Source organism: Kutzneria buriramensis, from assembly GCF_003387475.1.
GTDB lineage: Bacteria > Actinomycetota > Actinomycetes > Mycobacteriales > Pseudonocardiaceae > Kutzneria > Kutzneria buriramensis.
In genome coordinates this window covers 57,672-114,261 of record NZ_QUNO01000022.1, presented here as the reverse complement: position 1 = coordinate 114,261, position 56,590 = coordinate 57,672, and the positions used below count along the sequence as shown (strand labels likewise).

Annotated in this window: 56 protein-coding genes (1 of these 56 running past the window's edge); 17 read left to right on the top strand and 39 right to left on the bottom strand. The window is 69.5% G+C overall.

Features of this window, described 5'->3' with window-relative positions; translation table 11 throughout:
• The first annotated feature begins 136 nt into the window (after positions 1–136).
• Entirely contained in the window at positions 137–1,285 is a 1,149-nt protein-coding gene (locus BCF44_RS46150; protein ID WP_147328898.1) for a coiled-coil domain-containing protein, read from the top strand.
• 543 nt (positions 1,286–1,828) lie between these two features.
• On the opposite strand, the gene BCF44_RS54970 is transcribed toward BCF44_RS46150, so the two are convergent.
• From BCF44_RS54970 to BCF44_RS46135, 3 genes are read right to left on the bottom strand one after another with little or no spacing between them, the layout of a single operon-like run.
• Positions 1,829–3,049 (bottom strand): MAB_1171c family putative transporter, encoded by a 1,221-nt coding sequence (locus tag BCF44_RS54970; RefSeq protein ID WP_147328897.1) that lies wholly within the window; start codon positions 3,047–3,049, stop codon positions 1,829–1,831.
• Positions 3,050–3,073: 24 nt separating this feature from the next.
• Positions 3,074–3,598, bottom strand: a complete 525-nt coding sequence (locus tag BCF44_RS46140; RefSeq protein WP_116180903.1) for a hypothetical protein — start codon at positions 3,596–3,598, stop codon at positions 3,074–3,076.
• 44 nt (positions 3,599–3,642) lie between these two features.
• Positions 3,643–4,380, bottom strand: a complete 738-nt coding sequence (locus BCF44_RS46135) for a helix-turn-helix domain-containing protein (protein WP_147328896.1) — start codon at positions 4,378–4,380, stop codon at positions 3,643–3,645.
• A gap of 413 nt (positions 4,381–4,793) precedes the next feature.
• Here BCF44_RS46135 and BCF44_RS46130 point away from each other — a divergent pair, with 413 nt between their 5' ends.
• From BCF44_RS46130 to BCF44_RS46105, 6 genes are all read left to right on the top strand, one after another.
• Positions 4,794–5,057, top strand: coding sequence for a WhiB family transcriptional regulator (locus BCF44_RS46130; protein ID WP_116180901.1), 264 nt, complete (start codon positions 4,794–4,796; stop codon positions 5,055–5,057).
• A 138-nt stretch (positions 5,058–5,195) separates the two neighbouring features.
• Positions 5,196–5,843, top strand: coding sequence for a GGDEF domain-containing protein (locus BCF44_RS46125; protein WP_116180900.1), 648 nt, complete (start codon positions 5,196–5,198; stop codon positions 5,841–5,843).
• A 15-nt stretch (positions 5,844–5,858) separates the two neighbouring features.
• Entirely contained in the window at positions 5,859–6,143 is a 285-nt protein-coding gene (locus tag BCF44_RS46120) for a hypothetical protein (RefSeq protein ID WP_116180899.1), read from the top strand.
• Positions 6,144–6,427: 284 nt separating this feature from the next.
• Positions 6,428–7,084 (top strand): YczE/YyaS/YitT family protein, encoded by a 657-nt coding sequence (locus BCF44_RS46115; RefSeq protein ID WP_116180898.1) that lies wholly within the window; start codon positions 6,428–6,430, stop codon positions 7,082–7,084.
• 158 nt (positions 7,085–7,242) lie between these two features.
• Entirely contained in the window at positions 7,243–8,445 is a 1,203-nt protein-coding gene (locus tag BCF44_RS46110) for a nitric oxide synthase oxygenase (protein ID WP_116180897.1), read from the top strand.
• Positions 8,446–8,476: 31 nt separating this feature from the next.
• The gene (locus tag BCF44_RS46105) at positions 8,477–8,935 is read left to right on the top strand and encodes a hypothetical protein (RefSeq protein WP_116180896.1); all 459 of its coding nucleotides are present in this window, start codon (positions 8,477–8,479) and stop codon (positions 8,933–8,935) included.
• A gap of 33 nt (positions 8,936–8,968) precedes the next feature.
• Here the strand turns inward: BCF44_RS46105 and BCF44_RS46100 are convergent, their stop codons facing one another.
• Positions 8,969–10,375 carry an FAD-dependent monooxygenase gene (locus BCF44_RS46100; protein ID WP_116180895.1) on the bottom strand — a complete coding sequence of 469 codons (1,407 nt, stop codon included), beginning with the start codon at positions 10,373–10,375 and terminating at the stop codon, positions 8,969–8,971.
• 209 nt (positions 10,376–10,584) lie between these two features.
• Between BCF44_RS46100 and BCF44_RS46095 the strand changes: the two genes are divergently transcribed.
• A complete protein-coding gene (locus tag BCF44_RS46095; RefSeq protein WP_170218117.1) occupies positions 10,585–11,673 on the top strand; it encodes a metal-dependent hydrolase in 1,089 nt (362 codons plus the stop codon).
• Here BCF44_RS46095 and BCF44_RS46090 read toward each other — a convergent pair.
• The 14 genes from BCF44_RS46090 to BCF44_RS46030 form a co-directional block, all read right to left on the bottom strand.
• On the bottom strand, positions 11,571–12,314 hold the full coding sequence (locus BCF44_RS46090; RefSeq protein WP_116180893.1) for a hypothetical protein: 744 nt from the start codon (positions 12,312–12,314) through the stop codon (positions 11,571–11,573). The two genes, BCF44_RS46095 and BCF44_RS46090, sit on opposite strands and share 103 nt — an antisense overlap.
• 175 nt (positions 12,315–12,489) lie before the next feature.
• Positions 12,490–13,104 carry a hypothetical protein gene (locus tag BCF44_RS46085; RefSeq protein WP_116180892.1) on the bottom strand — a complete coding sequence of 205 codons (615 nt, stop codon included), beginning with the start codon at positions 13,102–13,104 and terminating at the stop codon, positions 12,490–12,492.
• A 97-nt stretch (positions 13,105–13,201) separates the two neighbouring features.
• Positions 13,202–13,921, bottom strand: coding sequence for a hypothetical protein (locus BCF44_RS46080; RefSeq protein ID WP_116180891.1), 720 nt, complete (start codon positions 13,919–13,921; stop codon positions 13,202–13,204).
• An 8-nt stretch (positions 13,922–13,929) separates the two neighbouring features.
• Positions 13,930–14,730 carry a deazapurine DNA modification protein DpdA family protein gene (locus BCF44_RS46075; RefSeq protein WP_116180890.1) on the bottom strand — a complete coding sequence of 267 codons (801 nt, stop codon included), beginning with the start codon at positions 14,728–14,730 and terminating at the stop codon, positions 13,930–13,932.
• A complete protein-coding gene (locus BCF44_RS46070) occupies positions 14,727–15,263 on the bottom strand; it encodes a hypothetical protein (RefSeq protein WP_116180889.1) in 537 nt (178 codons plus the stop codon). The genes BCF44_RS46075 and BCF44_RS46070 overlap by 4 nt, the downstream gene beginning before the upstream one ends.
• Positions 15,260–15,748 (bottom strand): hypothetical protein, encoded by a 489-nt coding sequence (locus tag BCF44_RS46065; protein WP_116180888.1) that lies wholly within the window; start codon positions 15,746–15,748, stop codon positions 15,260–15,262. Before BCF44_RS46065 ends, BCF44_RS46070 begins: the two co-directional genes overlap by 4 nt.
• Positions 15,745–16,452 carry a hypothetical protein gene (locus BCF44_RS46060; RefSeq protein WP_116180887.1) on the bottom strand — a complete coding sequence of 236 codons (708 nt, stop codon included), beginning with the start codon at positions 16,450–16,452 and terminating at the stop codon, positions 15,745–15,747. The genes BCF44_RS46065 and BCF44_RS46060 overlap by 4 nt, the downstream gene beginning before the upstream one ends.
• A 91-nt stretch (positions 16,453–16,543) precedes the next feature.
• Positions 16,544–17,440, bottom strand: coding sequence for a Mom family adenine methylcarbamoylation protein (locus BCF44_RS46055; RefSeq protein ID WP_116180886.1), 897 nt, complete (start codon positions 17,438–17,440; stop codon positions 16,544–16,546).
• A gap of 10 nt (positions 17,441–17,450) precedes the next feature.
• Positions 17,451–18,041, bottom strand: a complete 591-nt coding sequence (locus BCF44_RS46050) for a hypothetical protein (RefSeq protein WP_116180885.1) — start codon at positions 18,039–18,041, stop codon at positions 17,451–17,453.
• Between the two features lie 51 nt (positions 18,042–18,092).
• Complete coding sequence (locus BCF44_RS46045; RefSeq protein ID WP_116180884.1) at positions 18,093–19,088, bottom strand: N-6 DNA methylase; 996 nt, start codon at positions 19,086–19,088, stop codon at positions 18,093–18,095.
• Between the two features lie 556 nt (positions 19,089–19,644).
• Positions 19,645–20,088 carry a helix-turn-helix domain-containing protein gene (locus BCF44_RS56155; RefSeq protein ID WP_170218116.1) on the bottom strand — a complete coding sequence of 148 codons (444 nt, stop codon included), beginning with the start codon at positions 20,086–20,088 and terminating at the stop codon, positions 19,645–19,647.
• Between the two features lie 106 nt (positions 20,089–20,194).
• Complete coding sequence (locus BCF44_RS56150; RefSeq protein WP_170218115.1) at positions 20,195–20,512, bottom strand: hypothetical protein; 318 nt, start codon at positions 20,510–20,512, stop codon at positions 20,195–20,197.
• A gap of 287 nt (positions 20,513–20,799) precedes the next feature.
• Positions 20,800–21,261: a hypothetical protein gene (locus tag BCF44_RS46035; protein WP_116180882.1), complete on the bottom strand. Its 462-nt coding sequence runs from the start codon at positions 21,259–21,261 to the stop codon at positions 20,800–20,802.
• A gap of 97 nt (positions 21,262–21,358) precedes the next feature.
• Complete coding sequence (locus tag BCF44_RS46030) at positions 21,359–21,889, bottom strand: MarR family winged helix-turn-helix transcriptional regulator (RefSeq protein ID WP_170218114.1); 531 nt, start codon at positions 21,887–21,889, stop codon at positions 21,359–21,361.
• A 219-nt stretch (positions 21,890–22,108) separates the two neighbouring features.
• On the opposite strand from BCF44_RS46030, the gene BCF44_RS57060 reads away from it, so the two are divergent.
• On the top strand, positions 22,109–23,050 hold the full coding sequence (locus tag BCF44_RS57060; protein WP_211353553.1) for a recombinase family protein: 942 nt from the start codon (positions 22,109–22,111) through the stop codon (positions 23,048–23,050).
• A gap of 155 nt (positions 23,051–23,205) precedes the next feature.
• On the opposite strand, the gene BCF44_RS56145 is transcribed toward BCF44_RS57060, so the two are convergent.
• The 4 genes from BCF44_RS56145 to BCF44_RS46005 are packed head-to-tail and all read right to left on the bottom strand — an operon-like array spanning position 23,206 to position 28,245.
• Positions 23,206–24,441, bottom strand: coding sequence for a TniQ family protein (locus BCF44_RS56145; RefSeq protein WP_170218113.1), 1,236 nt, complete (start codon positions 24,439–24,441; stop codon positions 23,206–23,208).
• A complete protein-coding gene (locus BCF44_RS46015) occupies positions 24,438–25,667 on the bottom strand; it encodes a TniQ family protein (RefSeq protein ID WP_116180880.1) in 1,230 nt (409 codons plus the stop codon). Before BCF44_RS46015 ends, BCF44_RS56145 begins: the two co-directional genes overlap by 4 nt.
• Entirely contained in the window at positions 25,664–26,590 is a 927-nt protein-coding gene (locus BCF44_RS46010; protein ID WP_116181003.1) for a TniB family NTP-binding protein, read from the bottom strand. Before BCF44_RS46010 ends, BCF44_RS46015 begins: the two co-directional genes overlap by 4 nt.
• The gene (locus tag BCF44_RS46005; protein WP_116180879.1) at positions 26,587–28,245 is read right to left on the bottom strand and encodes a Mu transposase C-terminal domain-containing protein; all 1,659 of its coding nucleotides are present in this window, start codon (positions 28,243–28,245) and stop codon (positions 26,587–26,589) included. Before BCF44_RS46005 ends, BCF44_RS46010 begins: the two co-directional genes overlap by 4 nt.
• Before the next feature lie 178 nt (positions 28,246–28,423).
• Here BCF44_RS46005 and BCF44_RS46000 point away from each other — a divergent pair, with 178 nt between their 5' ends.
• On the top strand, positions 28,424–28,852 hold the full coding sequence (locus BCF44_RS46000) for a hypothetical protein (RefSeq protein ID WP_147328895.1): 429 nt from the start codon (positions 28,424–28,426) through the stop codon (positions 28,850–28,852).
• A gap of 36 nt (positions 28,853–28,888) precedes the next feature.
• On the opposite strand, the gene BCF44_RS45995 is transcribed toward BCF44_RS46000, so the two are convergent.
• On the bottom strand, positions 28,889–29,608 hold the full coding sequence (locus BCF44_RS45995) for a hypothetical protein (protein ID WP_116180877.1): 720 nt from the start codon (positions 29,606–29,608) through the stop codon (positions 28,889–28,891).
• A gap of 387 nt (positions 29,609–29,995) precedes the next feature.
• Positions 29,996–30,250 (bottom strand): hypothetical protein, encoded by a 255-nt coding sequence (locus BCF44_RS45990; RefSeq protein ID WP_116180876.1) that lies wholly within the window; start codon positions 30,248–30,250, stop codon positions 29,996–29,998.
• 92 nt (positions 30,251–30,342) lie between these two features.
• On the opposite strand from BCF44_RS45990, the gene BCF44_RS45985 reads away from it, so the two are divergent.
• From BCF44_RS45985 to BCF44_RS45965, 5 genes are all read left to right on the top strand, one after another.
• Positions 30,343–31,578 carry an AAA family ATPase gene (locus BCF44_RS45985; protein WP_116181002.1) on the top strand — a complete coding sequence of 412 codons (1,236 nt, stop codon included), beginning with the start codon at positions 30,343–30,345 and terminating at the stop codon, positions 31,576–31,578.
• Positions 31,579–31,599: 21 nt separating this feature from the next.
• Entirely contained in the window at positions 31,600–33,228 is a 1,629-nt protein-coding gene (locus BCF44_RS45980; protein WP_116180875.1) for a VWA domain-containing protein, read from the top strand.
• A 31-nt stretch (positions 33,229–33,259) separates the two neighbouring features.
• Complete coding sequence (locus BCF44_RS45975) at positions 33,260–33,700, top strand: hypothetical protein (protein ID WP_116180874.1); 441 nt, start codon at positions 33,260–33,262, stop codon at positions 33,698–33,700.
• A 117-nt stretch (positions 33,701–33,817) separates the two neighbouring features.
• Positions 33,818–34,900: a DUF6744 family protein gene (locus BCF44_RS45970; RefSeq protein WP_211353551.1), complete on the top strand. Its 1,083-nt coding sequence runs from the start codon at positions 33,818–33,820 to the stop codon at positions 34,898–34,900.
• A gap of 248 nt (positions 34,901–35,148) precedes the next feature.
• Complete coding sequence (locus BCF44_RS45965; RefSeq protein ID WP_147328894.1) at positions 35,149–37,233, top strand: AAA family ATPase; 2,085 nt, start codon at positions 35,149–35,151, stop codon at positions 37,231–37,233.
• Between the two features lie 111 nt (positions 37,234–37,344).
• On the opposite strand, the gene BCF44_RS45960 is transcribed toward BCF44_RS45965, so the two are convergent.
• Entirely contained in the window at positions 37,345–38,418 is a 1,074-nt protein-coding gene (locus BCF44_RS45960; RefSeq protein WP_147328893.1) for a hypothetical protein, read from the bottom strand.
• A 404-nt stretch (positions 38,419–38,822) separates the two neighbouring features.
• Between BCF44_RS45960 and BCF44_RS56140 the strand changes: the two genes are divergently transcribed.
• A complete protein-coding gene (locus BCF44_RS56140; RefSeq protein WP_170218112.1) occupies positions 38,823–38,984 on the top strand; it encodes a hypothetical protein in 162 nt (53 codons plus the stop codon).
• Between the two features lie 246 nt (positions 38,985–39,230).
• Here the strand turns inward: BCF44_RS56140 and BCF44_RS45955 are convergent, their stop codons facing one another.
• From BCF44_RS45955 to BCF44_RS45890, 14 genes are all read right to left on the bottom strand, one after another.
• The gene (locus tag BCF44_RS45955; RefSeq protein WP_170218111.1) at positions 39,231–42,908 is read right to left on the bottom strand and encodes a LysM peptidoglycan-binding domain-containing protein; all 3,678 of its coding nucleotides are present in this window, start codon (positions 42,906–42,908) and stop codon (positions 39,231–39,233) included.
• A 31-nt stretch (positions 42,909–42,939) separates the two neighbouring features.
• Positions 42,940–43,383 carry a hypothetical protein gene (locus BCF44_RS45950; RefSeq protein WP_116180870.1) on the bottom strand — a complete coding sequence of 148 codons (444 nt, stop codon included), beginning with the start codon at positions 43,381–43,383 and terminating at the stop codon, positions 42,940–42,942.
• Positions 43,380–43,862, bottom strand: a complete 483-nt coding sequence (locus BCF44_RS45945; RefSeq protein WP_116180869.1) for a TadE/TadG family type IV pilus assembly protein — start codon at positions 43,860–43,862, stop codon at positions 43,380–43,382. The genes BCF44_RS45950 and BCF44_RS45945 overlap by 4 nt, the downstream gene beginning before the upstream one ends.
• Positions 43,859–44,260: a TadE/TadG family type IV pilus assembly protein gene (locus BCF44_RS45940; protein ID WP_116180868.1), complete on the bottom strand. Its 402-nt coding sequence runs from the start codon at positions 44,258–44,260 to the stop codon at positions 43,859–43,861. The genes BCF44_RS45945 and BCF44_RS45940 overlap by 4 nt, the downstream gene beginning before the upstream one ends.
• A gap of 28 nt (positions 44,261–44,288) precedes the next feature.
• Complete coding sequence (locus BCF44_RS45935) at positions 44,289–44,516, bottom strand: hypothetical protein (protein WP_116180867.1); 228 nt, start codon at positions 44,514–44,516, stop codon at positions 44,289–44,291.
• A gap of 79 nt (positions 44,517–44,595) precedes the next feature.
• Positions 44,596–45,510, bottom strand: coding sequence for a type II secretion system F family protein (locus BCF44_RS45930; RefSeq protein WP_116180866.1), 915 nt, complete (start codon positions 45,508–45,510; stop codon positions 44,596–44,598).
• Positions 45,507–46,415: a type II secretion system F family protein gene (locus tag BCF44_RS45925; protein ID WP_116180865.1), complete on the bottom strand. Its 909-nt coding sequence runs from the start codon at positions 46,413–46,415 to the stop codon at positions 45,507–45,509. Before BCF44_RS45925 ends, BCF44_RS45930 begins: the two co-directional genes overlap by 4 nt.
• Positions 46,412–47,980 carry a TadA family conjugal transfer-associated ATPase gene (locus BCF44_RS45920; protein ID WP_116180864.1) on the bottom strand — a complete coding sequence of 523 codons (1,569 nt, stop codon included), beginning with the start codon at positions 47,978–47,980 and terminating at the stop codon, positions 46,412–46,414. The genes BCF44_RS45925 and BCF44_RS45920 overlap by 4 nt, the downstream gene beginning before the upstream one ends.
• Complete coding sequence (locus tag BCF44_RS45915) at positions 47,970–48,812, bottom strand: CpaE/TadZ family protein (protein WP_116180863.1); 843 nt, start codon at positions 48,810–48,812, stop codon at positions 47,970–47,972. The genes BCF44_RS45920 and BCF44_RS45915 overlap by 11 nt, the downstream gene beginning before the upstream one ends.
• 19 nt (positions 48,813–48,831) lie before the next feature.
• Positions 48,832–49,554: an SAF domain-containing protein gene (locus tag BCF44_RS45910; RefSeq protein WP_116180862.1), complete on the bottom strand. Its 723-nt coding sequence runs from the start codon at positions 49,552–49,554 to the stop codon at positions 48,832–48,834.
• A complete protein-coding gene (locus tag BCF44_RS45905; protein ID WP_147328892.1) occupies positions 49,551–50,015 on the bottom strand; it encodes an ATP/GTP-binding protein in 465 nt (154 codons plus the stop codon). The genes BCF44_RS45910 and BCF44_RS45905 overlap by 4 nt, the downstream gene beginning before the upstream one ends.
• 452 nt (positions 50,016–50,467) lie before the next feature.
• The gene (locus tag BCF44_RS45900) at positions 50,468–50,878 is read right to left on the bottom strand and encodes a hypothetical protein (RefSeq protein WP_246016204.1); all 411 of its coding nucleotides are present in this window, start codon (positions 50,876–50,878) and stop codon (positions 50,468–50,470) included.
• Positions 50,879–51,413: 535 nt separating this feature from the next.
• Positions 51,414–52,232 carry a hypothetical protein gene (locus BCF44_RS45895; RefSeq protein WP_147328891.1) on the bottom strand — a complete coding sequence of 273 codons (819 nt, stop codon included), beginning with the start codon at positions 52,230–52,232 and terminating at the stop codon, positions 51,414–51,416.
• A gap of 8 nt (positions 52,233–52,240) precedes the next feature.
• Positions 52,241–53,098: a ParA family protein gene (locus BCF44_RS45890; protein WP_170218110.1), complete on the bottom strand. Its 858-nt coding sequence runs from the start codon at positions 53,096–53,098 to the stop codon at positions 52,241–52,243.
• A 3,041-nt stretch (positions 53,099–56,139) separates the two neighbouring features.
• Between BCF44_RS45890 and BCF44_RS45885 the strand changes: the two genes are divergently transcribed.
• Positions 56,140–56,590, top strand: partial view of a hypothetical protein gene (locus BCF44_RS45885; RefSeq protein ID WP_116180858.1) — the 5' portion only. 32 nt of this gene lie beyond the right edge of the window; 451 of the gene's 483 nt are visible here — the first part of the coding sequence; its start codon is at positions 56,140–56,142; the stop codon falls past the right edge of the window.

The window sequence follows — 56,590 nt, the reverse complement described above, 5'->3', positions numbered from 1 at the left end:
ACAGGCGTGACTCCAGCCCGCCCGCCCTCCAGTAAGAACCCGCCCCACCGGCGCACTGCACCGCGCTTGGTCAGCTCCGCGCAAGCCATTTCAAATCATTTCATTTCATCTGGACATGATTTGATATGCTTGCCGTATGCCCGAAGAGAGCCCGTCGCCAGGAACGTGCCAGCGCTGTGGAGGACCCATCCCGCCGCGGCAAGAGCGGGAAGATGGCAAGAAGTTGCAGGGCCGCGCGCGGCGCTTCTGTTCGGCCGAGTGTCGGACGTCGTTCCACAACGCAACACGGGCCTCCAGCTCGTCGACGTCCAGCTCTTCTGTCGACCGCACCGACGAGGGCTGGCCGATCGATCGCCTTGTTCGGCTCGCCGGCGACACCCTCGCCACCGCCCGTCAGGCGCGTGATGGGTTCCTCGCGATGCAACCGGACGCTGTAGCTGCGCAGCTGGCCGAGGCCCGATTGCAGGCCAGCACAGCTCAGGCCCGTGTGGTCCAACTGGACAACGACAACGCCGCGGCGTGGGAAGCCGCAGAGGACGCCGAGGACGAAGCAATCAGGCTGCGGTCGCAAGTCGCGGACCTATCAGCGCAGGCCAGCGAGTTGCGCGGGCAGATGGAGGCCTTGGAGCCACAACTTGCGGAGCGGAACGAGCAACTGGCTCAAGCCAACGCCACTACAGCCGCGCAGGCTGAGACGATCCGTCAGCTCACCGAACAGGTCGAGTCCCTCACCGGCCAACTGACTTCGACGCGAGAATCCGCACGGGACTACCGCACCCAAGCCGAGCAGCGCGAACGGCGCCTGTCAGACGAGTTGGAGTCGGCGCGGACCAACCTGGCCGAGGTGAACGAGCAACTCGCACTCGCGAACCGAGCCCTGGGCGAGAAGACCGGTGAGCTGGACCAGTTGACCGCGCAGGCCAGCGAGTTGCGCGGGCAGATGGAGGCCTTGGAGCCACAACTTGCGGAGCGGAACGAGCAACTGGCTCAAGCCAACGCCACTACAGCCGCGCAGGCTGAGACGATCCGTCAGCTCACCGAACAGGTCGAGTCCCTCACCGGCCAACTGACTTCGACGCGGGAGCAACTCGGCGAGGTGAACCGCGAGTTGGGGCAGAAAACGGGAGAACTCAGCCAACTTCGCCAGCAGGTCGAGGAGATGGGCGCGCTGCGCCGGCGGCTGGAAAGCAACCTGAACCAGCCCCGGGACACGCACCTACGCCCTCGGCGCGCCCAGGTCCGGCGTGTAGCGGGTCTTCGGCGTCCCCGACCGCCGCAAGGCTGATTTCTCGACACCAGGCGAACTCCCCCCACCAAGTAGGTCGTACCGAGTTGCTGGACAAGGCTCGGACAGCCGCGTCATCCGCGCGTTCAGCGTCCGCCGTCGGCGCGGTGCTGTTCGACCGCGTGCCGGTGCTTGATCACGACGTCGATCTGCGGTGGCATGGTGCTGGGCCCAGCAGGCCGCCACGAACCTCCGCTGCTCATCGCCGAACGCGACCTCGCCGCCTCATGGACCTGAACCGGCTTGGCCCTGAATGGCGCCACATCGTCGTGTTGGACGGCAAGCCTGGGCATTGAGAATGTCGTTCACAATGGGCTCACCAGCATAAACGAGACAAGGTGGCGGCCGCTGGTGATCGGAGCGGGGGGAGGGTCCCGACCTGGCCAGCGGCCGCGCGGTTCCGGCGCCCCGGGGGGTGGGGCTTCAGCGGAGCCGTGCTGGCACTGTAAGTCGGTCTGATGCCGTGATTCCGGAGGTTCGTCCGGCGCGCCACGAACGTGTGACGGCCGGGTCTGCTCTGCCGGCGGGGTGAGCAGTCTGGGGTCAGCCGCCAACCAGCTTGGTGTTCGGCGCCCCATCGGCTGCGACCACGGCAGCAACGACGGGTGAGTGGCTGTAGGCCCTCGCAACGCTCACCCACCAGTTGTATTCGGCTTCAGGGTCGCCGTCTCGGGTTTCGTCGACCGGCGTTGATCGTGGCGGTGCGGCAACACCGGCGCGCGCGGACGTGACCGCGGCCTTGAGCTGAGCGGCCTCGACCACCGCGTTGAGTGCCTCCCCCGTCAGACCGGCGTCGCGGCCGCGGCTGAGTGCTTGCTCGCGAACGCCTTCGTCGAGGTACCGGCCGAGGCCGAGGCGGAACTCGTTGAGCTCGGTGAGTTGCCGGCGAACGCGGTGGTGCGGATCGAGCGCCTTGCCGGGCGCGACGGTCACCGCGCTCGGGTTGACGTGCCGCAGTGCGCGGTGCAGCGGCCTGAGCGCGAAGAAGCCGCGCCACTTGCGTGCCCACCGGCGAAACACCGGCCTGCGCGGACCCCAGATCGGCAGGATGAAGCCAATCACGCCGGGGACGATGCCCAAGGCCCCAAAGGCCGGCGCCGCAGTGGACAGCGGATCGAACTGGCGGATCCCCAGCCAGTCCAGGACGATCACAACCAGCAGCACGACGTAGCAGATGACTCCGAACCAGACTGCCGTGGCGTAGAAGCGCAGCCCTCGCCGCAACCACGGCAGACCCGCCTCCGCCGCCATCCTACCGCCTTTAACGCATTGATAAACCAGTGCGCCGTCGGCAATAAGGCTCGCCACGAAGAATGCAACAAGGAATGCCGCAACAGTCGGCTCCGTCGCATAGTAGGTGATGAAGTCCACCTGCCGGATCGCATGAACGTCAGACACGGCGAAGAGGACCGCCATGGCAACGATAACGCCCGCGTAGCACGGGACAATCCAGCGAACGCGACGCCATGCCACTTCTGCGGGAAAACGCCAGAACAACACCAAACAGAGAGCGGCCGCAGAATATGCCACTTCGAGCGAATAGACAATAGGGGCAGCAAGGTTTGGAACACCAGTTGCGGCGTACACCATGTCCACAAAGACCGGGGCGGCCAGTGTCATCCCTAGAGTGGTGGCCAAGATCAGCACGCACAGCGACCATAGCTGCGGACTGCTCCAACGTCTACGAAGATCGGGAAGCTTGTAGACCAGGAGAATGATCCCTAGCGCCCCGCAGACGATATAGACGAGGTTGAAGATCGACACAACCTGCCCCCAGGTTCGAATGGTTTAGTGTTCAAGTGTTTCGCGCAGTCGACTGAGGTTGTCCGACGTCCCAGGTGGCACGGGCTGTGTCGGCGAGCGGTTTTCGGTGAGCGCCGCCAGCAGTTCATCGGCAACAGTCTCAGCCTCAGCCTCTTCCGCCTGGGAGAATTCCGTCCGCGTGGCGATAAATTCCGCCATCCTTGGAAGCACGTTCGGCATGAGAAGGTTCAGTCCTGCACGTTTATCCAAGGTTATGTACTTGTGCCCAAGGAGCTGGTGGGCAAACTCGTGCAACAGGACCTGGAGGCGAAAGTGCCAGCCTTGCGAGTCGACACAGATCACCAGGAAGCTGCCGTCGGCAAGAACGGCAGTGGCGCCCGTGATGTGCTCATTAGGAAGGCGAGCGAAGCGAACAGTGACTCGGTGGCCGGTGTGATTGCTCCACACCGTGCCAACCTGGCGTGCGAGGTCCCTGTAGGTGACGTCAGCGGAAAGGTCGAACTGGGCGGCAACGGACCCTACGAGTTCCCTCCGTTGGTGCTTGTCCATCGTCCACCTCCTCGTTCCCGAAGCCGCCCGCCATACCGCTATCTTCACCCTGCGCCCGTCCCTGCGGCCGGAGAACCGCCGTCACCCGATCGAGGGCGAGGCTGGAAGACCCAATCGTCCGCATCCAGTTCCGGATCAAGAGCCCGAGCCACAGCTTCCATCGCGGCGCGTTTGGTTCCCGGACTCAGCTCCGGCAGCCGTTCGCTGATCCTAGTGACCAGCGCAACCACCCCGAGTTCCCTGAGCAGCTTCCCCTCCGCGAACTCGGCGTCAACCTTCGCCGCGAGCTCGTCATCGAAGAAGTAGGCCGGCGCAACCCCGAAGAACCACGCCAGTCCCAGCACGTGCTTCAGCTTCGGGTTGTCGGCGGCGCCGTCGCGTAGCTCCTGGACGGTTCGCCGGTTGATCGTTCCGAACGCGCCATGTTCGTTGATCGCCTTGGCGACCTCGCCCGGCGTGTACGGACCGCGGTCGGCTGGATGGTTGGTGGCAAACAGGCCGGCCAGCGCGGTGCGACGCCAGCCCGGCTGCTCCCCGTCGCGCAGGTCCCCTCGCCCGCCAACTAGGGCGGCCGGATGCCTACCGAGCGCTTTGCCCAGTTTCACCAGCACTTCGACCGTCGGGTTGTCCTGGCGGCCGGACCGCAGGTTTGCGACGTACGCCTGAGTGATGCCGCACTCTTCCGCCAGCGCAACGTTGGTCCACGCCGGCCCTCCGCCAACCGGGTGTTCACACAGGGCCTTGAGGGCGTCAGCGAGCGACGGGGCCTCGTCCGCGCTCATGATCACCTCCCGCACTCGTTGGGGGCCGTGACTGCCGGAAACCGGTTCTTAGTCCATCCGGGTGGCGTTAGCGGCCACGAATCGGCCAACTTCCCCACTGGAGCGCCCCTACTTTCTCACGTCGGACCGCAGAATTCTACTGCGGTGTCACCTGATCAGAGTAGATGAGAGTTGTAGTTGAATCTCCCTGGTTTGAGGCATATAGTCACGCCAGCTGATTCATCTGCGGCTCCCAGTCACACCTTCGGTTGAGAGTCTCAGGCGAATCTCGGGGGCGGCTGCTAGGAGGCATCAACGCGCCGCCTCCTGGGCGTGGGGAGCGCGCCCGGTTCAACGGCGTGACAGCCGGCTCGACGTGGCCCGGTTCCACGGGTGATCGCCGAGCTGACTGGGGGACGGAAGGCCAGACCACGATGACCGCACCAACGACAACGCCAACCAGTCAGCCTGCAGACGACTGGTGGTTGCGCGCCGCCTGCCGTGGCAGCGTCAACCCGGACATGTTCTTCCCGACCCAGGGTCGGCCAGAGCCTGAACGTGTTGAGCTCTGCCAGCGCTGCCCGGTCCGCGCGGACTGCCTGCGAGAGGGCCTCGACACCGGATCCAAGGGGATCTGGGGCGGGACCACCGAGCGGCAGCGCCGGAAGCTGAAGGAGACGATCCCGCCTCAGCGGTGATCGACGTCATCGAAGTAGGGCCTTGCATGCCAACAACTTCATGACCACGCCCTGCGCGCACCTCGCCGGCCCTCAGGTGACCCCAACACCTGCAGGAGGCGCGCAGGGCTTTCCCCCTCACCACCCGGGAGATCCTCGATGATCGCTCGTTCCCTGTCGGACCTGGGGCAGCCGGTGGCCCTGGATCCCATCGCCATCCGCGCTGAGCTCGGCCCGTTCTCGCTGTGCGCGCGCTGCGGTGGCCAGGTTGCCGCCGCCCGCCGCGCCGACGAGCACCGCGTGCTCGACAAGCAGAGCTGGCACCGACACGCCGAGGACATGCTCGCCCTGCACCGACGGACCGGCAGCGCAACGGCACTGCTGTTCCTGGACCTCGACCACTTCAAGCGCATCAACGACACCTACGGCCACGTGGCCGGCAACCAGGTCCTCGACGCGATCAGCGCCATTCTGGAACGCAGCACGCGCCCCGAGGACCTCCTCGGGCGCTACGGCGACGAGTTCCTGATCCTGCTGGCCGACACGAGCCTGTCCGACGCGCTCCACGTGGCACGACGGATCCACGACGCAGTCCGAGCCCTCCGGCTCAGCGTGCCCGCAATCGGCGGCGGCACCGCCACCATCACCACCGTGACGACCTCCCTGGGTGTCGCCGGCTACTCCCCCGGTCACCACCGCACGGTGGACGACCTCGTCGTCGAAGCCGACACCGCTCTGTACGCGGCGAAGAACAGCGGACGCGATCAGATCTGTCCGGCGCCGCCTCGTCCGCGGTTGGCCCGGTAGCCGAGCGTCGCCGCGATGAGCGTGCAAACCGACCTGCCGCGTGTTGTGGCCGCGGTCGTCGCTCCCGACAGTCCCGTCGGCCAGTTGGCCGCTGTGATCGAGGAGCTGACCTCTCATCTGCCAGCGGCCGACCAGCCGCGGGAATGCGCGCTGTGCTCGCGCTCCTGGCCGTGCGACGGATTCGACAACGCCGCGAAGGAACTCGGGCGCGCGAGGATCCCGGTCGGCTTGTGGGTGCCGCTGAGCCTGCATCCGATCCTGTGGCCGCAGCAGCCGTCGTTCGGCACGCGGGCCAACTAACCCCGAGCACGCCACGACCAGTGCGGTGACCCCCGCAGTGGGGTGTCGCCGGCTCGACACAACCCCATCTCGAACGGCCTGAGGCGACCAACGTCGCCACGGGCGCCGTCAGCTCGCACCGTCATGTCGGTGCGGCTCGGAACTCGCGCGCCATTCGACCACCGTCCACACAGGACCGCCGTTTTCGGCGGATCCGCCCAGCCGAAGGGATTCCCCATCATGCAGTCCCAGACCGTCACCGCGTACAGCTCCGGCATCTACGCGCCCACACGTGGCCTACTACTATGCGCCGCCTGAACCCCACCCCCTTTGTCCACGGGGCGCAAACCGTTTTCGGCGCCGCCGTGATGGGCACCGGCTTGGCCGCGACCTACCAGGCCCGGCTCGGAGTGCAGCCGTGGGATGTCCTGCACCAAGCCCTGGCCAACCTGACCGGGCTCACCGCCGGCGAGATCATCGTGCTGGTGTCCGTGGTGACCCTGGCGATGTGGTGGCCGCTGCGGCAGCGCCCCGGTCTCGGGACAGTGGTCTGCACCCTTGTTCCCGGCCCCGTCATGGACTTCGTGCGGGAGGTGCTTCCCGCCCCCGACTCAGTGCTGCCCCGGATCGTGCTGCTCGTGACGGGGATCGCGCTGTTCGCCGTCGGCACGGCGCTGCTGATCCGGGCACGTCTGGGGCCCGGCGTCCGGGACGGGTTGATGACCGGGGCGTGTGGCCGGTGGGGGTGGCCCATCGGGGTCGTCCGCGCTGGTCTGGAGTTCGGCGTCCTCCTGCTGGGGTTGGGCGTGGCGCTCCTGAGCCGGGCCAACGTCATCGCGAACGGATCGGTCGGGCTCGGCACGCTGGCTATCGCCCTCGCGCTCGGTCCGCTGCTGCACGTGCTGCTTGGCCGCCGCCGCGGTGCGGCCGCCACCGAGGCGTCCGCGCCCGGCCAGGTGTGACGGCACACGCCGCCAAAGGCAGTGCCACAACCGCGCTGGACGAACACAATCCACCGCCCCATCCGGCCCCGCGACTCGGTGTGATCGCACGACGAGGACATCGCCGCGCCCACGGTCCACCGAATCCCCGCAAATGCTTCCCACCATCGAGGCCCACCATGACCATCAGCCCTCACGCCGGCCGCACGCCGGCCCTGCCAGACGACCCCGTGACCGCTGATCTCCTCAATCCGGCGGTCTTCGGCCCCCTGTTCTCGCTCGAGGAGGTCAAGCGCCGCGCCGCCCGGTTCCTCGGCGACCCCGCGTTGCCCGGCGACCGGAACACGCGGGTCGCCGAGGCTCTGGACGAGCTGGACCGGACTGGCACCTACCGGCTGGCCAGCACCGAGCTAAGCTACGGCCTCAAGCAGGCGTGGCGCGCTGACCCCCGCTGTATTCGACGAGGCATGTTCGACAGACTCGCCCAGGTTGAGTGGGATGACCTTGAGCGCGCCGACTTCAGCGGCGCCAAGCTCACCACGGACCTCGTGGCCGGCGTGATCGGCTATTACGTGCGGTCAGCCACCAATCGCGGCCGGTTGACGCCGAAGATCATGGTGTTCCCGCCGGACGGACCGGACGGACCGGCGCTGCGGATCTGGAACGACCAGCTCATCCGCTACGCGGCCGAACGACAATCGGATGGCCGAGTGCTGGGCGACCCGGCACAGCTCAAGCTCACCGCGGCAGTGCGACGGCTGGGCTGGAGCGAGCGGGTCGGTCGCCAGACCGTGTTGCCGATCGCGTTCCAGATCGGACGCTCTAAACCGGAGCTGATCACTCTGTCCAGGAAGGACGTTCTTGAGGTTCCCTTGCAGCATCCCGAGTATCCGTGGATAGCGGAGCTGGAGTTCAAGTGGCACGCGCTGCCGGCCATCAGCCGCATGGTGGCGATCATCGGCGGCTTGGTGCATCCGGTCCTGTTCTCGGGCTGGTATGTCGCCGGGGAGATCTTGGACAACTGTCGCCGCTACGGCATCGTCGATGAGATTGCCGAGCGACTCGACCTGGGCCCCCGAGACCGGCTGCGATCCCACCGGGTCGACCTCGTCGTGCTCGAGGCGGTCCTCTACAGCTTCCGCGAAGCGGGCGTGATGATCGAGGACAACCGGTCGGCCGACCTCCACCATCACCAGCACGTCCTCACCGAAGCAGCCGCAGGCACCACGGTGCGCGGTGACAAGAGCAAATTGATGCTGGCCGGATCGACCTCGGACATGCACGCACGCACCGACCCGATGCTGCCGCCCGATCGCGACCAGGACCCGGGCTTTCACTACTTGCCCGACGCCTGGCCCAGCGCGGTGAGCACGCCGACGTGACCACCGCCGCGTCCGGCGAGATGATCGGTACGTGATGGCGGACTGGCACCTCAGCAACCAGGTGGAGGCCGTCGCGGCCGCGTGCGGCCTGGCGACCGTCGAACTCGACGTCCGTCGCGACGACGTGCACCTCGGGCTCCACCCCGCTGGACAGGTCGTTCCTCGGATCGACGTCCGGGTGCACCAGTGGACAGACGACGAGGTCCACGGAGACCTCTACCTGTGTCCACTGCCAAGCGCCGCGTTCGTCCGGCTCAGGCAGCCGGACGTAACCGTGCCCCGCTACCTGGTGGTATGGCGGCCCCTGACTGAGGGCGACCGGGACCGCCCGATGGATATCCAGAGGCTGGAAGGGCGGAATCTGGGCGTGTACGCCCAGCTGACCTCCCACCCCCAACCCGCCGACCCCGCCCAGCACACTGCAGTCGAGGTGGCGCTGACCGCCGTGCTCACCGGCACGGTGCTGCGCAACCTGGTGCTGTCGCAGTAGAACCGCCGCCCGCGCCTGCCCTCCGTGTCCTGATCACGATTGCCCGGAGGACGGACGCAGATCCAGTGCGGCCATTTCCTGCTCGGTGAACGGCGGATCCGCCGGCGGTGTCCGATCGGGTCCGCGGAGGACAGCCAGCAGTATCCGCGGTGCCAGCAGCCGGCTGACCATCGGCGCGGACAACGTCATCGCGTCGATCAGCGCCTCCGCGACATCGGCCCGGCTCATCGCAGTCCGGGTCATGCGCTCGACGTAGGCGCGGACCGCCAACGTCATCCGCGTGGGCCCCGCTCCTTTCACGTCCGGGTACAGACAGTCCTCGCCGGAGGCCATCATCCAGGCCGGTTCCACGGTCCGGCCAATGGCGCGTTGGACCCGCCGCGCGGTGGTCGGTCGCAGGCCGTGTTGGCGAAGTTCGTCGCGCAGGGCGACGGCTCCCAGCGCCGCCACCGACATGCCGTGGCCGTAGACGGGGTTGTAGGTCGCCACGGCGTCGCCTATCTCGATCAGGCCGGCGGGCATCCGCGCTCGTTCGAAGAACCGGCGGCGGTTGACCAGGCCGTGCGCGGTGACCACCGGGGTCAGCGGCTGCGCGTTCGCGATCAGGTCTCCCACGATGGGGTGGCGAACGCCGCGGGCGAATCGGACGAACTCCTCCTCGTCGGCCGGTGGTTCCCCGCCGCGGGTGCCGGACAGGGTGACCAGCCAACGGCCGTTCTCCTGCGGGATGATGGTCGCGGTCTGACCGGGAACCGGCGTCCGCGCGTTCGCCTGGACGTTGATAACGGGGCAGTCGGCGGCCACGGCGTCGGGCGCTTGGTAGATCCGGGTGGCGTAGGACAGGCCGGAGTCGACGATCTCCTCCCGGGCTTGCGGTAGGCCCAGCTCGGGCAGCCAGTGCTGGATGCGGGAACCGCGGCCGGTGGCGTCGACGACCAGGTCGGCGTCGAGGTCGGTCTGCGCGTCGGTGTCGCGGCCGCGCACCCGAGCGCCGGTGATGCGCGATCCGGTACCGATGAGGCTGTCGACGTCGGTGTTCTCCAGCACGGTGATCTTGGGGTTGGCCAGGACCTGGCGGCGCACGACCCAGTCGATGAGGTTGCGGCTGCAGGAGATGAGGTACTGCGTGCCGGGGAAGCGTGTGAGCCAGCCCTGCGCGGACATTGACACCAGGTGGTGCGGCAGGTGGTGCTGGTGCGCGCCGGCGGCCAGCAGCTCGCTCAGCGTGCCCGGCAGCAAGTCGTCGATGGCGCGGGCGCCGCCGGACATCAACAGGTGGGCGTGCTTGGCCTGCGGAACGCCTTTGCGGTCAGCTGGCCGGTCGGGCAGCTGGTCGCGTTCCACGATGGTCACCTGGTCGACGTAGTCGGCCAGGGCGGCGGCAGCGAGCGTTCCGGCCAGACCGCCGCCGAGCACCACCGCACGTGCCGACGTCGTCATCGCGCACCCCCAAGTCGGTCCACAGCACCCAACTTAGGCCACCAGTCGGTGCCCGTGGTGTCCGGTTGACCGGGCGGTCACCAACTGACCGGCCCAGGCCGGCCGCGAAATCCAACCAGACCGCGGTGTGGTGCGCCTTCGGGATGCCGCACCGGTTCGTCCCTAGCGTCGAGGACCGCTCGACAAATCGCGGAAAGGGACGAACCGAGGTGGCAACCGGACCCACACACGCAACCAGCGGCGCCGCGGCGTGGGCGGCGGTGTGCTGGCTCGGGGCCGGTGCCGGCCATCCGCTGCCAGTGGACCAGGTGGTCCTCGGCGCCCTGGTGTGCGCCGGCGGCGCCCTGCTGCCCGACCTGGACACCGGCGGCTCGATGGCCGCCCGCACGTTCGGCGCGCCGACCCGGCTGCTCGGTCGCGGCCTGGGCGCGGCCAGCGCCTGGATCTACCGCCGGACTCGAGGCCCGCGCGACGGCGCCCGCGAGGGCGGGCACCGCACGTTCACGCACACCGCCGTGTTCGCGGTACTCGTCGCCGCGGTAACCAGCGAGTCGATCATCTTGGCGGGTTCGGTCGCGGCCGCCGTGGCGCTGTTGGTCTCGGTGGGCCTGGCGCTGCGCGGCCTGCTCCATCGGTGGGCCAGCAGGTCCGCCGTCGCCTCGGTCAGTGCCGGCGCGGTCGTGGTCACGGTCGTGGCCTGGCCGGTGCTGAGCTCGCAGTCGTGGTGGTGGCTCGGTATCCCGCTTGGTCTCGGGTGCCTTGTGCACGACGTGGGCGATGCGACCACCAAGACCGGCGTGCCCTTGTTGTGGCCGTTGTGCCTGGCTCCGGGCCAGCGCTGGTATCCGGTGGCGCTGCCCCGGCGGTGGCGGATGCGCACCGGCGGCGAGTTCGAGCTGAAGCGGGTGTTCCCGGTGGTCGTGTTGGTGACCGCCGGCGCTCTGGAGCAGGCGGTGGTCAGCGCGGCCCCCGCCGTGGTTCCGATCTCGGCTGTGGTCATGGAACTGACAACCGAGCTGCGGACCGTCACGCACGGCTTGGTGCCGATACCGCAGCCGCTGAGCACGGGTCTGGTTGGCTGCGCCGGATCTACGCTTCCGACAAGGCCGTCGGTTCGGTGCTGGTCGGCCCCGCCCAGGCCTCGTCGAGCCGACTCGGTGGCCGGGCCGGCCGCGATCGTCGCCGAGGAGCGAGATCAGGCCGGTACGGTCCCCGTCGTCCGCAGGGTCCGCAGCTGCGCCAGGGACAACTCCCGCGTCCGGTCCGACACCTTCGAGGACGTCCAGTCGTCCAGGTAAGGATGCGCCGTCACCTGGCTCGTGTCCGGGGTGACGTCGTGACCGTCGGAGGCCACGATCTTCTCGATCATCTCGGCGAACTTCCCAGGCCCACCGCCGCCGTAGCCGACGTTGTAGCCCTCGCCGGTCTTCTCGGGTAGGAAGTGCAGCTCGCCGCGATCGTTGCGCAGCCACATGGCGCCAGCGTCCCGATCGATGATCAACCGCTCCAGCACCTGACCCTCGGGCAACGACAACGGGGAGAATGTCCAGTAGGTCCAGTTCTCGATGTTCCCGCTGACCGTGCGGTAGTGCTGTTTCACCACCGGCATCCAGGTGAGCGGATCGTACAAGGTCTGCAGGCACACGCAGCCGTCGCCAGCGATTGCCGACGGCGACTCCGGGTCGTCGAAGACGCAGGGATCCCACAGCCGCGGGGCCTCGTTACGGGAGACCAGGGCCATGTGCAGTGGGGTCGGCTCGGTGTCCTGCAACCGGCCAATCCATTCCTGCGCGTACCGGCTGGACTCACGCAGTTGCTGGGTGGCGTTGAGCGCAGATCCCCATGCCTTCGGTGTTTCGGTGTAGAGCACGAAATTGAACCATCCCCGCTGCGGGTCATAGGTCAGGTTCAATTCGCCGCGCCCAGGCTCGTAGGTCATCAGTCGGGATCCCTTCCGTGGCCGGTTCCGCCAGCGTCCCATCCGCCCCCCGACAAGAGCGTTCGGCAGCCCTGGGATAAAGGGGACATCAACCAATCGGCGCAACCGCGATCACGGACGAGGTCAGCCGCCGAATTTGGCGACTCCCGGCCGCGCCGATCACCGAAGGCAGTTGCTAGTGCCGCACGCCTCGGTGCGCGGCGACAACAACGGCGTCCACCAGCACGGTGAAGACGGCTTCGTCGCCGCCGTCGAGGTCCTCGACCAGTTCGCACAGGTAGATCTGGGAGTGCCGGCAGCACACGGCGAACTGTTGGAGATCGCGGACAGCGGCGATTGTCACGTTCCGACCACAGCACGGCGTCTGTGCGACCACCGTGCCGGGCCGCCGGCCAGGCGTCGTCCAGGTGCGCACCTCGGCGCCGACGAAGAGCTTCTCCGGCGTCACGGGGCCGATCCCCAGACGGGTACGGGCCGCGGGCTGGGCGTGTTCTGGCAGCACCAGCGTCGCGCGGTGGTCTGCTAGGTCGACAACGACGTCGTGTCGGACGTACATCCCCGAGCCGGCGGCCACGGGCTTCACAGTGCGGCTGCCGTCGACTTCGCACAGTTGGACGAGGAGGTCCTCGCCGTGCCATCGCCGGTGCTCGATCACGGCCCATCGCTGGTGGACGTCCGCGAGCATGCCGACGCCGAGGTCATCACGAGGGCACCAGTCGCTGGTCGGGGTGCCACCGTCGGCTCCTTGGTGTTGAACGAGGTGCAGTTCCTTCAGGGAGATGGTGCGCACACGGTCCTCGCAAGGTGATCAGTGGTGGTCTGGTGTGGTGGTGTTGTCACGGCACCCGGGGTCGACGGATCCGGCCCGGGCCGGTCTCGTGGGCGGGCTACCGCAGATGCGCGCGGAGGTGGAGCGGGATGACCCCGGACCGCGACAGCGCGGCGTCGCAGAGGGAACTCCGGGAGTGCTCGTGGATCCAGGCGGTGATCAGCGGGCCGTGGCCAGGGGTGGGATTGGCGACGATCGGCTGCTGGCACCCCCGGCACACAACGGTGACCCCGGATGTGGCGTCAACGCCGCATTTGGGACAGGGGATCGTCGGGTCGGGCCGCCACCCCTGGGGCTGCTGCCAGACCAGTGGGCGCTGGTGGTCGCAGCGGGCGCAGCGGCCACGTACACGCACCAACGCGGCCAGTGCGAGGGCCTCGGTCTTGGTTCGAGCGGCGAAGTCGACCGCGGCGCAGCCGTCCCATTCGCCGCCGGGCACGTACACGCTGAAGGGAAGCTCGTCGACGTACCGGTCCGCACGGCAGGTGTGGTGGTCGAGGACTCGCCCGTCGCTGAGGGGGTAGCGGGTCGTCCGCGAGCCCATCGGGTGGCTGGGCGCGGCTTGGGTGACTCGGTCACGGCGCAGATCGGCGGCCAACGCGAGGACACCGAGGGCATCGAGCGGTTCGACAGCGACGGTGCCGCGGCCGACCAGCACGTCGTAGGCGCCGTCCTTCGTGATGGTCCAGGAACGCACCAGGCGGGAGCGGCGCAGCGCGGCCAAGGCGTCCTCGGCGGCGGCCGCCTCGGCGTGGTTGTCATCGACTTCGTCGGACATGGCATTCCTTAAGCGACAAGGGGAAGCGAGGTGATGTGCTCGGCCCACTGGGCGGCGAAGGCCGGGCAGCTGCTGCACGACTTGTGGGTATGGCCGGGCATCGGGGGTTCGTAGGTCGCCGCAGTCGACCAGGCCATCGAGTCGGCGCTGAGCAGTTTGCGTCCGAGTCGTTGCAGCGCAACAGATTTCATGCCGAAGGCGTGCATGTTTTGCAAGCCTTCCTCGAACAGCTGCGTGACCAGGAGCGACACTCGGATGCTGGTTTGCCGTTTGCACACCGAGCCCAGGCCCACGACGGGCAGCGCGTCCAGGTCGACGTGGCGGGCGTAGGCGTCACGATGGCGCAGGTACATCCCGTTGGTGACCCCGTGCACGACCGGCACCCACGGCAGATCGGGTGCGAGGTCGGTCAGCTCGAGGTAGTTGTCCAGCGAGCGGCGCTGGTGCTCCTGCGGGGTCAGGCCAGTGGCCCGGAGCATTTCTTCCTCGACTGGCCAATCCTGGCAAGCGCACCACGCAAACGGGCCCGCCTCGTCCTGGGTCTTGCGCAGCAGCGCGACATACTCGGCCGGGTTGAGCCGCCACTCGCCGTACAGGCCGAGTTCGGTGTAGGCGCTCGAGTCGACGCAGTAGGTGTGGATGGCCCTGGGCAGCGTCGCGTACCGGGCGAGCCGGTGGGCGGTGACCATCATCGGCGGCATGCCGTCGTAGCTCAGCCACGCCGGCTCGGGGACCGTCAACCAGAACGTCAGCACGTCCCCCACCGACGGCGGCATGGCCGGCAGCGCTGCGGCCGCGACGGCGTTCACGAGGTGACCTCGGCCAGCCGGCCGTCGGTGTAGGCGAACCGGCGGACGTGCTTGAACGGCGCCGGGTAGAACCGCAGCGTGCCGCGGACCAGGCCGTGCCGGTAGGAGCGGGTCAAGCCGAGGACCCACTGGTCGGGCTTGTCGTCGGTGAAGTCCTCGGGCAGGACCGTGTCGGGCCGCAGCCGGTGGTCAGGGACTCGCCGGTGGCGCTGGATCGCCAGGTGCGGGCACCAGGTAATCGCCGCGAGCACGCAGTCCAGGTGCGTGCCCGGGTCGGGGTAGGTCAGGTGCGCTGCCGAACTCGGGCCGCCCAGGAACGCGATCCAGTAGTCCAGGGCGGTCCCGCACATCCCGCACAGGCCCTGCTCGGCGCAGTGTTGGGCGCGCTGGGCGTTGATGCTGGTGAAGTCAACCACCAGGCCCTCGTCGGTCTGGTGCTCGTTGGTGACCGGAATCGGCACGCCGCGCCGCGGATCCCAGGGGCGGGCCGCCAACGCCGCGGGCAGGCCCGCTGGGTCGGGAACGCTGTTCATGATCGAGGATCCGGGGAGAGTTCGAGCCCGCACGCGTCGGTGCGGGCGAGGTGGTGGCCCAACTCGTCGACGGCCTCTCCGAGGTACTGGCGGTAGGCCACCGGCTTGTCCTCGGGGCGCAGCGGGCAGCGGACCTGCCACAACATCCCTCGGTGAAGACGGATCAGCTCGTGGTCGCCGGACTTGCGCTTGCTGATGACGTAGCGGTTGCCGTCCGCGCTGCGCTGGCGTGTCCACACGTCTGGCCAGTAGATCGGGGGCCGCTGGGTGATGATCGGGTCGTTGTCGCGGGCGGCGCGGCCGGCGGCGGTGATGATCCACTGCGTGGTGGTCTTCTTCTTGGTGCGGCGGGTCACCGCTTCGGCCCAGCCGCGCCGAGCGAGGGCCTTGACGGTGCGTCGGTCGGTGATCGTCAGCTGCCCGGTCTCGTCGGCGCTGCGCAGCACGGTGTGCTGCGCGGGCGACATCCGTGCGCGGTCGCTCATACGGCCACGCCCTGGGCCACGATCCAGCTGGTGTCGAAGGCGTTGATCACGACGGCGCGGTGCTCGTTGCGCCGACGGACGGTGGGCCTGATCTGGCCGTCGGTGAGTTCGTGGTCCGCATAGGGCGTGCCGAAGCGGTGAACGCCCTTGTCATGGTCCGGATTGACCGCGTGCACAACCAGGTGGCCGTCGCCGAGGTTGTGGTCCACAATCACGGGCACGTTGGCGGCCCGGGCTGGGAAGCCCAAGACGTCGCCGGGCCGGGCGCGGAACTGCGGCCGGACGCCCTGGTTGTCCTTCGCGCGGGCCATCCACCGGCGTAGTTCGTCGCGGTATTCGCTCAGGAGGGCGGTGCCCTGCTCGACGTCGTCGAACGGCCGTGCGCGGGTTGTGTTCGGCTGGTGAAGGTGGCCGTGGGTGATGGTGCCGCCGGACACGGTGAGCAGGGCCTCGCACCACCAGGTGCTGGCGCCGGGTTGGCCGGCCACCACGCGCACGGTGTCGTCGAGGACGCCGCGCGCCGCGTCGGTGGTGACGACCCAGCCGAGCATGTGGAAGAAGAACAGCAACCCGTACGCGTCGCGGCGCAGCGTCGTGACGCTGCCGGGTAGTTCCACCACGGTTTCGTCGGCGATGCCGGTCACCACGCAGCGGCTGTCGTGCGGCGTGGTGCTGGACTGGGCGGTCGTGTCGGGGTTGTTCATCGTGGAGCTCCAGGTGGTGTCGCCGCCGTGCGGCGCCGGTCGTGGGTGCTCCCGCTGGACAGCCGGTGTCGCGGGAGGGCGGGCGGTGTGGTCAGGCCGCCGGCGCGGGGTCCGGCTTGGGGTAGGGCGTCGCCGCCAGCGCGATGACGGTGCGGGTGCGCTGGGCGCGTGTCCCGGTTCTCGTGGCGAACCGGTAGTTGCCGGGGTGGACGAGGCGGCCGGCCCCGATGTGGTCCAGGGCCTGTTTGAGCCACAGCCGCAGCGCCCGCGTCGTCGGCGGCCGTCGCGTGGCGGCGATGCCGCTCAGCTCGGCCTGCGCCGCGTGGTCGGGGTGCGGCGCGCCGAGAGCGACCAGGCGGGCGATGACGCCCGCCGCCCCGGTCTCCCCGCCGGTGACCTTGGCCAGCGACCGGGCGGTCAGCGTGGTGGCGTCGGGCAGGACGACCAGCGACCGGGGCGTCGAGCGGCCGAGGGCCTCGAACCCCAATGCCTGGTAGACGATGCCCAGGTGGCCGGGCTTGATCAGCGTGCGGCTGTCGCCGCTGACCCGCCAGCGCGGCACGGGGTCGGCGAAGGTGACCACTCCACGAAGCCCGTGGTGGGTCGCCGCGTGGTGGAAGACCCTGGCGCAGAACCAGCTTTCGCCGTTTCCCGGAACCGCGTCCGCCAGCACGAGGCGGTTGAGTTCGAGGCTTTCCTGGTAGGGAACGAGCGAGGGGAACACGTTCGTGAGGACTGCTCGGCTCATGGGCACGCCCAGCGTGGCGACGCCGAGGAGCCGGCGTTCGCCGGCGTCGTGGTCGATCAGGCCGTAGCGGTGGGTGGTGCTGGGCAGCGACTTGGCGTAGTGGTGGGTGCGGACGTAGTTGCCGGCGGTGGCCTCGTCGATCGGCGCGACCTCGTAGCGGTCGGCGTCGAAGCCGCCCTCGGCCACGGGCCGCCAGCGCGGTGTCCCGTGGTGCCAGCGTTGGGTCAGGACCGGTGGCATCGGGGTCTCCTCACGCGAGCGTCGGGCCGGGTGTCGGCTCGGTGGCGGGCTGGGTGGGTCGGGCCCAGGGGCCGGGTGCGCGCGTGGTGATCGGGCCGCCTCGTGGGCACTGCTCGTGGTCGGTGGCGCAGAAGTGGAGTTCGAGCCAGTCCACGGCGCCCACCAGGAGCGCGGCGGCGGCCAGGCCGTCGGTCAGGGCGTTGAACGTGGAGGCGCAGTGCTTGCCGCCGAACATCAGGTCGTCGCCGTGATGGGCGACGGCGTCGGCTCCCGCGCCGGCTTTGGCGTGCAGTGCCTCGTCGGCCCAGTCCCGCATCTCGAACATGCGCAGCGGGACGGACATCTGGAGCGTGGACCTGAGCGTGTCGACGGCGTGGGTCGTGCCGGCCGGCTCGCGGGGAACGGCCGGCGTCGAACCGGGGGTCGGCGTGGTCGCGGCGGCGCTGGTTGTGCGCGCTCGGGTCTTGGCCTTCGGCGTGCGCTTCGTGGTCGTGCCGGTGCTCGGCGTCCGGGCCCGCCGGACCCGGCGCGGCGGGGCCGGTGTTTCCGCCGCCGGCGGTTGGGCTCGGTCGGCGGCGAGCGGGAACGTTACGTCACTCATTCCCGGCAGTTCAGGCGTGACGAAACCAGCCATGGGGTTCTCCTGGTCTGCTCAGGCCACGTCGGGCGTCGAGGTGCCGCCGCGGTCCACGTTGTCGGCAGGTGCCTCGGGGGCGTACGGCGTCCCGGGTGGTGTGCAGGCCCCGAGCAGCGCTAGCGCGGAGCGCGCCTCGTTCAGGCCGGTGGTCATCTGGGCGGTCTTGACGGCCATCTCCCGTTCGGCGACGGCGCGGTCGAGCCAGTTGTCCAGCAGCGCGTCGCCGACCCCGACCAGCACCCGCGGCAGGCCCCAGATGTGGGTGTTGACCGCGCACAGCGCGGCGACCGTCGGATCGATGTCGCAGCAGAACCACAGCACCGTGGCCGGATCACGGCCCAGCTCGCGCATGGCCCGGGCGGCGCCCAACACGATGCCGCCCGTGCCCACCGCGGGCTCATGGAAGCTGCTGTGCTCCTCCGGCGGGCACAACCGCCCCAGCAGCTGCGTCACGCACCCCGGCGTGAAGAACTGGCCGGTCCCGGCGCGGCTACCCCGAGAACTCAGGTCCTGCCAGAGGATGCCGAACAGGTCGACTTCGCAGACCCGGTCGCGGTCGCCGGTCAGGTGCAGCTGGCCGGCGCGCAGCGCCGCCTCGGCGACCGCGCGTGCGGCTCGGACCTGGGTTGCCGACGGATTCGACCACAGCCAGGCGGCGAGGGTGTGCACCCGCGGCCACAGGTCCGGCCGCAGCCGCACGAACATCGTCCAGACCCCGCGGAGGAAGGCGTCGAACTTGTCGGTGGGCCACGCCAGGATCTGGTCTGCCAGGTCGGGACCGTCCGGGTCCCGGGGAACGGTCAGCGCCAGCGCGGCCACCGTGGACAGCGGCACCTCCAGGCTGGAGCCGCCGTAGGCGCTCCACCATGCCTGGATCACCGCGTCGACGATGGTGTGCGCGTGCGCGTTGGCGTCGGACGGGAAGTGCCTCGCGCTGGATCGCGTGCTGGAGGAGCGCCGTGCTGGCCCTGTTGCCGCGTCGGTCGCGCTCCTAGCGCCCTCTTGGGTCATCGGGACCCCCTCTTTGTTACCGTAATCCGCAGTCTACGGATTACGGTAACACATGGCAAGGGGAAGGCGCCCGCACGCGACGCCGACCGACTGCCCGGTGACGTCGCCTCGGTAGCGGTCTCAGGCCCGAGATTTACGTGATACCAACGGTTCCTCACCGCGCGGAGAGCCACGAAGGCCTCGCCCGTCGGCGATGCAAGGCGACGTCATGTGTGCGGACTGCGGCACCCCAAACAAGGTGCGCCCGGAAATGGTCAACAGGCGTGCCGCCGGGCAACCGTCCTCCGACAAGCCTCGGGGACGGGAAGGCCGCTGATGAGGTGGAGCACCGGTTGGCATCCGGCGCTCCACCGTCGTCCCCTCACACCCGACCCGGCAAGAGACAGGAACCTCGGGACAGAGCCAGCGTGGCCGCAACGACGCCGAACACCGGCGCCGACTCTACTGTGCCGCGGCAGGTGATGTTCGCCGTCGGGCTGAACTGGAAACAATTGTCGGAGGTCGGACCTGTCGAGCGTGCCGATTCGAGCGCGTCGAGTGTCGGATGTGGACGGTCTTAGCCTGAGTCGGAGTGATCGCACGACCACTGGTGCGCGCGGCGGACCTCTTCTTCGGTGGCGCCGAAGACGACGGCGAGCTGCGCGACGTCGGCCTCCCGGATCTGCCGCGTCCTGCCGGACTCCAGCCGCTGGTACCGGTCGACGGTGAGGTCCGGGCCGGCCTTGTCCGCCACCGCTGCTTGCGTCAGACCGGCGGTGATGCGCAGGGCCAGCAGGCCCTGCCCCACAGCGTCGGGGTCGAACAGGCCCAACGGCTCGGTGTCGAGTTCGTCGGCGAGCCGGGCCAGCACCTGCACGGTCGGGGTGCGCTCGCCGGCGAGGTAGCGGTGGATGGTGACGCGGCTGACCTCGATGGCTTCGGCCACCGCGGCGGGGCTGCGGGCTCCTAGCAATTGGCGCAGCCGAGCGGGGTCGAACCCCGGCAGTTCCGTGTTCGCCACCCGCGCCCCTTCCCTGCCGCTCAACACGCCACGCGACGTTATGCGGGCGCGGGAACAGGATGCCCGACCTGCCGCCGCGCGTTGACGGGTGGCCGGCCTGCCATCGCTAGGGCCGCGAGTTGCCGGACGCGTCGACGGGAACCTCGTCGTCGACGGGCTCGCCGTGTGGGGCGGGGTGGTCGTCCCATGCGATGTCCGCGTCGGCTTCGCGGCGCCGGTGGCGCCACCAGGTTCCGAGGCCGAACAGCACACCGCCGCTGATCAGGCCGCCGATCGTGGCGTCGGCCGGGGCCTTGATCAGCACGCCGATGAGGGCGAGACCGAGCACGGCGCCGCCCACCAACCGCAGCAGTCGGGGCCCGGCCGCTACCGCGATGACCACGCAGATGACCACCAGCAGGCCAGAGCGCAGGAGCTCTTCCACGGCCTGCCACCTCCTTGATGTCGTCCCCCGGCATCAGGGTCCCAGCGTGCTGTCGGTGGCCGATCCGCAGCTGGCGCTGGTGGACTCGCCGGTTCGGCGTGTCCACCGATAGGGTAGCGCCGACCGTACGTACGATCGCGTACGTACGCGCGTTCGTGTGTCGAGGTGGTCTGTCGATGTCCGAAGTGGACTGCACGGATGTCCGAACTCCTGTGCACGCCAGGTGATCCGGTTCTAGTTTGACCTGCGGCAGGTTGTTGCTCAATCAGGAAGATCAACGCCCGACGCTACCCAGCCCGATCGATACCTGCCCGGAGCCGGGCCACGCGAATGCGGTGTCGGGCGCACACCAGGCGCCAGTCGTGGTAGAGCACGCCGAGATGCACCTGCCAGGGCGACAGCCCGGTGTCGGCGCAGATCTGGGGCAGTTTCGCGGTGCCGCCGCGCTGGTCGATCGCCCAATAGACCTTGCCCGCCCACAGTTCCCGACGCCGCCACGGCCGGGCCGCGTACTCGGCCCGCAGCGCGGCCGCGTGGTCGGGGCAACATGCCTGCACCACGCGCTTGCCGTCGCGTTCGCTGTGGCCGATGTGGATCGCCGAGGAGTCACGCACCAGCATCAGCAGCGCGTTCGGGTTGTCGCCGATCTCGGCGCCGCAGTGGTCGCAGATGTCAGCCCAGTCGTCATCTGCGTCGTCGTTCTCGCCCGGCTCCTGCTGCGGGTCGGGCGGGTCCTCCGCCTCGTCCACGGTCCCGGGTCTACACCCGGCGGCACGCCAGGCACCAGCCCGCCAGGCTGGCGCAGGCCCGCCGCGGACCACAGGCCGCCACCGGGGTCTGTGCGGGCTAGCAGTGGCCCGCGGCCCGTCGCTGGCCGAGGTCGAAGTGCCGGGCGGTGGTGGCCACGGCCGCGGCGTCGGGAAGCGGCAGCAGCGCCGCGCTCGCGGCCCGCAAGTCCTGGAGCTGGTCGCCAGTGAGGTAGTCGAGCACCAGCTCGCGGACGCCGCGGGCGTACACGGAGTTGGCCATCGCGAACATGTCCAGGCCCAGGTCGGTCAGGGTCGTGTCGACGGCGCGGCCGTCGCCGGCGTCCCGGGTGTCGCGCCGGACCCAGCCCGCGTCCTCCATGCGTGCGACCGCGTGCGACAGGCAGCTGCGGGACAAGCCGACCGCCGCGGCCAGGTCGGTCATCCGCAGCCGCCGCTGCGGCCGGCAGGCCAGGGCGGCCAGGATCTGGAACTGCGCGTAGGTGACGCCCACACCGTCGCAGAGCCGACGGTTGAGCTCGGACTCCAGCAGGCGGGCGGCGTGCAGGAACACCTGCACCGGCAGGCACTGCTCGGCGGACACCTCCGCCAGCCGCGTCGACGCACTCACCGTGACCACCCCCGTTTCTTGCGGCCCGCACTCCGGCACGCTGCGGGAAACCAGCCTGACCGCGATGTCGGCGCGGCCCGCGTGGCCGTTACGCGCCCCTGTCATGGGTCTTGAAAACGATCGTTTTGGAGACCCATGGGCGGCGACGGCATCGCCGCAGGTAGCATGGGTCTCGTTACTCGATCTCGGAATCAACGTCCCGGAAACGGTGAGAGACGCATGACGCGGTACGGCTACGCCCGGGTGTCCACCCGCGACCAGTCAACCGACCACCAGATCGACGCGCTGCGCGCCGCCGGGGTCGCCGAGGAGAACCTGTTCATCGAGAAGATCTCCGGCAAGCTGTCCTCCCGCCCCAAGCTCGACGTGCTGCTGAACAAGCTCGAAGCCGGGGACCAGGTCGTGGTGACGCGCTTCAAGCGAATCGGCCGCTCCCACCAGCACCTGCTGGAGCTGGTCGCCTGGTTCGGTGAGCACGACGTCGACTTCGTCGTGCTGGAGCAGGGCATCGACACCACCACCCCGGGCGGGCGGATGATGTTCCGGTTCCTGGCCGCGCTCGCCGAGTACGACCGGGAGATGATCGTCGAAGGCACCCTGGACGGCCTGGCCGCCGCCCGCGCCCGCGGCCGGGTCGGCGGCCGCCCCGAGGCGCTGTCGCCGGCGCAGCTGGCGCAGGCCCAGCTGCTCTACGACAACGACACGCACACCGTCGACGAGATCGCCGCGATGTTCCGCGTCGGCCGCTCCACCCTCTACCGCCAGCTGCACGCCTACGCCGACGGGCAGAACTGCGCCCTGGTCGTCTACCGCAACACCCGCACCCGCAAGGTCGACCCCGACACCAACCGCCGCTACGGCGAGACCGGCGCCAGCACCGAGGTCCAGCTGGAGGCCGACCGCAAGTGGTTCCCCATCGGCAAGACCCGCCGGCCCCGGCTCAAGGCGATCGTCTACGTCGTCGACGGCGTCGTGGCCCGCGTCCGCGCGGTCGACCCGGACGGCCGCTGGCAGGTCGACGACCGCGGGTACTGCGACGTGCCGGTCGGTGACGCGCTGACCGAGGTCGACATCGCCCGCCAGTTGCCCACGCTGCCGCTGCGTCTGAACGACCAACGCCCGCACATCAAAGGCAAGATCCGTGAGTACGTCACGCTGTAATCGTGACAGGGAAAGGGAAAACGGCTAGCGCGCCAGGCCCGCCTGAGTGGTCGGGGACCGGCCAGCTCATCCGGACCCGGGTGCCCAACCCGGGAGGTTGGACGCCGGGTGTGCGACGGGTACGGAAACGACGCTGACCTGCGGCGATGGCCTCGTCACAGCAGGTCGGTGCGGCCGAGCTCGCCGGCGCTGGGTAGGTACCCGGCGGGGATGCCGGCGCCGAACAGGTAGCCGCGTTGCTCCTCGAACCGGGCCAGGGTGCGGCAGCCGACGGTCAGGTAAGCCAGCAGCTGCCAGGCGACGGCGCGGTCGGTGCGCGCGGTGATCATGGCCGCCTCGGTCCGCGAGACGGCCTCCCGCCAGGCGTCGTCCGGCCAGCCGGGCCGGTCGCCGTCGTAGACGTACTGGTCGCGGGCCGGCTGGATCGCCGAGGCGAGCCGGCCGCAGGCGGTGATCGTGTCGTCGGCGGCCAACTGCAACGCGGTGGCCGCAGCCAGCAGCAGCGACTCCTGGACCTCGCGCTCCAGGTGCTCGTAGGGCCGCCACCCGTTGATGCCGCCGCGTTCGGGCAGGCCGGTGGCCGCCCACACCGTCTCCAGGGTGGCGCGGGCCTGGGCGTGGCGGGTGGTCAGCGCAAGGCTGACCTCGTCCAGCAGTGACCGCAGCAGCCGGAACCACACCCCGGCGTGCACCGACCGGCCCGGCAGTTCGACGCGGCCGGTGGTCAGCGTGGCGTGGGTGTGACGCTCCATCGTGGCCAGCGGCTCGGGCACCGGCCGAGGCGTGATCGGCTCGCCGGCCATCCGGGCCAGCCCGACCTTCCCGTGGTGCTCCAGGTAGCAGCCGTGCTCGCCGCAGCCGACCAGCAGCGGCAACCGCCACACCAGCGCCGTTCCCCGCTCCGGCGCGCAGACCGGGCACACCCGACCGCCCCAGTTGGCGCCGCGCCACGGCCCGTACCAGCGCTTGCGGGCAGCGACCACGCTGTCGCCGGCCTCGCCGGGTGCCAGCAGCACGGAGTTGGCCCGCACGTAGGTGTCGAACATCGGCTGCTGCTGGTCGACCTGCGGATGGAAGGGCCAGTCGAACAGCCACGGCGACCAGCCGATCAGCGTCATCGCCCACAGCCGGCCCAGGTCGTGGCCGGTGCGTTCAGCCAACGCGACCAGCAAGGTCTCCGGCGGGTCGAAGTCGAGGTCGTAGGGCACCGCAGCCCCGTCCAGGTCGAGGTTGCGGTCGTCGAGCAGCTCCTCCACCCGCATCCCGTACAGCGCCGCCAGCCGGGACACCCACGACGACAACGACTCCAGCGGCGCCGGCCGCGGGTGCACCGGCCACCGCGCCACCACCGGCCGGGACGCGGCGCGCGCCGCTGGTCGACGTCGACTCACGCGAGGTCGATCCGGCCGAGGTCGCCGGCGGTGGGCAGGAACGCGGCCGGGACGCCGGCGCCGAACAGGCAGGCGCGGGCCTCCTCGAACTCGTCGCGGGTCTCCAGGTGGCGGGTGACCAGCGTCAGCAACCCTTCGGCGGTCTCCCGATCGGCGCAGGCCCGCGCGAGAACCTGCTCCACCAGCACACTCAGCGCCTGCTGCCACACCGGCGCGACGTCGATGTGGTGGCCGTCGAAGACATGACGGCGCGGGCCGGGAGCCACCGCGGACCCGAGCCGGCCGCGCGGGACGATCTTGCCCTGCTCGGCCAGGCGCAGCGCGGTCGCCGCGGCCAGAAGCATCGCCTGCTGCGTCTCCCAGTTCAGGCTCTCGTACGGCGCCCACCGGTAGATCCCGGCCCGCGCCGGCAGGCCGGCGGTCGCCCACACCTGACCCAGGGTGTGTCGGCTGCTCGCGCTCATCGCTCGGGTCGAGAGGCTGACCTCGTCGACCAGCGAGCGCAGCAGCCGGAACCAGACGCCAGCGTGCACCGACCGGCCGGGCAGCTCGACCCGCCCGGTGGCCAGTGCGGTGTAGGTGTAGCGGTCCAGCGTGGCCAGCGGCTCGCCGATCGCCGTGGGCGAAATCGACCGTCCCCGGGAGAGCGCCACCGCGATCTCCTTCTTGTCCACCAGCCGGCAGCCGTGCTCGCCGCACCCCATCACCAGCGGCAACTGCCAGACCAGCGCCGTTCCCCGGTCGGGATCCAGCGCGCAGACCGGGCAGGCCCGGTGCGCATGGGCGCCGCCGTACCAGGGGCCGGTCCAGCCCCGCGGGTACTCCAGGTCCGGGCTGCCCGCCTCGCCCGGGGCCAGCAGCACCGAGTTGGCCCGGACGTAGTTCTCGAACGCCTCCGCGTGCCGCCCCGGCGGCAGCGCACCGAGGTTGTCGAACAGCCACGGCACCCACCCGGCCAGCGTCATGATCCGCAGCCGGGCGACCGAGACGCCGGTACGGTCGGCCAACGCGGCCAGCAGCTCGGCCGGCGGATCCCAGTACAGCGACCGGTACACCGGCGCGTCCCGGCCGCCCAGGTTGTGCTCCATCAGGTCCCGCACCGGCATGGAGTACGCCCGGGCCAGCCGCTGCACCCACGAGTCCAACGACTCCAGCGGCTGCGGCAGGGGATGCACCGGCCAGCGCGGCAGCGCCGGGCGGACCTCCGGCGACACGGGTGGGCTCACGCCAGCTCGCGCTCGAACAGCCGGCGCCGCTCGCTGGGTCCGGCGTAAGCCGCGGCCAGCAGCGTGGCCTGGTTGATCGCCTCCTGCCCGGAGGTGATCGCCGCGACGGCGGCGTCGGTCAGCAGGCTGGTCAGCTCGCCGATCGTGCCCTCGCAGCGGGCCAGCAGGTAGGAGGCCATCTCCGGCGTGGCGATCGGCGAGGGCTGGCGCAGCGGGAACGCCGCGGCGAAGCTGGCCAGCAGCGAGCAGGTGTCCGCGTCGGGCTCCCAGCGCGGCAGGGTGAGCGGGGCGAAGCGGTTCTCCAGCTGGTCGTCGGCCCGGATCGCGAGGTAGGCGTCGCGGGTGCCGACGCCTACCAGCGGGATGCGCAGCTCGTTGCCGAGAAACCGCAGCAGGTTGAGGAACTGGCGGCGCAGGTCCCCGCGGCCGGCCAGCACGTTGTGCAGCTCGTCGATCACCAGCATCCGCACCCCGGCGGTGCGCAGCAGCCGCAGCGCCAGCTGCTCCAGGTCGGGCAGCCGGTAGCGCACCGGCCGCATCGGCGCGTTCATCGCGGCCAGCAGCGCGGTGTAGAACCGCGACACCGACGGGTCCGAGGGCATCTGCACCACCAGCACCGGGAACTCCTCCCGGTCGGGGTGGGAGATCACCGGGTGGGTGCGCCGGAACTTCTCGATGATCATCGACTTGCCGTTGTTGGTCGGGCCGATCAGCAGCAGGTTCGGCATCCGCTGCTTGGCCGGCCAGGTCAGCAGCGTCTCCAACCGCTCCAGCGCCGCGGTGGCGCGCGGGTAGCCGATCCACCGGTCCGACCGGATGTAGTGCAGCCGCTGCTCGTTGTCGAGCCGGGCGATGTCCCGGGCGGCCGGGTGCAGGTGCGCCAGGTCCCCGTCGGCGGCCTCGTTGGTGTTCGTGCTGGTCACCACTGTTCGATCACCTCGAACGGCGCGACCACCGCGCCGGCGTCGTCCGCCGGCGGCATCGGCGGCGGCGCCGCTGGTCCGGGGGCCGGCGTCGCGTTCGCGCGGCGTTCGTGGTCGCGGCGGGCCTTGCGGGTGGTCGCCGTGGCGGTGTCGGTGATCTGCCGCATCGCCGCGACCATCGCGAACAGGGCCTGCTCGTCGACCTCGGCCCGGCCCTGCTCGCGCAGCCGGGCCAGCGCGGCCTGCTGCTCCCACACCGTGATCGGCGGCCGCGCCAGCGTCCGGTACGGCACCGCCAGGTAGGCGTTGTCGTCCGGGTCCAGCGCCCAGATCCGGGAGATGTCGCGCGGGTCGCGGCGCAGCACGAACTTCCCGAGCTGCTCGCGGCGGGCGATCCACGGCTTGAGCGCGTCGCAGTAGTACTGCACGTGGTCGATCTGGAACCCCGACCGGGACAGCGTCCGGCGGATCACCGGCAGGAAGTCGACCAGGAACGCCGTCTGGTTGGCCACCGTCACCGGCGTCCCGTGCTCGGCCACCAGGTCCGTCCAGGCGCCGGCCGGGGTGCGGCCCAGCGTCTCGTGCACCGTGCCGTGGTAGCAGGCGACCGCCAGCGCCAGCCAGCGCTCGAGCTCGGCCACCGTCAGCACCGCCTGGCCGTCGCTGTCGTACCGGCCGCGGTCGGCGGTGGTGGAGAAGGTGGTGCCGGGCAGCTCGTCGTGCACCATCTGCATCATCGTGCCGATCAGCCGCTCCACGATCCCGCCGAAGTGCGGCTGGCCCGGCGGCCGGTAGGCCAGCGTGATGCCGTGCTGGTCGCAGCCCCGGCGCAGGGCCTCGCTGTGGAACTCGGCGGCGTTGTCCACGTACAGCTGGCCGGGTTTGCCCGACATCGGCCACACCGCGGCCGCGCCGAGCCGTTCCAGCCAGGCCCGCTTGTCGGTGACCATGTGCGCCAGGCACAACCCGACCGAGGTCGCCGACGGCGCCTCCAACGTGACCACCAGGCCGACCACGCAGCGGCTGGCCACATCAATGGCCGCGGTGACGTACGGGCGGCCGATCGGCAGCCGGTGCCGCTCGTCGACCACGATCACGTCCACCGGCGTGTGGTCGATCTGCACCTGCTGCAACGGCCCGGTGATCTCCGGCGGGACACCGCCGGCCGAGCGCCGCGACCGGGCCGCGTCCTGGCCCTCGCGCGTCGAGACCGTCCTCACCGGGTCCAGCTGCGCGATCCGCCGCAGCACCGTCCCACGAGAGGGTGCCGGCAGGCCCAGCGCCCGGCACTGCCGGGTGATCTCCCGGCACACCGCCGCGACCGAGCGGCGCTGCCGGGTCAGGTACCGGGTGCGCAGCACCTCCCGCACGACCGCCTCGACCTCGTCCGGGAGTCGGCCGGCGCCGCGGCCGCCGCTGGACTGGGCGGGCAGCAGGTCGGACACCACGCCCTCGCCGGCCCGCCAGCGGCCGACCAGCAGGTAGACCTGGCGGCGGGATATGCCCAGTTCGGCGGCGGCGTGGTCGGCGGCCGCCAGGCCCACCGTCGGCTTCTCCGCGAGCGCACTAATCACTTCGGCCCGTCGGGACGCGGCGTCCCAGACCGGGCCGGGTGCGGTCAGCACACCGCGTTCGACCACCGGACTCTCGACCACCTGGGCACCCCCGTCACGCAGACGATCATGGCCGAGGGTGACCGTAGTGCAGACGACTTCAGTACAGCGCGCAGACCCGAAGTCCTCTGCACGGCAAGGCAAAAGCCCACGTCAGCCGTGCACGCGACTTCGGACATCGACATGGTCCGTGCCGCAGTCCGAAGGACCTGAGCCCGACTTGCCGGCCGACTCGGCCGGCGGGCTGGAATGCCTGCAGTGCGGGGTAGCCCTGACGGCGCCTTCCGGCGGTGGCCCCACGCCGAAATTCTGCAGTTCGGCGCATCGAGCCAAGTACAACCGCGACCAGGCTCGCCGCAGGGTGCAGCCGATCGAGGGCGGAGCCGTCCCCGCGGTGCTGGGCCGGTTCGACGAGCTCGTCACAGCCCTGCAGGAGACCGCGCCCCAGGTTCGGCAACTGCTGGTGGACTACGACCCGGTCCGGGTCGCGGCTGAACTCCAACGGCTGCGGTCCGAATTGAACGCCACCACCTCTGACTTGGAGGCGGCGAACAGAAAGATCGAAGGCTTGGAGCGGGCGTTGAGGCTGTCCGAGGAGCTCAACACGGCGTTGCGGAAGCTGAGCGGCACCGACGTTCCCGACGCGTGATCTCGGAGCGCATTCCGTTTGTCACGCGAGGACAGTTCAGGCTCTGAGTCGGTGCACCGTCGCCATGGAGCCGGGCGCGTCGTCGCGGAGTGCGGGGCCGTTGGTGCCGCGAAGCCGCACCGGCACGGTCTTGGGTCGGGCCGCGGTGCCGCGGCCGCGGACGGTCACGAGCGCGTCCTGGGTGCGCAGGTATCCCGTGCCGGCAGCGAGGCCCTCCCATCGAAGCTCGGCGCACTGGAGGGTCAGGTCCGCGACGGGCCAGGCTCCGATCGTCAGCAGCACCGCAGCGCGGCTTCGGGCTCGCGCTGTGAGTCGGCGGGCCAGCGTGAGGCCCCGTTGACCACGGGGCAGGGCCTGCTCGGCGGCGACGGCGACGATGTCGAAGCCGTCAAGCAGTGCGGCGATGACGTCGCCGGCCGTCTCGTGCGGCACGCAAGGGATCATCGCGACCCGGTGCGTGACCACGCCGAGCTCGTCGGCGGCGACCAAGCCGAGATCCGGCACGCCGACCACGGCTGCCCAGGAGCCTCGCTGGGTAACTTCGGCGATCAGTGCCAGCAGCAGCGAGGTCGAGCCGGTGACGGAGATGGTGCTGCCCTTGCGCAGGCCGGCGTCGGGCAGAACACCGGACAGGCTGGGTACGACGGGAAGCACCGGGCGGGCAGCGAGGTCGCTCGCCCGTTCGGCGAGTTCGGTCGCGCTCTGGACAACGTCGGAGGCCCGAGTCAGCACATCAGCGAGGGCGGCTTCTGACATGTGCGGCTCCTCCCCCGTGACGTGCCGGCGGTCTGGTCACGGGTCGATGGGGTGTCGACCGCAACCTCGAAATCGAACACAGTTTCGAGATGAGGCTATCAGTGAGAGAGGAGCTTCGACACCTCTGCCAGTAGTAAAACGCGCGTTTTGCTACGCATTGGCTCGCCTGGCAGCGCCGCGCTCACCAGCTCGAGCACGCAACGTCTACAGTGCCCGGTGCCGTCGGCGGTGTTCCTCGTCGACGTCGTGACGTAGGGGTGCTCGCGTCGCCGGCGGCCCCCCAGGTTCTCCCTCGGGTCCGTGTCCAACCCTGGAGGACGGCCCTGGTTGTTCCGCCCTGGCGGCAGTGCCGAGACTCCCCCGAGCGGTTGCGCCGAGAAGGACCTCCTAGTCGACCCGCTGCTCCGCCGGCCCTGGATCGTCCACCTCACGCGGCGGGCGCCCCAGCCTTCGCGGCACCGGCCAGTGCGCGGCCAACGTGGCCAGCGCCTCGTCCGGGTTCGCGGCGAGCCACACCAGCGTCGCCCGCAAGTAGTCGCTGAGCACCAAGCCGCGGGCGTCGAGCACAGCACGCGCGGGGGCGAACTCCTCAGGGTCCGGCCGGAACAACCGGGCGTGCTGCCGACGCTGATCACCGGACATGCCCCCATCCTGGCTAATTGGCTATCCACTTTGCAACCGCAGCTGCTACCGTCATGCCAGAAAAGTGGATATCCACTTTGTGGAGGATGGCGATGACCACCACGGAGACGGACCACCTGCCGGTGGCCGATCCCGACATGACGGCCGGCCGGCTGCGGCAGATCGTCGAGGAGCTGACCGCGAGCTTCCTGGAGCGTCAGGAGGTGGTCCGGACACTGCTGCTCGCCGTGTTGGCCGGCCAGCACGCGCTGGTCCTCGGCCCGCCCGGCACGGCCAAGTCCCAGCTGGCCCGGGAGTTGACGAGTCGGTTCACCGGCGCCCGGTACTGGGAAGTGCTGTTGAGCAAGTTCACCGATCCCAAGCGGATCTTCGGGCCGGTCGACGTCGGCGCACTCACCCGCGACGGGGAGTACCGGCAGTTGTTCGAAGGCCGAGCGACCCAGTGCGAGATCGCGTTCGTGGACGAGATCTTCAAGTGCTCGTCGGCCTCTCTGAACGAGATGTTGGCGTGGCTCAACGAAAGGCTGTACCACCCCGAGGCCGGCGGTTCCCCGCTCGAATGCCCGCTGGTCAGTGCGATCACCGCGTCCAACGAGCTGCCCGCCGACGACGAACTGGCGGCGATCTACGACCGTTTGCTGGTGCGGATCGAGGTCGGTTATCTCGTTGACCCCACCAACTTCGCCGCCTTGGTGCGCTCGGCGGTGCAGACGCCGACGAAGTCCGAACCCACCACCGTCGATCTGGCTGATCTGCTGCACGCGGTGCGGGTGACGGTGCCGGCCGTGCAGGTGCCCGACGGCGTCATCAACGCGATCTGCGACCTTCGTCGGGCGCTGCGCCGCGCCGAGTTGATCACCTCCGACCGCCGGTGGAAGCAGGCCATCAGGCTGCTGCAGGCCAGCGCATACCTCGACGGCAGGGCGGAGGTCACCGACACCGACCTCGAGGTCCTCACCCACGTGCTCTGGGACTCCCCCGCCCAACGGCCCACCGTGGAGCGCGAGGTCCTGTCCCTGATCAACCCGGACGCCCGCGCCGCGCTCGATCTGGGTGACGCCATCGCCCAGATCGAACGTGAGCTGGATGCCAAGGCCGGCGAGTCCCACGAGAAGTTGTCGGAGTGGGGAACGAAGGAGGCCAACAAGAAGCTGAGCACCGCCCGCAGGAAGCTGGAGGCGATGCAGAAGAAGGCCCTGGCCGACGGCCGCTCCACCCAGTCCGTCGACCGCGTTCTCGCCCAGCTGCGCGCGGTGACGGCCCGCGTGTTGATCGAGGCCCTGCGCATCGACCCCGCCGTGGTCCGCCAAACGCTCGACCAGGATTGATCACGACCGGGAGGTGTCGCCGTGGGCGCGTTGACCAAGCTCGCTGACCTCGCCCGCCGAGCCGGCCGGTGGCTGACGCAGGCCGTCTCGGCGCCGGCGGCACGGCACGCGGCCGCGGTGGCCGCGGACCGGTTCGACGAGATGATGTGGCGCGACACGCTCGAGCAGTCCGGCGCGCTACGGGACCTGGCTGACGAACTCGCCGAGACCCACGACCACACGAGTGACCTTCTGCGGGACCTGTTCGCTGCCGCCTACAAGGTCGATCCGCAGGTGCGCGGCGAGAACGAGATGCTGACCTCCCGTCTGCCCAACCGGCAGATCATCGCCTCGATGCTGGACAGCCCCGAGTTCGACGACTTGCGCCGTGAGACGGTCGGCGACCAGTACGCGTCGGCGATGGCCGTGCTCGCCCAGGCCGACACCCTCCGATCGTTGCTCGATCGCACCGAGGACGCCCGCGACCAGGCCGAGCAGGCCGAACGCGCCCAGCAGCAGCTCGCCCTGGCCGCGCAGCAGGTCAGCGACGAGCTCAACGGCGCCGAGCAGGCCGCGGACGCCGACGGCGACGTCGCGCCTGAGGCTGCGGAGTCGGTGGAGAGCGCCATCGCCGGCGCCGAGCAGGCCGAGCACCAGGCCGCCGCCGCCGGCGCGGGCGCCGACGCCGCGCTGGCCGGCCACGCTGCCGCGGTTCGAAGCGAGATGCGTCAGGCCATGGCCACGGCGGCCGAGCAGGCCCGTCAGGAGGCCGCGCTGATGGCCGCCTGGGGTGTGAACCCAGGCCAGCTGGAGCGGATGAGTTTCGAGCAGCGAGCCGAGCTCGCCAGCCGGCTGCGCACCAACAGGATGGCGAGGTTCGTTGACCTGGTCGGCCGATTCCGGGTGATGGCCGAAGGCGAACGAGCACGGGCCGTCGAGCACGCGCCGGGAGAGCTGATCGGCGTCACGCTTGGGGACGACCTGGGACTCGTGATCCCGTCGGAGATCGCCAACCTCGGGGTGCCGGCGCTGCGGGCGGCCTTCGCCGCACGGTACGCCGAGCGACGGCTGCTGGTCTTCGACACCAAGGGCGAGGAGAAAGCCGGCCGCGGCGCGATCATCGCCTGCGTGGACTGCTCCGGCACGATGGGCGCGAGCCACACCACCACTGACGGCCGCACCAGCACCCGCGAGGCGTGGGCCAAGGCGGCCGCCTTGGCGCTGCTGGATCAGGCCCGCGCCCGCAAGCGGGACTTCGTCGGGATCCTGTTCTCCAGCAAGCACGAGGTGCAGGCGTTCCACTTCCCTGCCCGCCAGGCCCTGGACATCGACGCCGTCCTGGAGTTCGCCGAGACCTTTTTCAACGGCGGCACGGATTTCGAGGCGCCGCTGGGGCTGGGTGTGGAGATGTTGGCCACCGAGCACACCCAACACGGCCGCGCGCACGGCGACATCGTGCTGATCACCGACGGGTTGGCCGAGATCTCCGAAGCCTGGATGCGCGACTGGCTGGACGCCAAGCGCCTGCTGGACTTCCGGCTCTTCGGCGTCCGGATCGCCCCCGGTCCCCCGCAACCTGACGACGTGCTCACCACCTTGTGCGACAACCTCCGCGACATCAACGACCTGGCCGACCCCGATCCCGTCGCGGACCTGTTCCGCTTGCTCTGACCCGCAGCATCCGAGTCCGAAAGGTGCCGTCGTGACCGCGTTCGTCAGGCCCACCGAGGAGCTGTTCACCCGCCTCAAGGCGGAGGCCGGCGAGGTTCTGCCGCAGACCAGGCAGCGACCGCGCGTCGAGTTCTGGCCAGACTGGGACCACATCGCCTCGCCGGCCGCCTCGACCGAGGCCGTGGTCGCGGCGCTGACCTTGTCCGCCGTCGACGTGCCGGAGCGGGCGTGGGCGCTGGTGGTGCGCACCCACTGCCCTCGCGCGCACAAGGCTCTCGCCGCCCTCGGGCTGCCCATCGAGTCCGTGCTGTACGGCCAGGCCCCCGCCGACGTCGTCGCGACGATCGCCACTCTGGTGAACGCCGAACTCGGCGGCTTCGAGGTGCTCACCGCCCTCGACGTCCCCGCGATGACCGCAGAGGTCATCGCGATCCTCGGGGGCGTCCCGCGGTTCGACGATCGCCGGTCCTGACGGCGCACCACCTCCTCCCCCAACTGACGCGTCACCGCAGCTCACACGGCATCAACTCACCAACGACTCCGATTCCGATATGGTAGTAAAACGTGCGTTTTCCTACGGAGGGCGATCATGGCACCGCAGCAGCGCGCCGAGGCCGACCAGTTCGCGTCCTACGCCGAGGCCTTGGAGGCCCAGCAGACTCCGCTGCTGGGCTACCTGGTGCTCTACTCCGTGTTCGACGGCGAGGTCACCCTGGACAAGCTCACGCAGTGGTTCCGCGAGTTGGACCTGGACCTGCGGTACCTACCCCCTCCCCTGCGCAACATCGACGCCTTCGAGCGGGTGACCGGCCGCAAGGGCCCTACGGAGTCCTACCCGCTGGACGACCCGACCAGCCCGGAGGCCCGCCGACGGCTACGCAAGGGCGGCGGCGCGGCCGAGAAGGTCGCGACGCTGCTCATCAGGCCGGTCAGCCGCGACCCGGACCGAGTCGTGCGGCATCTGGTCCGCGAGGTCCGCGACGAGCGTGCCGAGCAGCTCAGCTACGACACGCACCTGGGGTACGTGGTGTTCGAGCGCGACACCAGCAACGCCTCCCTGGGCGATGGAATGGGCGCGATCAACGTCGCCCCGGACAACAGCGTGATCAAGACACTGCCGGAGGCGGAACAGACCGTCGTGCGCCAGCTTCTCGACGAGGTCAGCGAGAGCTACCAGCGGCTGTGCGTGTTCCTCAGCGCGGACAAGCTGCGTTCGTTGCTGCGCAACTACATCGAGGACCTCGGCGCGCTGCGGGTGCGCCCAACCGGGGGCGTGTACTTCGTGCATCGTCAGCACGCGGACACCTTGGCCGCGCTGCGGACGCTGGTCTCCCGGTTCGGTGGGCGCTCGCAGCTGGCGCGCATTCCCCTTCCGGACCAGGATGAGATGCGCGAGCTGATCATCGCCTCGTTCACCAGCAAGGCCACGGACGAGCTGCAGAAGCTCGCCATGGACATCGCCGAGGCCCGCGGCGCCAACGCGACCGATGCCGAGAAGCAGGCCCTGTACCGGCGGTTCACCGCGCTGAAGGACGAGACCGCCGAGCACTCCGAGCTGCTGTCGACCTCCTTGGACGACGCCGAATCGGCGCTGCAACTGGTTCAGCTCCAGCTGACCAGCCTGCTGGCCGGCATCGCGCCGACTCCCGACGACGACGATGACGACGAGTAGGCGCCCGGCGTTCGTGCCTTCGTCCGCGGGTCCGTCGCCGGACTCCGTCCGGGAGTGCTCGCGTGGTGTACGCTGCGTGACGCGGGCCAGCAGGAGGCCTTGCTGGCGCGTTGCCTCCCGGCTGATGGCGACGCACTTGGCCAGCAGAACCTTGAGCAGGGGCTCGGCCTGTGCTGTGTCACTCACGGTACGTCCGACACTTTTCGACGGCCCGAGCCGGGCGGTGCACGTCGGGAAGGCCAGCGGCTATGTCCGCCCGTTCACGTAACGTGTCCCGCGCTCGGGCCCGCACCGCCTACACCGGAGAAACCCTTCAGCAGGCGGAAGTTCAGCTGCGCAACCAGGTGCCGGGCATGGCCCTGGTGCCGGACGCGACGGAGCCGGAGCAGGCGTTGCTGGAGTTTCGGGTCCTGTCCGCCTTGGCGGCCCGCATCGGCCGGCACGCCCCCGCACGGTTCGACCACGCCCCGTATGGCATCCGCGCCAGTTCCCCCACTGCTGGCAACCTCGCCCTGTACCTCACTGACGAGGCCACAACGCTGCTGGCCGACGCCGTCGTGCCCAGGTGGACCTATGCCGCCGGCGTGACCGGGATCGAGGGCTTGCGCTGGCGACTGCTCGGACGCAACCGCGTGAGCCTGTACGTGCCCGGCCAGGCCGCTGAACTTGTGCTGCACAACACCGCCGCGGTGTGGAAGCGTGCGCTGGCCGAGTTGAGCGCCTCGCAGCCCGACGCGGTCGCTGTTGATGCGAGCGATAACCCGTGGCAGCCAGTCGAACGCCTCGCCGCGCGTCGATTTGACCGGCCCCACGCGGAGCTGATCGCCCGCGGGAGCACCGCGCTGCGCCGTATCGGGTTGTGGCGCGATGCCGTGGAGATCGACTTCGCGAAGGCGCTGCCGACGATGGCCGATCTGGTCGGCCCCCATCCGGAACTCCTCCTTCCCACTCGGGCTCGGCGCCCGGCGGGCGTCACGGTCGCCTGCGTTGCCCAACGCGGCGGCACCGGCCGGACCACCACGGTGGTCAACGTCGGCGCCTCCCTGGCCGAAGCCGGGAAACGGGTGCTGATCATCGACTTGGCCGAGTTCAACGGCCTGTTGGACTGGTACGCCAGCGACCGCGTCGAGCAGGCCCGATCAGCCGAGGCCCGCGCGGCGATGGACCGCCTCATCGCGACCGGCGACTGGTCGTCCGTGGCCGAGCAGGTGATCACGCTGCACGCATCCGACGGCGGCGGGCGCCTGGCGGTGCTGCCCGGGCCGGTGGATTGCACGCAGGCGCAGCTGCGGGCGCTACTGGTGGCAGCGGCCGCCACCTCGGACCTGGTGCTGCTCGACGCGCCACCGCTGGGTGCAGGCCCGGCCGCTGCGTACGCGGCGCATCTGGCCGACGCGGTGTTCACCTGCGTCCCAGTGAACCAGGCGATCTTCGGCACCTGGGAGACCAGCGACTCCGACCGCGACGAGGCGGTGCTGGCTCGGGATGAGCTGTGGTCCTGGTTGGACGACGCCTACGACCGCTACGTCGACCTGGCTGAGGTGCTGCGCATCCAGGCGCAGGGGGACGAGTTGGTGGCGCCGAACGAGATGCTGGACAACGCGTTGGCCAGGATCGGCTACACAAACGAGCCCCTGGGCGACTGCCTTGCCGCGCTGTCTGGCTTGGACGACGTGTACGAGTTGCTCGACGAGGACGACAGCGTGACCGAGGACGAGCTGACCGACGAGCACCGGGCCCGCGAGGCCGCCGCTGCAGCCAGGGTCGAGGCGTGGCGCGAGGCCAACCGGGCGCCGTTCCTGACCCAGGTCGCCGAGACCGGTCGGTCGCTGTTCGGCTCCACTTGGGACACTGAGCACCAGGGGTGGATCGAGCACAATGCCGGCTTGCTGGACGTCCCGGCCGACTCCATCGAGCCCGATCACTCAGGCGAACGCGGTGACGATGACGGCCTGGCCGAGGACGATCTCGTGTCCGAGCCGGACATCGCCATGGAGTTCATTCCCTATTCGGCCGAGGAGATCGCCGCAGAGCTCGAGAGGATCCTGCACGAATCGGGTGTCGCTCCGGAGGACGTGGGCGGCCGGTTCCTCGGCCTGGTCCCGACCCGTATCGGGCAGCGGCTGGTCGAGGCCGTACGCGGCTTGCCGGAGTCGGCGACCGGGCTTCTGCTGTCCCCTGGGATCCCGAGCGATTCGGCTGTCCAGCGGTCGGTGTCCTTCGGCCAGCTGTTCGTGATCACGGAACCCGACTGCCCGGCCAGCGTCGCAATCGCGCAACTGGCCGACGCCCTCTACCGGCGCGTGCTCGACGCCGGCGCGACACAGAGATGATCACCGGCGCGGCGTCTGTGGCACCGAACGGGGCAGGCAGACCAACCGGCGCCGCGCCACCACCGACATGCTCGCTCGTCCGACGTCCATGTGGACAGCGGCTGGTCGCGGTTACGTGAGGAACTCGAGAAACTCGATCAGACGTTCCAGACCGTCCCCGATGGCGCGTTCGGCTGGCTGGTCCAGACCGCCAGGGACGACACCGAACACGTGTGGGTCGCCGCGGTCCTCCTGCTCGAAGTTGCGGCGGTAGTCGAACTCCTGTCGTGGATCCATGGTGGTCTGGATCAGTCCGAACTGGAAGAGCTCGCGGTGGGCCTCGAAGGTGTCCTTGCCGAAGTCGAACCATTGCTCGCGAGTGCGTTTGGGGAGGCTGACGGGGGTTTTCACCTCGCCTACCTGGAGAGACTGCAGGTAAGCGACCGCGAGGTAGAAGGTGATCTCGCTCTCGGTGAGCAGCCCGACCCACCCGTTGGTCACGAACGTGGTCGGGATTGTGAACGCCCGTGTGCTGTCGGGGATCTGGTACGGGACCGGAGTGCTGTGGTTGTCGACGTTCTCAGCGAGCACTTGGAAGCCCTCGAACCGGTCCCGAACGCCGTGCTCCTTGATCTTGACCATGCCGACCTGGTCCAGGGTCGACAGCGCGGAGGTGACCTGCCGGTACCGCTTCTCCTCATGGCGGCGGCCATAGACGGTGCGAGGGTCGTCGGAGGTGTCCTTCGTATGGGCGGTGACGAGGTCGGGCCAGGCCACCTGGTTCTGGTGGGTGCGGTTGGACGGCTGGACCGGCACCGTCGTGGCGGTTCCGCGGTCGGGTTCCGGCCGTGTCTGTTCGATCAGGAGAGCCAGGAGCAGGACTTGCACGGTGATGCCGCGGGGGCTGGCAAGGCGCCTGATCAAGGGCTTGCGGTCGTGCGCCGCCACGTCACGGCACCAGGGCATCGGATGCTCGGGCCGAAGCACGAGCGAGCGATCGAGCACGAGGTGTTGCGGCGGCGGGTTGGCCTCGAGCGCAGCAGCCCAGGCGGCCTGGACGTGGTCTACGAGCCCGGGATAAGCGCGGGAGCCGCAGGACTCCCGCAACGCGGTGAGCGTCTTCAGCCGGGCCTGTAGCCGGCTGCGGCGCCTGCGGGGGTCCTTGGCGCCGGACGGTGGTTGTGCGGGTTGATCGCCTTGGGGCATCGACGTTGCTCCTTATGGGGCAACTTCAATAGGTAAAATTCCCTTTGCATACGGCTTGGCCGATACGTTTTGGACCGCCATGTGCTCCTCGTTCGAGGAGGGAAGCTTCGGGTCGACCGTGGCGGTCCAAAGCGTATCGAACAGGGTGGTGGCGGCGACGGCCGGGGTCCGGCTAGCTTCGCATCACGTTCACCGCACGGCCCAGAAGCCCAGGTCAGAGCCCTGTTTGGGTAGGTGGCCCCCTGCTGACGACAGGGGACCACCTCGGTGGCGCCAATCCCCGGAAGCGCACATAGGCAGGAGTCAGCACCGTGTCGACCGTATCTCCTTCTCCCCGGCCCCGGCGTCTCCGCCGGCATCGCGCGACGCCGGACCGCCGTCGGCGGCCGGTTCTGCCGCGGCTGGTGGATCTCCTTCAGGGGGTCCTTCACGACCAGGCACAGTTCCAGCGTCTGGTGATCCTCGTCCTGCTGGTCCTGGCGGTGACTTCGGTGGTCGGCGTCGTGTTCGTCGCGCGGGCGCCGGAGATCGTGTCGATCGTGACCGCGGTGCGGGGCAAGGCCTGACGCCGGCACGGTGGGGCCCGGCCGGGCCCCACCGTGCCGGCTGGTCGGGCTGGCCGCGCCGAGCATGAACACCCCGGCCTGCCGCTGCATTCGCGGTCACGGCGCCCCGGTCGACCGGATCCGTTTGGCCGGCCACGGCACACCTGGCGTCCGGACGGCGTAACGGGCCGGCCGTCGGGAACGACGTTCTGGGCGAGGTCCAGCGCGACGCCCCCCGACGCGCTGGACCCGTTTTCGCTCCGAGGGTCAGGCGCCGCGCCGGAGCGACCGCAGCCCTCGGGGCAGCAGTTCGTTGAACGTGGCGAAGGTGTGCGGAGGCAGGTCTTCGGGCACCTCGGCGTCGGCGTCGGCGAGCAGCTGGCGGGCGTGCCGCTCGAGCGCGGCCTGGTCGCCGCGGGCGTGGGCGATGCGCATCAGGTCCAGCAGCGGCCGGTCTTCGGTTCGGTAGGGGTCGGCGGACAGGGCCGTGGTGGCGGCCCACTCGGCAAGCTCGAAATCGCCGGCGGCCAGCGCCAGGTCCACCAGCTCGGTCGCGGTCTCCGCGACGAACCCAGGCAGGTGCCGGTCGTGGCTCTGGTCCCGGTTAGCCAGCCACGAGTAGCCGCCCGGGCGGAGGTTGGCGAAGGCCGGACCGCGCACGAGGTCCAGCGCCGCGCGGTAGTCGGTGACGGCGGTGTCGACGTCGCCGGCGGCGGTGGCGGCCTGCGCGCGCTTGCGCAGCCGCCGGAACAGCGCCCAGTCCAGTAGACAGTCGACCAGCCGGTAGGGCTCGTCGCTGCGGGCGTGGGTGAGGTAGAACTCCTGCGTGCCGTCGTCGCCCGCGAAGGTGCCGGCCCATTTACGAGCGGTGCTCATGACCTGTCGGTAGGTGACGCGCTGGACCTGCTGGCCTTCCCAGAGGTCGTCGACGAGCTTGTCGGGCTTGACGCCGCGCGGGTGCAGGGCCAGGTAGGTCAGCACCTCGGTGTAGAACTGCATGCGTTGCTGCGGCGGCAAACCGGGTCCTGCCACGGTGGGCTCGCCGAGGATTCCGACCTTCGGCCGTACGCAGTCCACGGCGTGCCATTCCCGCAGGTCCGCGTCCAGGGTCGGGTCCTGTTCGCGGACGAGGTCGAGCTGGGCCTGTGCCTGCTGCTGGCTGCCGCCGTCGCGGGGCGAGAACTCGACGAGCCGGCCGTGAAACGCCGGATCGCCCTGGCCGTCGCGGTCACCATCCTGTTGGCCGGGGTCGGCGGCCGACAACTGCTGGGCTGCCGGCGGCTCGGCGGGCTGCGCTGGGCGTCCGACGTTCTGCTGCGCCATCGGCTCGGCGGCTTCGGTGCCGTCGCCGGGCGTCCTGTCTGCGGAGACCAGTGGGGTCTCCTGGCTGGTCATCAGGCGGCCGGAGGCGTCCATCATCTGGGCCCACGGTGCCGGATCGGATGCCTCGGGGATGGGTTCGTCGTCGGCCTGCGCGGCGGCGAACAGCTCCACGAACTGGCCCACGATGGCCTCGGGGATTCCTTCGGCCCGCAGCGGGTCCGCGACCAGGTCCGGCACGGTCAGCGTGCCGGTCGCGTCGATCTCGATGGTCAGGCCGGGCGCGGTGGGGTCGGCCACGCCGGTGGCGACCACGGCCACGACCGAGCGCCCGACCTCGGCGAGCTGCCGCAGGACGTCGACGAGCTCGGCCTCGGTGCTGGCCTCGGGGTCAGAGTCCTCGGGACAGGCGACCAGGAGCACCTCGGGCATCCAGGCGTCCCCGTCCAGGTCGTTGACGCGGCCGTGCAGGACGGATTCGGCGTCGGAGGACTCCAGCGTCCGGTGGGCGTCGTCCAGGCGCTGCCTGAGGCCGGTGAGGGCCTCGGAGAGGGTCGGCACGGCGCGGATGCGGGCGGGGTTGATCGCGGTGAGGGCGGCGCCCCACTCTCCGACCAGCAGGACGTCCAGCCCGTCCGACCAGATGTTGTGGGCCAGTTCGGCGGCCAGGTGGCGCAGGAGCTCGACGGCCTTCGTGGGGTTGCCCGTGATGCACAGCGCGCCCAGGCCCTCGAGGTCGAGCAGGAACTGCTCGTCGTCCAGGCGTCCCACGCTGGCCAGGGTGGGCAGGGGCGCGAGGTGGTCGGCCGCGGTGTCCGCGGTGACCGGCAGGTCGGCGTCGGCCGGCACGAACCAGTGCAGCCCGTCGGCCTCTGCCTGGAACGGCGCGGGCGCGTCCAGGCGCGGCTGGGCCAGTTGCAGACGCAGGCCGGCCGGTCCCAGCCAGGCGGCGAGGACGTCGGGAAGGTTGTCGTGGTCCTGGTCGGCCAGCTGGGCCGACAGCGACCGCAGGGCCAGGTCCAAAAAGGAGATGTCGGCGCGAGCGGAGGCGGCGCGCATCGCGCGTTCGACCCGGACCGCGGCGTTGGACGGCAGCGCGACCTGGCGGCCGTCCCCGCGGTGGCGGTGCTGGCGGCGGCGGGCCACCACGAGCCCGACGCTCAGGGCGCCGGCCAGGATCGCCGAGACCGTCAGGGCGAACGGGGCGTGGAGCAGGTCGCCGAGCAGGCCGTCGGCCGCAGGTTCCGCCACAGGTGTGGTGGTCGGCGTTGCCGGGGTGGCCACGGGCGTGGTGGTGGTCTTCGGGGGTGCGACGGGCTGCTGGGCCGAGGTCGGTGCCGGCGCCGTGTTCGTGGGCTGCTGTTGGGCGGGCGTGGTGGGCTGTGCCGGCGCGGTCGCCCCGGGCGGAACGGCGGCGCTGGCCGGCGGGGCGGTGGTCGCCGGCGGGGCGGCGCTGGTGGGTGCGGAGGTCGTCTGCTGGGGCGTCGACTGTTGCTGGGGCGTGGCGGGCGGGGCACTGGGTTGCGCTGCCGGCGGTTGGCCCGATGTCGCCGCGGGCGGAGCCGGCGCGGCGCCGGGGACCGGGACGGTGAGTGTCCAGTTCGGATAGATCAGGTCCGGGTTGGTCAGGGCCCGGCCGTCGGCCTGGGGGTGTCCGGCGTTGCGGGCGAAGATGGCCGGGTAGTTGCTGGCGTCGCCGGTCTCCTCCAGGGCGATCTCGGAGAGTGTGTCTCCCGGGTAGACGGTGACCTGGACGTCGTGGGCCGGTCCGGGCGTGGTGTCCAGCTCGGACGCCGGCACGGCGGCGTCGGCGGGAACGACCAGTTTCCAGCCGGGGAAGATCTCGCCGCTGGCGTCCATCGCGCGGCCGTCGGCCTGCGCCCGACCCACGTTGAGGTCCTTGATCTTGCTGAACGCGACACCGTCGCCGTACCAGCGCTGGGCCAGTCCCCAGAGGGTGTCGCGGGTGCGGACGGTGTAGGTGCGCTGCGGGGCTGCGGCCGGGCTCGCCGCGGGAGCGGCGGGCTGGCCCGCTGCCGGCGGCTGGGCGGAGGTCTGCTGCGGCGAGGAGGTGCTGACCGGCGTCGCCGTCGTGGAACTGGTCACCGACGTGGTCGCCGCGGCCGCCGTCGGCGCGCCGGTCGGGGCCGTCGCCGTGGGGAACGCGGGCGCGGAGGTCGTGGCCGGCCGGCCCTGATGGGCATCCAGCGGCAGGGCCTGCGCGGTGGCGGCGTTGGCGCCGGTGCCGCCGAGCAGGCCGGTGATGATCGCGGTCAGCAGGATTCCGGCGATCGTCTGGGCCCAGCCCAGGCCGCGGATCTGCAGTGCCGGACGGCGGCGCACGCGCGCGGCGAGCTCGATGACGGTGGAGATCGCGAACACCGCCCAGGCCAGGAAGCCGATGACGACCGCGACTCCCAGCAGCAGCTGCCCGGAGTCCTGTGTGGTCAGTGCGTCCTGGACCTGCTGCAGGCTCGGCACCGACGAGGGCAGGTAGCCGTGGCCGACGATCCACAGTCCGATTGGGACGCCCACCAACAGCACGAGCAGGGCGGCCAACGCGCCGGCGCCGCGCAGCGCCGCCTGCAGGCGGCCTGGTCGCCGCGCTGTTCGTGGTGTGCTCATATGGTCGCCTCCCTGTGGCCTCGTGGACATGTCAGCCGGTGCGCAGCAGCTGCGCTGTTCCGTGCCCGGTGACGGTCCACTGGTCGACGCCAATCATGCCTAGCAGGACGGTCGGTTGGCTGATGGTGACGGTGACGGTGAGTCGGTTTCCGTCTTCGACGGCGACGGTGCCAGGCACGCCGGCGGCGGCCAGGTAGGTGCGGGCGGCGGCGACCGCGGCGTTCGCGTCGAGGACCTGGCCGCTGCCCTGGCCCAGCGCGCCGATGTTGACCCCGGTCGTGCCGGCGCGGGCGGTCTCCTCTGCGATGTTGTCGGCGCGGCTGATCGCCCGCGCCTTGCCGCCGCCGTCGACGACCAGCGCCAGCACGATCAGCGCGACCGGCACGAACAGCACGATCATCAGCGAGATCCCTCCGCCGCCCCGCTCGGGGTGGAAGGCCAGGCGGGACCAGGCGGCGCGCAGCCACACGATCATGCTTGCCCCCGTTCACGGTACGGGTCGATGACCGAGACGAAGGTGCTGGTCATAGTCTTACTGCCCGGGGCACCCGGCAGCCCGAGGTCGGACAGCCGGACCTGGCAGGTGATCGTGGCCGTGACCTGGGCGGGCTGGCCCAGTGGCCTGCTGAACTGGCTGGTATCTACCACGACCTGCAGCGAGTCGCACACCAGGCCCTGGCCGGCCAAGCTCTGCTCGGCAATTCTGGTGGCCCTGCTCTGCGCGGTGGCTCCGTCGCGTTGCAGCGAGGCTTCGCGGGCCGCGGCCCGGGCGGCCTCCTCCACCGCCGAGCCGGCGCTGCTGATCCGCCCGCCCGCGATGACCAGGATGATGAACACCAGGATCAAAACCGGGGCGAGGATAGCCGTCTCCAGTGCGGCTCGGCCGCCGCCGCGCTCGGATTCGCTGGTCAGGGTGTGCCACCGGTGCCGCAATGCGTGGTGAGGATTGCTCATGGCGCTGGCCTCTCCACGCCGCCGGCGGCGGTCTGGCTGAAGGTCAAGTTCAATCCCGGCACGATCGTCAGCGATCGGCCGGTGACAGTCACGCGCACGGTGTCGCCGTCGGTGGTGGCGTCGACGGTCGGTGCGGTGATCCAGTCGCCGGCGGCCTCGTCGAGGAACTGCTGGGCTCGCTGCTGGGCACGGGCGGTGGACACCGGGTCAACCCGGCCGGCCAGCACCGCTTCCTGGGCAGCGTGCAGCGCCAGAACTCGTCCGTAGAACCAGAGGCCGGCCTGTACCCCGGTGAAAATCACGAGCAGGATCGCGGGCATCACGATGACCCACGCGAGTGAGGTGCCTCCCCCGCGCTCGGGCTCGGCGCGCAAGCTTCGCCAGCGGCGCGGCGGCATGATTTGAGTCCCCGGCTTCCGGCCGCGATCAGCCGAGCTTGCCGACCGCCGCCGCGACGGCGGCGCCGATCCCGGCCAGCACGGCGGCTGCGATGATCGTGCCTCCGACAGCGAGCAGGATCTCCTCCATCGACCCCTTGCCGCCGCCGCGCTCGGGTTCTGCGCGTAGCGCGGCGAGCCGGGCCCGGACGGACTCCGCGGTGTCGCCAGTGAAGGCGAACAGCATCATCAGGTGGGTCTGCAGATTGCGGATCATCGGTTGTGCTCCTCGGTGTTGATTCCCCCACGGTGAGACGGTCGCGAGGTGCTGTCATGTCGTCGTTTCGGCATCGGTCTCACCCACCCAGCAGCCGCATCATCGCGGGGAACAGCAGGAACACCATCACCACCGCGGCGAGCACGGTCTGCGGGTAGGTCAGCTTGGTGGAGGACTCGGCGGCCTCGGTCTTCTCGTCGGCCAGCAGTTGAGAACGCAGTGACCTGGCTCGGGCCAGCAGGGTGTCGAAGACCGCAGCGCCCTCCACGCCGGACACACTGGCGATGCTGCCGATGTCGGCGAGCTCCTTGATGTCCAGCGTGCGAGCGAGGTCGGCCAGACCCTCCCACGGCTGCTGGCCTGCGCGTTCGGAGTAGGCCAGTTGTCGAGTGATCTGCCGGAAGGCCCAGGACCCGGACACCGTCGCGGCCTCGTGCAGCGCGGAGACGATGCCGGCCCCGGCGGCCCGGTGCAGGGCCACCACGTTGATGTAGCTGACCAGGGCGTAGCGCATCTCCCGGCGAGCGTCCTCGGCCCGGCCGGCGACGACGCGGCCGACACACCACCAAATCACGGCGGCCAGCAGCAGTGACTCCACCAGGCTGAACACCACCGGAATCGGGAAGCCGGCCACCCAGCCCAGCACGGTGAGCACGGGGCCCAACGCCAACCCGACCAACGGGGCCAGAACCCGCAGGCCGATGTACTGGTCGCGGGTCATGCTCAGGATCTGCAGGTCGCTGTCGGGTGTGGTGATGTTCAGCCGGCCGAGCCGGTGGCTGACCGCGGTGAACAGCCGGGTCAGCGTGGTCGGGTCCTCGACGGTGCCGAGGCTGGCCAGGCCGGGCTGCTCGGCCAGCAATGTGCTGGTGTCTAGCCTGGCCAGGCCGTCGGCGAGATCGGTCTGGACGGGCGCGAGCCCCCGCAGCAGAAGCAGGACCCCGAGTCCGACGGCGCCGCCGGCGATCAGCAGGAACACCAGGTTGCCGCTCATCGCTCCTCCCCCGCCTCGGGCACCGGTGCGTCAACCAGGATCCGCGGCACCGGTGTGCCCAACTGCAGGCGGCGCATCCACAACAACGCGGTGAAGGTCACGGCGCCGAGTGCGACGAGGACCATCTGGCCCAGCGGTGTGCCGTAGGGCCGAGTGAACTGCCCGGCCAGCACGATGGCGACGACCAACACCGCCAGGATGATCAAGATGTTGCGGGCGACCGACCTGGGCTCGGCACGGTCGGCCTCGATCGCGCGCTGCGCCTCGACTTCTTCGCTGACCTGCGCTGCCATGTCGCGCAGCACGTCAGTGACGCGGCGGGCGCCTTGGGTGCTCACCGCAATGCCCAGGGCGATGGCCACCATGTCGGCCGGGGCATCGTCGAAGGTGTCGGCGAACTGCCGCAGCGCGGCCTGCTTGTCCCAGCGGGGCGTGGACAGACGATTGGCCAGGGTGGTGACGTCGGCGGCGATCGCGTCCGGCGCGTTGTGCGCCGAGCGGACGATGGTCTGCACGGTGCCGCTGCCCGAGGCCATGGAGTCGGCCATGCGGCGGGTCCACTCCTCCAGGGCTTCCAGTCGCGCGATGCGCCGCTTGGCCTGCCTGGCCGCGCCGAACAGGTACGGCACGGCCAGGATGCCGCCGCTGACCAGCAGCGCGGCCACCGGCCATCCGGTGAGCACCCACACGCCCACCAACGCCACCGCGGCGGCGGCCGCGCGCAACCGGCGCGAACGGGCCTCCGGGCCCTTGCCGCGCAGGCTCAGCCGGGAGCCGAACCGACGGTTACGGACGAAGTCCGGCGCGCTGTCGGGTTCGCGGCCGCGGATGGCGAGCACGAGCAGCACAACGCCGGTGAGCACGACAGCCGTCGACACGGCCACGATCAGGCTGATGGGGTTCATGCCGCGCTCCTGCCGCCGTGCGGGAACGGGTTCTCCCAGCTGCCGTGCTGTTCGCTGAGCCAGTTCCAGTTGAAGCCGACCCGGCGCAGCCGGCCGCGGGTCGACTCGGGCTGGTGCAGTGGGTATCCGCGCGGGTCGCCGGCGGATTCCAGCTGCGGGTTCGGGCCGAAGATCGTCGTTGTCGCCGGTCGGGTGCCCTCGCCGGGCCCGGTGACCTCCACGATCTCGGTGACGAACCGCTGGCGGCCGCCGGGGATGTCGACGTAGTCCACGTAGACGATCAGGTCGAGGGCGCTGGCGATGAAGTGTTGGGCGGACTCGCGGTTCCAGGCGTTGTTGTTCGACATCAGCAGCGAGCCCAGGCCGTCGAAGCTGGAGTGGGCGGAGTTGGCGTGGAACGTCGACATGCTGCCCGGGTAGCCGCGCAGCATGGCCATGAGCATCGGCTCGACCTCGGGTCCGCGGGCTTCGCCGACGATCACGCGGTCCACGCTCATCCGCAGCGACTGCGGTAGCAGGTGCTCCAGGTTCACCTCGCCGATCACGCGGCCGTCCGCGAGCACCTCGCCGGTGCCCGGGCGGGTCTCACACGGCAGCATGTGAGGCCACCTCAGCTCGCCTCGGTCGTCGCGCAGTTCGTGCAGCAGCAGCTCGTACTCGGTCTCCAGGGTGGCCACCCGCTCGGCCGCGGGCAGGCACCGCGCCAGCGCCCGCAGCAGCGTGGTCTTCCCTGCCCGCGGCGAGCCCACGACCAGGATGTTGCACTTTCCGGCGACCGCGGCCGACAGGAACGCGGCCATCGCGCCCGACAGGGTTCCCATCCGGACCAGGTCGGCCAGGCTGATGTCGACGAACCGGTGCTTGCGGATGACGATGTGCGGCTCGGGGGTGATCGACCACATCGCCGCGAGCCGGGACCCGTCGGGCAGGCGCATGTTCAGGAACGGCATGCTGGCGCTGACCTGCCGCTCGTTCTGGCCGTGGTGGGTCGCGATCAGCTGAAGCTGGTTGAGCAGCTCCTCGTTGGTGTCGGCCACCGGCGGCGCGAGTTCCTGCCGGCCGTCGGAGTAGAGCAGGTACACCGGCCTGGTGCCGGTGATGACGATGTCCTCGACGTCGGGGTCGTTGAGCAGCGGCTCGATCCGGCCCAGGCCGAACAGAGCGGAGAAGACCGCGGCCCGGACGCGCTGCTCCTCCTCCGCCCGCAGCGGCGCCTGGCCGGCGTTGGTGCGGTCCCGCGCCAGCCCCTGCAGCGCCTCCTCGATCAGCTGCCGCGCCAGCTGCTTCACGCCGTCGTCGTCCAGCGGCGTCTCGCGGGACTCCTGCACCTTGTCCAGGCTGCTGTTGACCGAGTTCTTGATCCGCTCGATCAGCGCGTAGTCCACTGTGGCCGGCCGCTGTGAGGCAACCACCGCCCGACCCGGTCCGGCGGCCCCCGGTGCTCGACCGTTGCTGGCGGTGGCGATCAACGCCGCCGGAACGACGCTGGTCGGCCCGTTGCCGTCGTCCTGCACCGGGAACCCCACGTAGGGCTGGACGGTGCGATGTTGCTGGTCAGCGGCCACGTCGCTCCCCCATCATCGTCGGCACCGGATACCCGTTGGTGATCGGCTGGGCGCTGCGCCGCATCGCATCGGCTTCGCTGTAGTGCTGCCACGCCCACGTGCCCGCCCGCTGTCCGGCGTCGGAGGCGGCCTTGACCAGCTTCGAGTGCAGGTAGCGATCCCGCATGTCAGCACCCTCGCTGAGCACCCGCGCTGCCGTTTCGTGCCACGGAATCTCGCCCAGTACCGGCAGGTCCAGCTGCTTGCCGATCTCGTCCTTGGAGTAGCCGTGCGGGCTGGACACCAGCAGCGCGACCAGCCGGTCGGCGCCCATTCCGTTGTTCTGCAGGTCAGTGCGGAGCGCGGCCGCGGTCTTCACCGCCACTCGCACGGCCGGCATGGTCGTCCGCGCCACCAGCACCACGAGGTCAGCAGCCCGCAAGATCGGCGCCGGTGAGTGCTGGGCGTGGACCTCGCCACAGTCCGCGAGCACGTCGACCTGGCGCTCGTCGTGCAGCCGCCGGAACACGCCCGCCAGCTGGTCCCAGTCGATCGCGCCGGCCTGCTGCGCGGACTCGATTCCCGGCAGCAGGTACTGGGCCTGCGAGGTGCCGGGCAGCTGGACCAGCTGGGATGGCAACTCGTTCGCCATGGTGTTGTTGCGGCCACGGATCTGCAGCTCGACCAGGCCGCGGTCCGCTGGCAACCGGCCGGCCGCGAACCCGGCGAGCACGTCGCCGCCCCGAGGGTCGCACTCGGCCAGCACGACAGCGCGGGGCCAGGTCAACGCCATGGCCAGCGTGGAGGTCGTGACGCCGGGCGCGCCCTTCGCGGACACCAACGCGATCAACATGGTCTGGTCGTTCCTCTCCTTATTGCTTGGGCAGCAGCACGATGGCGATCTGCCCCGCAGCCGCGCGCTGCGCGAGTCCGGCGCCCTGGCCGTCCTGGACCAGCACGTCGACGACACTCACGCCGTTGGCGTCGGCCGCCCGCACCGCGTACACCTCGGCCGACAGCGCCGACGAGCCAGCCCCGGAGCCACTGTCGGTGCTGGCACCCCCGGACTGCTCTCCGGAGCCGCTACCGCCGCTGTAGGGCACCAGCAACACCCGGTCGCGCGGGTGCAGCGGCGTGCCGGGCATCTGGTTCGACTTCGCCGGCACCCCAACCATGTCCTTGCCCTGCGGGGGCACGCCCTGGTCGGTGACCGCGTTCGCGGTGATCAAGCTGCCGGCCTGCAGGTCGGTAGCGGCCCGTTTGCCGACCAGGGACGCCGCCTGCGACCACGGCACCGGGTGCAGCGCCGGATCGTCGGGCAGTTGCACCTCGACGAGGTCACGTTGCTGCACGGTCTGTCCGAACGCGACGGTGTCCCGCATCCCGACGACGGACACTCGAGCGGACGCCTGGTTAACCGCCCACACCGCACCCAGCGCGCCCAGCACGATCAACGCGACCGCGAGCGCGAACAACGCCGGCTTGCGGCGCCGGCGCGGCGCGGGCATCGCCGGCGTGCCGGCCCCGCCGAGTGGCCCGCTGGACGGAGCACCGCCTGGCTGCGGTCCTGAGTAGACGGACGTGGTCGTGGTCATCCATTGCCTCCGCGGTTGACGCTCTGCAGCTCACCGACCGCGAGGGTGGTGCTGGCGGACAGGCGCAGCGTCTGGTTGCCCTGTTGGCCGCCGCCGGCCCAGTGGATCGACCACACGGAAGTCGCCGTGATCTGGTACTTCCCGCTGCCGCCGGTGCGCTCGGGCAGGCTCCGCAGCTGGTAGACGTACCCGCAGTCCGGGCTGCCCTGCGCTGCACGGGAGACGTCGTACGGCGTTCCCGGGCTCGTGCAGGTCACGCTGTGGCCGTCGCCCATAGCCCAGTCCACTTCGGATACCACCGCCGTCGCGGTGACCGTGACCCCGCCGGCGGAGACGCTCTTCGAGACCGGTCCGGTGTTCGACGGACCGCGGTCGATCCACATCCACACCGGCACACCGACCACCGCGCCGGCGGATCCGGGCGGCGGCGCCATCTCGATAGTGGGCTTCAATAGCACCATCTGGGCAATCGCCTGCTGCGCCAGAACTGCTGGATCCGGTGGTGCGACCGCTGCAGGATCCTGGCCGTTTGGTACGAACACCACCGTCATCAAACCTATGCTCGTCTGCGAACCACTCAGGCAAAGTTGCTGCATAAGCGTCCCATCAGACGGCTTGTGACCTTGCCACATGGGATCCCCAGCGGGCGGCTGGGGACTCAACGGCACGTACTTGCACGGGTTCGTTACTGGACTACCCGGTCCCGAGCCCTGGCCACCCTGCCCTCCCTGCCCTGGGTCCTGCGGCCCACCCGGACGACCCGGGGATGTGACGTCAATCAAGCAAACGCCCTGGTCGCTGATGACCTTGCATGGCTGACCATCAGCAAAGGCCGGCGTAGTAGACACGACGTTGACGCCGACGAGTACTACTCCGGCGGCGAAAACAAGGACCATTACCTTCGACAGTCTATTCAGCATGTCTGATCCAAGTGCGGCTCGGTTTTTTGAACCAGCCAGCGCGACGGATCTTGATACTGCACGACTTCGGCAGTGAACTTGTACCGCTGCGGTTGGTTCGGATCATTCAAGTTCTTCCCCACCTCGCCAGGCTTGTCACTGACCAACTTCCACTCGGAAACGTCCAAGCAGTCTGTGATCGTTACCCGCGGCGGCTGCTGCAGGGATACAGAAGTTGGTTGTGGCGAGCGCTTCGGTTCTCCCACGAAGTGAGCGGGTACGGAAGCGAAGTTGGCGAGCGCCTGGATCCGCTGTGTCAGCGCAGGGTCTGCCGCGTACTTGGCGAGCTCGGCGTGCCAGTCCTGCTTCCCAGGCGCCGAGTTCGCCTGATTGCTCACGGTCCAGTAGCCCTCGTATGCAACCATCGCGGCGTTCGTCGCTAGCGCTTCTGGCGATGCGGACGTAGCCGTCGGCGAACTCTCAGTCGACGACCCACCGACGCTTGAAGACCCCGTCCCTCCGCCACCAGCGCAGGCGGCCAGCATGAGGCCGCTCGCAAGCGCAAGGCTCAACGACGCCCTCGTCGTCACCCAGCGTTGCCGCAAGCCTGGTGCCATGCGCATCTCCCCCAATACCCGGTGTGCCATAACCCCCGAGTGTGGAGGACCGGGGCACCCCGGTGTTGTCAATAGAGCAGGTTTCCTCCTACCTGTGACGATAGAACCTCGACACCCACACGCTAGTCCAAAAGATCCATGCGAACTTCACCCAGTTGGGCTAGCCTTGACACTTACGGACAGTAGTAGCTCGCAGGTCCATCACCCATACGGGCAGCGCTTGCAAAGGCTGTCGCTTGCGCCGAGTAGCCAAATGGCCCTGCAAGTACGACTGTGGGCCCCGCGGCAACCTTCGCGCGCGGGGCCCACATCAGGCGGGGGGATCTACGGGGGTCCTGACTCCTTACGACGCCTCGGCGGCGGCAGGCTTCTCCGCGTCCTCAGGTGCCGACGTAGCCGCGCCCTTCCTGGACGACCGACGTATCCGCTGCGGCAGAAACATGTCCAGCGCCGTGCAGAGCAGGTCCGACCGGTTGGTCGGAACTCCTCGCGCCTTGACCTCCTCAACCAGGTCGTCAGCGGCATCCAGGTTCGACGGGATCATCGTGAAGTGCCAGCCGGGCTTGTTCACTTCGCCCGTGGGCTTGACGGGCTTCATCGCGACGAACCGGGACTTCTTGGCCGGCTCCGGCCGGTGACGGCGGACAACCTCGGCGATCAAGCGGTCCTCGTCCACCTCCATCAGGGCGTCGAGCACGACCCGGCCGTTTGCATACTGTCGCAGCCGGAGACTCTTCTTCTGGGTCTCCTGATAGCCCTCAATGCGGTCAACCAGAGCGCGCGGGGGGTAGATCGTCACGTTCAAGGGCCGCTCAGTGGTCGACCCTCCCTCAGCGCCGCTCTCGTCGGTATCGTCAGCACCTGCAACATCCTCCAAGGCCGGAGGTGCCGACTCCCAGTCGTCAGCGGCCGGCCCCTGCTGGACGCCAGTGGCCCAGTCTTCGTCATCAACCGGCTTGGCTGGCTTCTGGGGCGCGTTCACCTCAACAGGAGGCACGTGCGCTGCGACCGCCGCCTCAGGAACTGTGCCAGCCCGCCCACCACTGCGGCGATCAGGCAACTGCGGCGCGCCGGCGCCACGACGACGGCGACCGGTGGCGAAGGCAGCTCCGATGGCCTCGTCCTCAGTCCCGGCCTTGGACTCGGTCGTTGAGTCGGTCATTGGATCTCCTACGCAGCGGTTGATTCGTGTTCGGCTAGCATCTGGCAAAACTGGGCATAGATGCCGTCGTAGTCTTCCGCCAGCTCTTCGATCGGCGTCTTCCTACGGTTGGGATCGTCCGGGTTCCGGAGACGATCTAGACGATGCTCCTCAAGCTCGAAGACCAGCTTGCCCTTGGTTCGAGCTTCTTTGGCGATCTTCTCGGCGTGCCCAACCACCCGATCGAAGAGTGGTGCAACGTCACCTAGCATCGCCTTCACCCGTGTGGCTACGTCCCTACGGATCGCGCTTGACCCTCGTCCAGTAGCGAACAGCAGCACGCCCAGGATCTCAAGGTCAGGGTTGAGCGCCTTGGCATCCGTGAACCTATCCGCGACCATGCCGAGGCCATCCAGGCTCGCGTCATCGGACTTAGTTGGCACGATGAGGTACCGCGAGGTGGTCAGCACGAGCCGTTCAACAGGCGCATTCTCCGGCGGCGAGTCAATCACAATGAGGTCGTAGTCGGGCGCGATCGGCACAAGGCACCGCGCGAGCGCGAGGTTCGCGGCAGGCCCAACGACCCCCACCATCGAGTTGAGCAGGCTGCCAAGGCCTTCGAGCTCGGAGCCTCCAACAACCACATCCAGCCCCGGACGTACGTCTCGCGCAGGTTCGAGCGGCCGGCCGCGGCGGATCGACTCGTAGAACGCCTCGCCCTTGTCGTCGATCGCGCTCTTCCGATACCCGAGCTCGCGAGCGATGTTGCCCTGAGCGTTGGCGTCAATGAGCAGCGCGTGCTGCCCGTTCGCAGCCGCCAGCCCTGCCATGTTGGCGCTGACGGTGGTCTTGCCGACGCCGCCCTTGCCGTTGATGAGCGCGACCACTCTCTGAATCTGGTCGAGCCAGTCGACTGGCAACCAGCTGTGCGCCTTTGGAGACAGCCACGTTGGCGGCCAAACGTACTCGGTGTCCAGGGACACTAGTGACCTCCGGCTGAGGAAGGCAGCGCGCCAGGATGCACGTCGCCGTCTACAGGCCCGGGTAGACCGGCCTGCCGAGGCCAGATCGTACCACAGCCCTACCTAGCCGCCCGACCGAGCCTGCCACCAACTGCCGCAGTTAGATGTGCACCGAAACGTGCATCCAGCAGTACCCATGCGTGCAAATCGGAGAGCGCGTATATGGGCATGTCGGACCATGGAACTGTGCGCCAATGGGAGTCTACCCCGGTAGCTACACGGGGCTTCCTAGGCTGCAATCTATACCTGCCTACGCAGTGTCCGACACCGCAGTCTAGACAACCGGGCACGTGACGACATGCACCTGCCGGCTTCGAAGTCGCATGGTTCACCAGCGCATGCAGCTGCACGCGGGGCCGTAGGCGAAAAACTAGGTGGTTTTATGTATCGAGCAGCTGTGAACATCTTGAGCGGCCTGGTGCACAAGCCCCCTTGGTAAATGGCGAGCGAACAGCGCTGCGTGCCACTTACCACAATTATTGGTTCGGCCGTTAGCGCTGTAATGCGCCAGACAGTACGCGTTCCGCCCGCCAACTTACTCCACCCTTTGGCTTGCGGTGGGGTTCCTGCGTCTGTTGGCGGCAACGTGCGGTGACCAGCCAACCGGCACCTACCTGACCTTACTGATGACACCGTCCGCATTCGGTTTGGCTGCCAGCTTGCCATAGTGTCATGGTGACGTTTCCACATAGCTGCAGGTCCTGACTCAGGCAAGGACACCGACACCATGTCCGGCAACTTGTTAGACAGGTCGTTTGGTAGTACGTCAGGCAGGAGGTAAGGCAACCAGTCAGGCAGGTCGTCAGGTAGGTACTCCGACAAGTTTGCAGCTGTTCGTGCAGGTCGGAAGTTTGATCGGAGCTGTACCGCTCCGCTTGCGAACATGCTAGACCGACAGGTGCGCTCTTCACCCCGGGGTACGCTGCAGGCTGCAGCCCACGCTCGTGCACGTGCTCGGATGGCGGCTCCTGGTGACATGTCGGCTGACAAGTGGGCGCGCCACCCGCTAGGCCAGAGGGCCTCCGAGTCGGCGAACAATTCGCCACACAACTGGGCCGACAACACGGTCCACCGGTTCACCCGGCCGCTGGTATCTGAACGCAATTGTGTACCGACTGACCAACGAGACCGTGGACCAACCGATGAAGCGGCAAGGCATTCCCCGCTATTCAGGGCGGTAGAGGCACTCAGACTAGGTTCCATTGCCTCTCGAGGGTGATCACCCAAGAGCCAGCCGCCGGCCAGGCAGAGGTCCGCAAAGTCGCCGGAAGTCAACAGTCGTCTTCCATCTAGAGCTCGCATGATCACCTCCTCAGCCGCCTACAAGCCGGGCCTTGATGCCTACAACACTACTCCCGGCAAAATTTTGAGCCCACTTGCGTCAGGCAACGGGCCTTGGGTGAACGGCTTAACCGACACGGCAACATGCAATTCGACCATCGGCACGGCAGGTCACTGCGGACCCGACGGGGTAACCGCGCTCCCTGGCACCGCACCTACGCGCAGGGCTCCGAACTGCCGCCATCAACCTGCGGGCTTGCCGTGATCGCCGACCTCTGCATCCGGATCCGCGTACGGGCCCTTGATGGTGCCCGAGCACGTTCGAACCCACCGCCGCCCACTTCGCAGCGGTGCGGCAGCGATGAGAAGCGAAGCAGGTTGGGGGGATGGGCTTGGCTAGAGCGCCTCCACTACTAGGCCATCCTGGAATATGACTCTCCGCCAAGCTGCGGCTGCACGTCAGCTCGGGCGTCAAGGCTGACATGCTGGGCGGATGACCTGGCGTATGTAGTCAGGCAGGGGCTAGCAGGTCACGTTTCGACTGGGCGGAGGTTACAACCGATCTGTTTGAACAAGGCGCAGTTGCGGACGCTCAGACGACTGGTCGGACTAACGTCGAGCGAGAGGTGTCCGGACCGCGCGGGTGGAAAGCCTGACCAGGGCACCATGCAGTCCCTTACAGCCATTCACCACGCCCGTGTGGACGCCGGAGCCCAACCAGGTGCAGAAGCAGGCCGCAGCGGCGCCCAGCGCGACAGGAGAGGGGTGCACGATGGGTACTTGGTCGCGGGTGCCGCGCAGCCTTGGCTAAACCGGTGCTACCCCGCCTATCGGGCCGGCTCGGCGCTCCGAACTGCCTTTGCCTCTGCTCAGTCGATCGGACTGGCTCGCCATGCGTCGATGTCGCCAGGCTCCGGCCGAACCTGGTGCGATCGACCGGAGCCAGCAGCACTCGAGGAACGTCCCGTCAGCAGCCAGCCAGCTCGGACGACGTTCGATCACGGCGCCCTGTCGACTACCTCCGCCATCCGTGTCAGCACCAGGACAAGCGCCCGCATTGTCAGAGTGAAACGACGCTGAATGCAAAACCCTTCCTGGCCACGCGACACCTCGGCCTTCGTGATGGTCCTACTTTTCCTTGAGAACCCTCCACGCGGGTAACCGGCGAGACCTGGTCTCCGCAAACGATGACGTCTCCTACCGACGTCGGCATGCGATCCGAAGCGCCGCCTGCCACGTCCGATGCCCCAAGTCAGAGCAGCTCCTAGCCCCTCCGCTCGTGGGGCGGATACACGCTGCCAAGACAGCGACCAAACCCGTACATATCAGACATAATTTCGACACCCCTTCTGACCTGCTGTTATTTTTCGTCACCGTGACGTAACTAGTCGGACTGACCGCCTATGTCGTAGATCATCCAGTCTCAGCGGATGAATGCTGGGGGCGTTTGCGACGTAGTAAGCCACCAGTCCGAAGTGCGTCGAACCAATCCACCCCTGGTGTTGATCAACTCGGGCTGATCTCGTAGTGTCCGGCAAGCGACACGCCGAACCTCCGAAATCGGAGGCATCGACGGCTTGCAGGTGTAGACCTGACCTTGACCCGATCGAGCAGAGGAGGACGAGATGACGGCAGTGGCCCCGCTCCAGCAGTCGTTGGATTTGGGCAGCAGCCGGATGCCGTTCGCCGAGGCCGCTCGCCGCTTGACCGTCTCGCAGGCCGATCTGTGCGCGATGATCCTCGCGGGGCGCCTAACCCAGGTTGCACCGCGACACGTCGACGCGTTAGAGGTCGAGCAGATCGCGGCTCAACAGCCGAGCTTCGCACAAAGAATGCGGCGCTCGCCTGACAGACTGCCGCGGACTACTGAAAGTGCCTTGTGGTTGCTTGCCGACTGGGGAGGTACCGGAAGGCCACAGGAAGTGGCCGCGGTACTGCAGCTGAGCTGGCAAAACACCGACCGGCTGATGAAGAACGCACTCCAGGCGGGGTTCGTTGACACCGATTCCGCGAACGGGGATAGCGGTCGTAAGAACCGGCTTTACACGCTGACGACAGAAGGGTGGGAGTACGTCG

Coding starts and splice junctions, on each gene's coding strand:
- BCF44_RS46150 (WP_147328898.1), top strand. CDS start 137: ATGCCCGAAGAGAGCCCGTCGCCAGGAACGTGCCAGCGCTGTGGAGGA.
- BCF44_RS46140 (WP_116180903.1), bottom strand. CDS start 3,598: ATGGACAAGCACCAACGGAGGGAACTCGTAGGGTCCGTTGCCGCCCAG.
- BCF44_RS46135 (WP_147328896.1), bottom strand. CDS start 4,380: ATGAGCGCGGACGAGGCCCCGTCGCTCGCTGACGCCCTCAAGGCCCTG.
- BCF44_RS46130 (WP_116180901.1), top strand. CDS start 4,794: ATGACCGCACCAACGACAACGCCAACCAGTCAGCCTGCAGACGACTGG.
- BCF44_RS46125 (WP_116180900.1), top strand. CDS start 5,196: ATGATCGCTCGTTCCCTGTCGGACCTGGGGCAGCCGGTGGCCCTGGAT.
- BCF44_RS46120 (WP_116180899.1), top strand. CDS start 5,859: ATGAGCGTGCAAACCGACCTGCCGCGTGTTGTGGCCGCGGTCGTCGCT.
- BCF44_RS46115 (WP_116180898.1), top strand. CDS start 6,428: ATGCGCCGCCTGAACCCCACCCCCTTTGTCCACGGGGCGCAAACCGTT.
- BCF44_RS46110 (WP_116180897.1), top strand. CDS start 7,243: ATGACCATCAGCCCTCACGCCGGCCGCACGCCGGCCCTGCCAGACGAC.
- BCF44_RS46100 (WP_116180895.1), bottom strand. CDS start 10,375: ATGACGACGTCGGCACGTGCGGTGGTGCTCGGCGGCGGTCTGGCCGGA.
- BCF44_RS46090 (WP_116180893.1), bottom strand. CDS start 12,314: ATGACCTACGAGCCTGGGCGCGGCGAATTGAACCTGACCTATGACCCG.
- BCF44_RS46080 (WP_116180891.1), bottom strand. CDS start 13,921: ATGTCCGACGAAGTCGATGACAACCACGCCGAGGCGGCCGCCGCCGAG.
- BCF44_RS46070 (WP_116180889.1), bottom strand. CDS start 15,263: ATGAACAGCGTTCCCGACCCAGCGGGCCTGCCCGCGGCGTTGGCGGCC.
- BCF44_RS46065 (WP_116180888.1), bottom strand. CDS start 15,748: ATGAGCGACCGCGCACGGATGTCGCCCGCGCAGCACACCGTGCTGCGC.
- BCF44_RS46060 (WP_116180887.1), bottom strand. CDS start 16,452: ATGAACAACCCCGACACGACCGCCCAGTCCAGCACCACGCCGCACGAC.
- BCF44_RS46055 (WP_116180886.1), bottom strand. CDS start 17,440: ATGCCACCGGTCCTGACCCAACGCTGGCACCACGGGACACCGCGCTGG.
- BCF44_RS46050 (WP_116180885.1), bottom strand. CDS start 18,041: ATGAGTGACGTAACGTTCCCGCTCGCCGCCGACCGAGCCCAACCGCCG.
- BCF44_RS46045 (WP_116180884.1), bottom strand. CDS start 19,088: ATGACCCAAGAGGGCGCTAGGAGCGCGACCGACGCGGCAACAGGGCCA.
- BCF44_RS57060 (WP_211353553.1), top strand. CDS start 22,109: ATGACGCGGTACGGCTACGCCCGGGTGTCCACCCGCGACCAGTCAACC.
- BCF44_RS45995 (WP_116180877.1), bottom strand. CDS start 29,608: ATGTCAGAAGCCGCCCTCGCTGATGTGCTGACTCGGGCCTCCGACGTT.
- BCF44_RS45990 (WP_116180876.1), bottom strand. CDS start 30,250: ATGTCCGGTGATCAGCGTCGGCAGCACGCCCGGTTGTTCCGGCCGGAC.
- BCF44_RS45985 (WP_116181002.1), top strand. CDS start 30,343: ATGACCACCACGGAGACGGACCACCTGCCGGTGGCCGATCCCGACATG.
- BCF44_RS45970 (WP_211353551.1), top strand. CDS start 33,818: ATGGCACCGCAGCAGCGCGCCGAGGCCGACCAGTTCGCGTCCTACGCC.
- BCF44_RS45965 (WP_147328894.1), top strand. CDS start 35,149: ATGTCCGCCCGTTCACGTAACGTGTCCCGCGCTCGGGCCCGCACCGCC.
- BCF44_RS45960 (WP_147328893.1), bottom strand. CDS start 38,418: ATGCCCCAAGGCGATCAACCCGCACAACCACCGTCCGGCGCCAAGGAC.
- BCF44_RS45955 (WP_170218111.1), bottom strand. CDS start 42,908: ATGAGCACACCACGAACAGCGCGGCGACCAGGCCGCCTGCAGGCGGCG.
- BCF44_RS45950 (WP_116180870.1), bottom strand. CDS start 43,383: ATGATCGTGTGGCTGCGCGCCGCCTGGTCCCGCCTGGCCTTCCACCCC.
- BCF44_RS45945 (WP_116180869.1), bottom strand. CDS start 43,862: ATGAGCAATCCTCACCACGCATTGCGGCACCGGTGGCACACCCTGACC.
- BCF44_RS45940 (WP_116180868.1), bottom strand. CDS start 44,260: ATGCCGCCGCGCCGCTGGCGAAGCTTGCGCGCCGAGCCCGAGCGCGGG.
- BCF44_RS45935 (WP_116180867.1), bottom strand. CDS start 44,516: ATGATCCGCAATCTGCAGACCCACCTGATGATGCTGTTCGCCTTCACT.
- BCF44_RS45930 (WP_116180866.1), bottom strand. CDS start 45,510: ATGAGCGGCAACCTGGTGTTCCTGCTGATCGCCGGCGGCGCCGTCGGA.
- BCF44_RS45925 (WP_116180865.1), bottom strand. CDS start 46,415: ATGAACCCCATCAGCCTGATCGTGGCCGTGTCGACGGCTGTCGTGCTC.
- BCF44_RS45915 (WP_116180863.1), bottom strand. CDS start 48,812: ATGTTGATCGCGTTGGTGTCCGCGAAGGGCGCGCCCGGCGTCACGACC.
- BCF44_RS45910 (WP_116180862.1), bottom strand. CDS start 49,554: ATGACCACGACCACGTCCGTCTACTCAGGACCGCAGCCAGGCGGTGCT.
- BCF44_RS45905 (WP_147328892.1), bottom strand. CDS start 50,015: ATGGTGCTATTGAAGCCCACTATCGAGATGGCGCCGCCGCCCGGATCC.
- BCF44_RS45900 (WP_246016204.1), bottom strand. CDS start 50,878: ATGGTTGCATACGAGGGCTACTGGACCGTGAGCAATCAGGCGAACTCG.
- BCF44_RS45895 (WP_147328891.1), bottom strand. CDS start 52,232: ATGACCGACTCAACGACCGAGTCCAAGGCCGGGACTGAGGACGAGGCC.